This is a genomic window from Rhodococcus sp. NPDC055112 (assembly GCF_053607505.1).
This window is the reverse complement of the sequence record NZ_JBSGTR010000049.1, coordinates 1-44,004: the sequence shown is the minus strand read 5'-3', so window position 1 is coordinate 44,004 and position 44,004 is coordinate 1. Positions and strand designations below refer to the sequence as shown.

General features: G+C 69.0%; 45 protein-coding genes and 1 pseudogene. 15 read left to right on the top strand and 31 right to left on the bottom strand.

Annotated elements, in window-relative coordinates; genetic code table 11:
* The 3 genes and pseudogenes from ACWFRB_RS19660 to ACWFRB_RS19650 all read right to left on the bottom strand — a co-directional run.
* Positions 1-125 (bottom strand): annotated as a pseudogene (locus tag ACWFRB_RS19660) (3-keto-5-aminohexanoate cleavage protein); the annotation flags it as partial.
* Positions 126-182: 57 nt separating this feature from the next.
* Complete coding sequence (locus ACWFRB_RS19655) at positions 183-1,031, bottom strand: TauD/TfdA dioxygenase family protein (RefSeq protein WP_452642955.1); 849 nt, start codon at positions 1,029-1,031, stop codon at positions 183-185.
* 80 nt (positions 1,032-1,111) lie between these two features.
* The gene (locus tag ACWFRB_RS19650; protein ID WP_452642953.1) at positions 1,112-2,086 is read right to left on the bottom strand and encodes a quinone oxidoreductase family protein; all 975 of its coding nucleotides are present in this window, start codon (positions 2,084-2,086) and stop codon (positions 1,112-1,114) included.
* A 220-nt stretch (positions 2,087-2,306) separates the two neighbouring features.
* On the opposite strand from ACWFRB_RS19650, the gene ACWFRB_RS19645 reads away from it, so the two are divergent.
* The 3 genes from ACWFRB_RS19645 to ACWFRB_RS19635 all read left to right on the top strand — a co-directional run bounded on the left by ACWFRB_RS19645 (position 2,307) and on the right by ACWFRB_RS19635 (position 5,270).
* The gene (locus tag ACWFRB_RS19645; RefSeq protein WP_452642952.1) at positions 2,307-3,311 is read left to right on the top strand and encodes an AraC family transcriptional regulator ligand-binding domain-containing protein; all 1,005 of its coding nucleotides are present in this window, start codon (positions 2,307-2,309) and stop codon (positions 3,309-3,311) included.
* Between the two features lie 174 nt (positions 3,312-3,485).
* Positions 3,486-3,872, top strand: coding sequence for a carboxymuconolactone decarboxylase family protein (locus ACWFRB_RS19640; protein ID WP_452642951.1), 387 nt, complete (start codon positions 3,486-3,488; stop codon positions 3,870-3,872).
* 48 nt (positions 3,873-3,920) lie between these two features.
* Positions 3,921-5,270 carry an MFS transporter gene (locus ACWFRB_RS19635; RefSeq protein WP_452642950.1) on the top strand — a complete coding sequence of 450 codons (1,350 nt, stop codon included), beginning with the start codon at positions 3,921-3,923 and terminating at the stop codon, positions 5,268-5,270.
* Between the two features lie 53 nt (positions 5,271-5,323).
* Here ACWFRB_RS19635 and ACWFRB_RS19630 read toward each other — a convergent pair whose 3' ends face one another.
* The 10 genes from ACWFRB_RS19630 to mftE form a co-directional block, all read right to left on the bottom strand.
* Positions 5,324-6,619: a haloacid dehalogenase-like hydrolase gene (locus tag ACWFRB_RS19630; RefSeq protein ID WP_452642954.1), complete on the bottom strand. Its 1,296-nt coding sequence runs from the start codon at positions 6,617-6,619 to the stop codon at positions 5,324-5,326.
* Between the two features lie 108 nt (positions 6,620-6,727).
* Positions 6,728-7,525, bottom strand: coding sequence for an ethanolamine ammonia-lyase subunit EutC (gene eutC, locus ACWFRB_RS19625; RefSeq protein WP_452642949.1), 798 nt, complete (start codon positions 7,523-7,525; stop codon positions 6,728-6,730).
* Positions 7,522-8,934, bottom strand: coding sequence for an ethanolamine ammonia-lyase subunit EutB (locus ACWFRB_RS19620; protein ID WP_452642948.1), 1,413 nt, complete (start codon positions 8,932-8,934; stop codon positions 7,522-7,524). The genes eutC and ACWFRB_RS19620 overlap by 4 nt, the downstream gene beginning before the upstream one ends.
* Positions 8,931-10,364, bottom strand: coding sequence for an ethanolamine permease (eat, locus tag ACWFRB_RS19615; protein WP_452642947.1), 1,434 nt, complete (start codon positions 10,362-10,364; stop codon positions 8,931-8,933). The genes ACWFRB_RS19620 and eat overlap by 4 nt, the downstream gene beginning before the upstream one ends.
* Positions 10,365-10,474: 110 nt before the next feature.
* Positions 10,475-11,014 carry a DUF779 domain-containing protein gene (locus ACWFRB_RS19610; protein WP_452642946.1) on the bottom strand — a complete coding sequence of 180 codons (540 nt, stop codon included), beginning with the start codon at positions 11,012-11,014 and terminating at the stop codon, positions 10,475-10,477.
* A 154-nt stretch (positions 11,015-11,168) separates the two neighbouring features.
* Positions 11,169-12,692: an aldehyde dehydrogenase gene (gene adh, locus ACWFRB_RS19605; protein WP_027500587.1), complete on the bottom strand. Its 1,524-nt coding sequence runs from the start codon at positions 12,690-12,692 to the stop codon at positions 11,169-11,171.
* A gap of 116 nt (positions 12,693-12,808) precedes the next feature.
* The gene (locus ACWFRB_RS19600) at positions 12,809-14,146 is read right to left on the bottom strand and encodes a transcriptional regulator (protein ID WP_452642945.1); all 1,338 of its coding nucleotides are present in this window, start codon (positions 14,144-14,146) and stop codon (positions 12,809-12,811) included.
* 15 nt (positions 14,147-14,161) lie between these two features.
* Entirely contained in the window at positions 14,162-15,658 is a 1,497-nt protein-coding gene (gene mftG / locus ACWFRB_RS19595; RefSeq protein ID WP_452642944.1) for a mycofactocin dehydrogenase MftG, read from the bottom strand.
* Between the two features lie 3 nt (positions 15,659-15,661).
* A complete protein-coding gene (mftF, locus tag ACWFRB_RS19590) occupies positions 15,662-17,059 on the bottom strand; it encodes a mycofactocin biosynthesis glycosyltransferase MftF (RefSeq protein WP_452642943.1) in 1,398 nt (465 codons plus the stop codon).
* A 25-nt stretch (positions 17,060-17,084) separates the two neighbouring features.
* The gene (mftE, locus tag ACWFRB_RS19585) at positions 17,085-17,771 is read right to left on the bottom strand and encodes a mycofactocin biosynthesis peptidyl-dipeptidase MftE (RefSeq protein ID WP_452642942.1); all 687 of its coding nucleotides are present in this window, start codon (positions 17,769-17,771) and stop codon (positions 17,085-17,087) included.
* An 84-nt stretch (positions 17,772-17,855) separates the two neighbouring features.
* On the opposite strand from mftE, the gene ACWFRB_RS19580 reads away from it, so the two are divergent.
* Positions 17,856-18,461 carry a hypothetical protein gene (locus ACWFRB_RS19580; protein WP_452642941.1) on the top strand — a complete coding sequence of 202 codons (606 nt, stop codon included), beginning with the start codon at positions 17,856-17,858 and terminating at the stop codon, positions 18,459-18,461.
* A gap of 23 nt (positions 18,462-18,484) precedes the next feature.
* Positions 18,485-19,051 carry a histidine phosphatase family protein gene (locus ACWFRB_RS19575; protein WP_452642940.1) on the top strand — a complete coding sequence of 189 codons (567 nt, stop codon included), beginning with the start codon at positions 18,485-18,487 and terminating at the stop codon, positions 19,049-19,051.
* Positions 19,052-19,057: 6 nt separating this feature from the next.
* Here ACWFRB_RS19575 and ACWFRB_RS19570 read toward each other — a convergent pair whose 3' ends face one another.
* From ACWFRB_RS19570 to mftA, 6 genes are read right to left on the bottom strand one after another with little or no spacing between them, the layout of a single operon-like run.
* Positions 19,058-21,010: a mycofactocin system FadH/OYE family oxidoreductase 2 gene (locus tag ACWFRB_RS19570; RefSeq protein WP_452642939.1), complete on the bottom strand. Its 1,953-nt coding sequence runs from the start codon at positions 21,008-21,010 to the stop codon at positions 19,058-19,060.
* Positions 21,007-22,968, bottom strand: coding sequence for a mycofactocin system FadH/OYE family oxidoreductase 1 (locus tag ACWFRB_RS19565; RefSeq protein WP_452642938.1), 1,962 nt, complete (start codon positions 22,966-22,968; stop codon positions 21,007-21,009). Before ACWFRB_RS19565 ends, ACWFRB_RS19570 begins: the two co-directional genes overlap by 4 nt.
* Before the next feature lie 13 nt (positions 22,969-22,981).
* On the bottom strand, positions 22,982-24,157 hold the full coding sequence (gene mftD / locus ACWFRB_RS19560; RefSeq protein WP_452642937.1) for a pre-mycofactocin synthase MftD: 1,176 nt from the start codon (positions 24,155-24,157) through the stop codon (positions 22,982-22,984).
* 35 nt (positions 24,158-24,192) lie between these two features.
* Positions 24,193-25,410 (bottom strand): mycofactocin radical SAM maturase, encoded by a 1,218-nt coding sequence (gene mftC, locus ACWFRB_RS19555; RefSeq protein ID WP_027500596.1) that lies wholly within the window; start codon positions 25,408-25,410, stop codon positions 24,193-24,195.
* Between the two features lie 41 nt (positions 25,411-25,451).
* Positions 25,452-25,742, bottom strand: coding sequence for a mycofactocin biosynthesis chaperone MftB (gene mftB / locus ACWFRB_RS19550; protein ID WP_452642936.1), 291 nt, complete (start codon positions 25,740-25,742; stop codon positions 25,452-25,454).
* Positions 25,727-25,825 carry a mycofactocin precursor MftA gene (gene mftA / locus ACWFRB_RS19545; RefSeq protein WP_072750957.1) on the bottom strand — a complete coding sequence of 33 codons (99 nt, stop codon included), beginning with the start codon at positions 25,823-25,825 and terminating at the stop codon, positions 25,727-25,729. The genes mftB and mftA overlap by 16 nt, the downstream gene beginning before the upstream one ends.
* A 110-nt stretch (positions 25,826-25,935) precedes the next feature.
* On the opposite strand from mftA, the gene mftR reads away from it, so the two are divergent.
* The gene (gene mftR / locus ACWFRB_RS19540; protein ID WP_452642935.1) at positions 25,936-26,556 is read left to right on the top strand and encodes a mycofactocin system transcriptional regulator; all 621 of its coding nucleotides are present in this window, start codon (positions 25,936-25,938) and stop codon (positions 26,554-26,556) included.
* Between the two features lie 169 nt (positions 26,557-26,725).
* Positions 26,726-27,781, top strand: coding sequence for a 2Fe-2S iron-sulfur cluster-binding protein (locus ACWFRB_RS19535; protein ID WP_392980955.1), 1,056 nt, complete (start codon positions 26,726-26,728; stop codon positions 27,779-27,781).
* A 51-nt stretch (positions 27,782-27,832) separates the two neighbouring features.
* On the opposite strand, the gene ACWFRB_RS19530 is transcribed toward ACWFRB_RS19535, so the two are convergent.
* A complete protein-coding gene (locus ACWFRB_RS19530) occupies positions 27,833-28,570 on the bottom strand; it encodes a DNA alkylation repair protein (protein ID WP_452642934.1) in 738 nt (245 codons plus the stop codon).
* Positions 28,571-28,692: 122 nt separating this feature from the next.
* Between ACWFRB_RS19530 and ACWFRB_RS19525 the strand changes: the two genes are divergently transcribed.
* Both ACWFRB_RS19525 and ACWFRB_RS19520 read left to right on the top strand, forming a co-directional pair.
* Positions 28,693-29,064, top strand: coding sequence for an SPW repeat protein (locus ACWFRB_RS19525; protein WP_027500601.1), 372 nt, complete (start codon positions 28,693-28,695; stop codon positions 29,062-29,064).
* Between the two features lie 131 nt (positions 29,065-29,195).
* The gene (locus ACWFRB_RS19520; protein WP_392977382.1) at positions 29,196-29,819 is read left to right on the top strand and encodes a TetR/AcrR family transcriptional regulator; all 624 of its coding nucleotides are present in this window, start codon (positions 29,196-29,198) and stop codon (positions 29,817-29,819) included.
* Between the two features lie 19 nt (positions 29,820-29,838).
* On the opposite strand, the gene ACWFRB_RS19515 is transcribed toward ACWFRB_RS19520, so the two are convergent.
* Genes ACWFRB_RS19515 through ACWFRB_RS19505 form a run of 3 tightly spaced genes read right to left on the bottom strand, consistent with a single transcriptional unit; the run spans position 29,839 to position 31,991 of the window.
* Positions 29,839-30,591 (bottom strand): glutamate racemase, encoded by a 753-nt coding sequence (locus ACWFRB_RS19515; RefSeq protein ID WP_452642933.1) that lies wholly within the window; start codon positions 30,589-30,591, stop codon positions 29,839-29,841.
* Positions 30,592-30,647: 56 nt separating this feature from the next.
* The gene (locus ACWFRB_RS19510; RefSeq protein WP_452642932.1) at positions 30,648-31,478 is read right to left on the bottom strand and encodes an SDR family NAD(P)-dependent oxidoreductase; all 831 of its coding nucleotides are present in this window, start codon (positions 31,476-31,478) and stop codon (positions 30,648-30,650) included.
* Between the two features lie 33 nt (positions 31,479-31,511).
* A complete protein-coding gene (locus tag ACWFRB_RS19505; protein ID WP_452642931.1) occupies positions 31,512-31,991 on the bottom strand; it encodes a MarR family winged helix-turn-helix transcriptional regulator in 480 nt (159 codons plus the stop codon).
* Between the two features lie 99 nt (positions 31,992-32,090).
* On the opposite strand from ACWFRB_RS19505, the gene ACWFRB_RS19500 reads away from it, so the two are divergent.
* Positions 32,091-32,948 carry an alpha/beta fold hydrolase gene (locus ACWFRB_RS19500; RefSeq protein WP_452642930.1) on the top strand — a complete coding sequence of 286 codons (858 nt, stop codon included), beginning with the start codon at positions 32,091-32,093 and terminating at the stop codon, positions 32,946-32,948.
* 14 nt (positions 32,949-32,962) lie between these two features.
* Here ACWFRB_RS19500 and ACWFRB_RS19495 read toward each other — a convergent pair whose 3' ends face one another.
* The 6 genes from ACWFRB_RS19495 to ACWFRB_RS19470 all read right to left on the bottom strand — a co-directional run bounded on the left by ACWFRB_RS19495 (position 32,963) and on the right by ACWFRB_RS19470 (position 37,638).
* Positions 32,963-34,066, bottom strand: coding sequence for a thiolase C-terminal domain-containing protein (locus tag ACWFRB_RS19495; RefSeq protein ID WP_452642929.1), 1,104 nt, complete (start codon positions 34,064-34,066; stop codon positions 32,963-32,965).
* Positions 34,063-34,485 (bottom strand): Zn-ribbon domain-containing OB-fold protein, encoded by a 423-nt coding sequence (locus ACWFRB_RS19490; protein WP_452642928.1) that lies wholly within the window; start codon positions 34,483-34,485, stop codon positions 34,063-34,065. Before ACWFRB_RS19490 ends, ACWFRB_RS19495 begins: the two co-directional genes overlap by 4 nt.
* 9 nt (positions 34,486-34,494) lie before the next feature.
* Positions 34,495-35,694, bottom strand: coding sequence for an NAD(P)/FAD-dependent oxidoreductase (locus ACWFRB_RS19485; RefSeq protein WP_452642927.1), 1,200 nt, complete (start codon positions 35,692-35,694; stop codon positions 34,495-34,497).
* 155 nt (positions 35,695-35,849) lie between these two features.
* Positions 35,850-36,551, bottom strand: coding sequence for an SDR family NAD(P)-dependent oxidoreductase (locus ACWFRB_RS19480; protein ID WP_452642926.1), 702 nt, complete (start codon positions 36,549-36,551; stop codon positions 35,850-35,852).
* A 56-nt stretch (positions 36,552-36,607) separates the two neighbouring features.
* Positions 36,608-37,096: a twin-arginine translocation pathway signal gene (locus tag ACWFRB_RS19475; RefSeq protein ID WP_452642925.1), complete on the bottom strand. Its 489-nt coding sequence runs from the start codon at positions 37,094-37,096 to the stop codon at positions 36,608-36,610.
* Positions 37,093-37,638 (bottom strand): mammalian cell entry protein, encoded by a 546-nt coding sequence (locus ACWFRB_RS19470; protein WP_452642923.1) that lies wholly within the window; start codon positions 37,636-37,638, stop codon positions 37,093-37,095. The genes ACWFRB_RS19475 and ACWFRB_RS19470 overlap by 4 nt, the downstream gene beginning before the upstream one ends.
* Positions 37,639-37,737: 99 nt before the next feature.
* Here ACWFRB_RS19470 and ACWFRB_RS19465 point away from each other — a divergent pair, with 99 nt between their 5' ends.
* From ACWFRB_RS19465 to ACWFRB_RS19445, 5 genes are read left to right on the top strand one after another with little or no spacing between them, the layout of a single operon-like run.
* Positions 37,738-38,199 carry an Asp23/Gls24 family envelope stress response protein gene (locus ACWFRB_RS19465; RefSeq protein ID WP_072750968.1) on the top strand — a complete coding sequence of 154 codons (462 nt, stop codon included), beginning with the start codon at positions 37,738-37,740 and terminating at the stop codon, positions 38,197-38,199.
* On the top strand, positions 38,199-38,543 hold the full coding sequence (locus ACWFRB_RS19460) for a hypothetical protein (protein ID WP_452642921.1): 345 nt from the start codon (positions 38,199-38,201) through the stop codon (positions 38,541-38,543). The genes ACWFRB_RS19465 and ACWFRB_RS19460 overlap by 1 nt, the downstream gene beginning before the upstream one ends.
* Positions 38,540-38,719 carry a DUF2273 domain-containing protein gene (locus ACWFRB_RS19455; protein WP_072750969.1) on the top strand — a complete coding sequence of 60 codons (180 nt, stop codon included), beginning with the start codon at positions 38,540-38,542 and terminating at the stop codon, positions 38,717-38,719. The genes ACWFRB_RS19460 and ACWFRB_RS19455 overlap by 4 nt, the downstream gene beginning before the upstream one ends.
* On the top strand, positions 38,712-39,704 hold the full coding sequence (locus tag ACWFRB_RS19450) for a DUF6286 domain-containing protein (protein WP_452642919.1): 993 nt from the start codon (positions 38,712-38,714) through the stop codon (positions 39,702-39,704). Before ACWFRB_RS19455 ends, ACWFRB_RS19450 begins: the two co-directional genes overlap by 8 nt.
* The gene (locus ACWFRB_RS19445) at positions 39,701-40,264 is read left to right on the top strand and encodes a hypothetical protein (RefSeq protein ID WP_452642917.1); all 564 of its coding nucleotides are present in this window, start codon (positions 39,701-39,703) and stop codon (positions 40,262-40,264) included. Before ACWFRB_RS19450 ends, ACWFRB_RS19445 begins: the two co-directional genes overlap by 4 nt.
* A 217-nt stretch (positions 40,265-40,481) precedes the next feature.
* Here the strand turns inward: ACWFRB_RS19445 and tuf are convergent, their stop codons facing one another.
* Together tuf and fusA are read right to left on the bottom strand one after the other, a co-directional pair.
* The gene (tuf, locus tag ACWFRB_RS19440; RefSeq protein ID WP_077040759.1) at positions 40,482-41,675 is read right to left on the bottom strand and encodes an elongation factor Tu; all 1,194 of its coding nucleotides are present in this window, start codon (positions 41,673-41,675) and stop codon (positions 40,482-40,484) included.
* A gap of 107 nt (positions 41,676-41,782) precedes the next feature.
* The gene (gene fusA, locus ACWFRB_RS19435) at positions 41,783-43,885 is read right to left on the bottom strand and encodes an elongation factor G (protein WP_397513425.1); all 2,103 of its coding nucleotides are present in this window, start codon (positions 43,883-43,885) and stop codon (positions 41,783-41,785) included.
* Between the last annotated feature and the right edge of the window lie 119 nt (positions 43,886-44,004).

Sequence of the window (44,004 nt, the reverse complement as noted above, 5' to 3'; positions counted from 1 at the left end):
TCGTCCATCGTCAGGGGCAGGTCCTCGGGGAAATCCTCGACCGCCCACTCCGGGCCGTACGGCGCAACGGTGATGACCAGCTTGTCCTGGTTCTCCGGGAACAGCGCGTCGTCGTGAAAGTGCATGTCGATCTCCTGTCGATTGGGCTGGAAAAGTCTGGAGTGGAAGAGAATTCGTCTGGATCAGAAGGGTCGGTCGCCGACGATGCCTGCCCGTTCCATCTTTCGGACCGCGGGCCAGTAGTCCTGGACCGCGTAGTGCTGCGTCGACCGGTTGTCCCAGATCGCCACGCTGTTGCGCGTCCACCGCCACCGCACCTGGTACTCGGGGATGGTGGCCTGGCTCTGCAGGTAGCGCAGCAGTTCCCCTGCGCCCGGCGCGTAGTCGATGCCGCACCGCACGTTGTCGGCGGTGTGGAAGTTCGTCAGGTGGGTGGTGAACGAGTTGACGAACAGGATCTTCTCCCCAGTCTCCGGGTGGGTGCGCACCACCGGATGCTCGGCGTCCGGGAAGCGTTCCTTGAGCTCGAGCCGCTGCTCGATCGGCATCCGCGCTCCGAACGACGCCTCGATGCTGTGCCGCGCCCGGAGTCCCTCGATCTGCTCCTTGACCCGCTCGGGCAACTTCTCGTAGGCCAGCGCCATGTTCACCCACATGGTGTCGCCGCCCACCTCGGGCCCCTCGACGCATCGCAGCACGGACCCCATCGGCGGGTTCTCCCGCCATGTCGCATCGCAGTGGAAGGCGTTCTCGAACTGCTCGGGCGGGCTGCCCCGGTCCTTATAGATCCGAACGAGGCCGGGGTGGTCCGGGTCGCTGCCGAGCACGGGGTGGTCCTCGAGCGACCCGAACCGCTCGGCGAGGGCCACGTGCTCGGCCCGGCTCATGTTCTGGTCCCGGAAGAACAGCACCTTGTGCTCGAGCAGCAGTGACTTCAGTTCCGCGAAACTCCGGTCGTCCCGCGCGACGTCGGCGAGGTCGACGTCGTGGATCTCCGCGCCGATGCTGCAGGTCAGCGGTCGTACATCCATCGCAGCGGCGGCGATGTCGGTTCGACCGAGCACGCGGTCGACGGTTGTGGTCATGACGCTCTCCTGTACGTGATTCGGATTCAGACCGAGAAGACCGAGGAGCCGATGCTGATGCCTGCCTCCAGGTCGCGATGAGCCTTCTCGGCATCCTCGAGCCCGTAGCGCTGGTTGATCTCGATGGAGATGCGACCGGCCGCAACATGACCGAACAGTTCGCCCGCGAGCTCCGCCCGCTCGGCCGGATCGGCGATGTAGTCGGCGAGCGCGGGCCTGGTCACGAACAGGGACCCCTTGATCGCGAGCTGCATGGCATCGATCGGCGGGATCGGGCCGGATGCGGTTCCGAAGGCCACCAACAGGCCCCGCCTGGCCAGCGAGTCGATCGAGGTCTGGAAGGTGGACGCCCCGATGCTGTCGTAGACCACCGGCACGCCGGCCCCGTCGGTGAGCTCACGCACCCGCTCGGCGACGTTCTCCCGCGTGTAGACGATGACCTCTCCGCATCCGTGGGCTCGTGCGACCGCAGCCTTCTCGTCTGTCGACACCGTGCCGATCACGTTGACGCCCAGCAACTTCGCCCACTGGCTGAAGATCAGCCCTACGCCGCCCGCGGCCGCGTGCAGCAGCACCGTGTCGCCTGCCTTCAGCGGATGGATCCGGCGCAGCAGGTACGAGGTGGTGAGACCGCGCATGGTCATCGCCGCCGCGGTCTCGAACTCGATCCCATCCGGAAGAGCGATGAGGTGTTCGGCGGGCATCACGCGCTCGGTGCTGTACGCACCGAGCGGGCTGCCCGTGTACGTGACGCGGTCGCCCTCCCGGAAGTCGGTGACACCGGCGCCGACCGCCTCCACCACGCCTGCACCCTCCACACCCATACCCGCGGGCAGGGGTGCGGGATACATCCCCGTGCGGAAGTAGGTGTCGGCGAAGTTCAGGCCGACCGCACCGTGGCGGACCCGCACCTCACCCGGTCCCGGGTCCCCGACCTCAACGGATTCCCACCGCAGGACCTCCGGACCGCCGGTTTCGTAGAAGCGGATCGCCTTTGCCATTGCCTTCTCCTTGATCGTGGTCCCACCCCTGGGCGGGCATCTCGCTGCGCTGTCGCGGAACGATCGGATGTGCCCTTCGCGGGGTCCGGTGTGACTCAGATGACACAACAGTAGCTATGCGATGCCCTTCACACTTATCCTGAGGGGACATATTTGTTTCCGTTTCGGGACACCCAACCGCGGGGGCCGACCGGGACACGCGCGACAGAAGGTGATGCGAATGACCAAGCCCCTCGCTCGATATGCCGCCCTTACCGGCTACATCGAGCTGAGCCGCGCCCTGTCGCTCGACCCGGTGCAGCTACTCAGAAGCGTCGGCCTCGACCCCGCCGGCCTCGACCTGCAGGACCGCTGGGTGCCCGCATCCTCGGTGGTCCGCCTCCTGGAACTGTCCGCGGCGACATCGGGTCGCCAGGACTTCGCACTGAAGCTGGCCGAGCGGCGGCGCCTGTCCACCCTCGGCCCCCTGAGCGTCAGCATCCGGGACGAGCCGGACGCCCGAAGCGCTCTCCGGATGCTGCTCCGATACCAGCACACCTACAACGAGTCGCTGCACATCCGACTCTCCGAGCACGACGGCCTGGCCACGATCCGCATCGGCATCGATCCCGGCGAACCCATACCGGTCCGACAATCCGTCGAACTGGCGGTCGCGGTGACCCACCAGCTGCTGCGACACCTGTTGGGCGATCGGTGGCATCCGGTGTCCGTCAGTTTCGAACACGACCGGCCGACCGACGACGCGACGCACCGCCAGGTCTTCGATGCACCACTGCACTTCAACAGCGAATTCTCCGGAATCATCACCTACACGGGCGATCTGGACGAGCCCAACAGGCTCTCCGACCCGCTGCTGCGGTCCTACTCGCAGCAGCTCCTCGACACGCTCACCACGCCGGAGGAACCCACGCTCACCAATCGCGTTCGCGAACTCGTCGAACTGCTGCTGCCGAGCGGACGCTGCTCGATCGAGCAGGTCGCCCGCAGCCTCGGCGTCGACCGACGGACGGTGCATCGGCACCTCGCGAAGTCGGGACAGACCTTCACCTCGATCGTCGACTCCACCCGAGCCGAACTCGCGAAACGCATGGTCGCCGGCCGGCGCTACTCCTTCACGGAGATCTCCGAGCTGCTCGCCTTCTCGACACCGAGCAGCTTCTCCCGATGGTTCCATCAGCAGTTCGGCATGAGCCCCCGCGAGTGGCGCAAACAAACCGAGGGTTAGGTCGGCTTCGAATCGGCATGCGCCCCTTCCCGGCCACATGTCCCGAAATGCAAAGAATCCCGTCCCGCACGGGCAATTATTCGGCTCACGAGCGACGTAACGTGATGCAGGCCACTTTCGGGCCGGGCCAATGCCCACATCACACCCGATTCGTTCCCCGTGAAACGAGCAGCCATGACCGCTGAGCCGATACCCACCCCGACGCTCGACCGCATGAAGCAGGCTGGAAGCTGGAATCCACTGTGGGACACCTTGTCCCAGTGGGACCCGGAGTGGACAGAACAGTTCATGGCAATGAACGCCACGCCCGTGCGGCGTGGGGTGTTCACACCCGAGTTCGTCGAACTGCTGAGCATCGCCATCGATGCCGCCGCCACCCACATGTACGCGCCTGGAGTACGTCGGCACATCCGGGCCGCACTCGAGCTCGGCGTGTCCAGGGACGAGATCCTCACCGTGCTGGAGATGGTGAGCGTCCTCGGGATCCACGCCTGCAATCTCGGCGTGCCGATCCTCGCGGAGGAGCTCGACGCGTACGAGTCACGCCGCGCCGCCAACTGAGCGCCGGTCCCACACCTTCCCCCTCCAGCCGCACCCCCAGGAGCATCCATGGGACTGACATCCACCACGTCCGAGCTCGAGATCGCAGCCACCGATCCGCCGAGTTCCGCGACGACCGCCGAACGCCGCAGCAGGCGCTCCTCCTACTACCCCTGGCTCGTCTTCGCCCTCACCTTCGCGTTGCTGTTGTCCGACTACATGTCTCGCCAGGTGCTCAGTGCCGTTTTTCCGTTCCTGAAGGCCGATTGGGCCCTGTCGGATTCCCAGCTCGCGTCGCTCACCAGCATCGTCGCGCTGATGGTCGGCCTGCTGACGCTGCCGCTCTCCCTCCTGGCGGACCGGTGGGGCCGAGTGAAGAGCCTGGTGCTGATGGCCACGCTGTGGAGCATCGCGACGCTCCTGTGCGCGATCGCATCCAACTATGAACAGATGCTGGCCGCCCGCTTCCTCGTCGGTGTCGGCGAAGCCGCCTACGGGAGCGTCGGGATCGCCGTTGTGCTCGGCGTCTTCGCGCCGCGAGTTCATTCGACACTGAGCGGCGCCTTCATGGCCGGGGGTTCCTTCGGCTCCGTCGTCGGCGTCTCACTCGGCGGTGTCATCGCCGTGCATCTGAGCTGGCGCTGGTCCTTCGCCGCGATGGCGGTGCTCGGCCTCCTGCTCGTTGCCCTCTTCCGGGCCCTCGTCACCGAACGCCGCTTGGACGAGCACGCCGCCGACCAGAACGTCGTGACGGTCGGAACGACCGGGACCACGATCCGGGTCCCGGTGTCGAGCCTGTTCACCAATTCCGCGGTGTGGTGCGCGTATCTGGGCGGCGGCCTGCAGATGTTCACCGCCGCGGTCCTGCTCGCCTGGACCCCCAGCTTCTTCAACCGGTACTACGGCATGGCACCCGACAAGGCGGGCGCGATCGCATCGGTGTTCGTGTTGCTCATCGGAACCGGCATGATCGTGTGCGGCATCATCACCGACCGGGTGAGCCGGACCAACCCGGCCAGGAAGTGGTCGAGTGCCGTCGCCTTCTGCCTGATCTCGTTCCTCGCGCTCGGATTGGGACTTCGCTTGGACACCGGGGCCCCGCAGCTGGTCCTGTTGGGAATCGGAGCCTTCTTCGCCGCGGGATCCTCCGGCCCGTCCGCGGCCATGGTGGCCAGCCTGACCCACCCGTCGGTGCGGTCCTCCGCACTCGGCACCCTCACCGTGGCCAACAATGTCCTCGGCCTGGCATTGGGTCCCTTCGTCATCGGCATCCTCGCCGATCGACTGGGCCTGCTCGAGGCCCTGCAGCTGTCGCCCCTGGTGTACGTCCTCGCGATGGTCGCACTTGTCGCAGGTAAGCGCCTCTACCCCGCCGGGCTCCAGAAGCTCGCGGCGCAGAGCGCCGCCGCAGCGGCCTGACCCACCGGGTGGGGTTGGTTCACCGAACCAACCCCACCCGCTGCGTCCACACGTCAGTAGACGGAGTCGACCTGGTCCCCGATCACCGATCCGTCGACCCGGTGGACTGCTCCCTTGCCACCGTCGGCGGCGGTGTAGGCCTTGGTCGAGCAGGGGTAGGGCGCCTCCGCACGTTCCTTCGGATCGAGGAACATCGGATTGACCAGCCACCGGTCGTCGCTGTTGTCGTAGGCGTTGCACATGAGCTCGGCGTTGTTGCGGTTGATCACCAGCCGCGCCCCGGTCGCGTCCCCGAGGAACGTCACGTCGGTCACCGAGTCACCCGCCGCGAAGACCTGGCGCCGATCGGCGGGCAACTGATCGAAGGCCGCGGGGCCGTTCACCCCGAACACGACCTCGTTGACCTGGCACCGTTTGCCGTCGATGTACGGGATGACCGAGTCCTCACCGTCGGCGACACCGCCGCAGCCCTCGAGGTGCCTCGTGAGGACACCGTTCTCGACGACCGGGCGGACCCCCATCGCCCGTTCGGGCGTCAGACCCAGTTCCTCCGACCACGCACGCACCACTGGCTCCGCCGACGCCGAGATGATGCGAACATCGAATCCGTTGGTGTGCAACACCTTCACGAGGTCGGCGATCTGGGGGTAGTACCTCACGTAACCGTCGACCTCGGTGGTTCCCACGGTCTGTTCGGCGCCCTCGGGGGCGGCGAGATTCTCCGTTCTCGCCGCCCTGGCGTACTCCGTCACCTCGTCAACCGTGTGACCACCCATCAACTGAACCGCCCAGGCGTACGCGGGCTTCGTCCGCCGATGGTCATATCCGGCGAAGGCCGGCTTCCCGGAGGTGGTCTCGTCGTCGAGCACGGCGACGATCTCGTCGGCGCAGTCGAGATCGGAACCGGTCGGCAGCGGGCCACCGGGTGCCGCCTCGGTGCCGCAGGCCGCCCCGAGTGCCGCGACCGCGTCCGGGGTCAGGAATCGGCTCGTCGCGGCCCAATCCGCTCCCTCGGGCTGAAGGATCTTGTCGTTCTTGATCATCCAGTACGCGGTCGCGCTGCCGATGTCGTTCTTGACCACGGTGTTGTCCCAGTCGAACAGCGCGAGTGGGGCGCCCTTGGCGGCATCACCGTCGACGCCACAGGTGCCCTTCTCCGCGATCAGCCGATCCAGCAGCTGCCGGTTCTCGCCGAACCACTCCAGCCCCGGGTCGAGAGCGGCGCAGGCGCTGGTGTCGGGTGCGGCCTCGGCGGCACCCTCACCGCCGGACGAACAGGATGCGGTCAGCGCGATCGCACCCGTCAGGGCACACACCCAGGCTGCGCGGGTATGGAAAGACTTCACCAGGAACCTCTTTCTCGAATGGTGCGGGCGCGCGGAAGCACACCGGCACAAGAAATCGCGCCGGCACACACAGCGGCGACGAAGGGAGACCTCTCGGCGGGGCCGAGCAGGTCAGTCGAGAGTCAGGACTTCTCCGGAGGACAACGCGTCGGACCGCGAGGTGTCCTTGAGGTCGACTCCGGAGCGTCCCAGCTTGCGGGCACCGGACACCAAGCCCGCCACCACCTTTGCGGCTTGGGCGTAGCTCAGCCCCTCCGGCGGGTGGATGTTGGAGACGCAGTTTCGATCGGCATCCGTGCGACCGGGACGGGGTAGATGCGTTAGGTAGATACCGAGGCTGTCCGCCACCGACAATCCCGGACGCTCCCCGATCAACACGACCAGGGTCCGCACCCCCATCGCCTCGGCGATGTGGTCGCCGAGCGCCACCCGCGCCTCCGTCGCGATCACCGGCGGCGCGAGCGAATACCTGTCCGAGAGTTCCTCGGCCAGCGCCCCCAGCAGCGCGGCGCCGTGATCCATCAGAGCCCGGGGCGAAAGCCCGTCCCCGAGAACGAACCCCAGATCGGCTCCGCTGTGCGGCACGGCCGCCAGATCGGCAGGCAGTCGTCCGAGATCGGGCCTGCGCAGGTACTCGGCGCGGCTGCCTGCCCGGCTCGTCACCCGCACGGGTTTGCCGAGCCCGAGCCCCTCGACCTGCCGGGTCAACACATCGGCGTCCAGCGGTAGGTGCACCGCATCGCGGGCCGCGGCGTGCGCGGCACGGAACTCGAGCACCCGGTCGGTGGGAAGCGAGTCCCCCGCCCGGCCGAGCCCGATCCGCGACTGGGTGCTGAGCCGCAGCTCCTCCCAGAAGTCCTGTGGCTCCGAATCGGTCCGTGCCGTGCCCGCACGCTTCTCGAGGTTCACAGCGCCCCCGTCAGTGCGCGCAGCGGTGAAGCCGCTGCATCCACCGGGAGTACCCGGCCCGCCGCATCGGTCATACCGAGCCGGTGCAGCCAGGCCTCGAACTCCGGGGCGGGGCGCAGCCCCAGCACCTGCCGGACGTACAGCGCGTCATGGAAACTCAGGCTCTGGTAGCCGAGCATCACGTCGTCCGCCCCTGGCACCGCGATGACGAACGCCGTCCCCGCCGCACCCAGCAGGGTGAGCAGGGTGTCCATGTCGTCCTGGTCGGCCTCGGCGTGGTTGGTGTAGCAGACGTCGACGCCCATCGGCAGGCCAAGCAGCTTCCCGCAGAAATGGTCCTCCAGCCCGGCCCTGATGATCTGCTTGCCGTCGTACAGGTACTCCGGACCGATGAATCCGACCACCGTGTTGACCAGCAGCGGTTCGAGGTCCCTGGCCACCGCGTACGCCCGCGTCTCCAGCGTCTGCTGGTCCACGGGGCGGCCGCCGGTGCCGAGGTGGGCGCCGGCGCTCAGCGCCGAGCCCTGGCCGGTCTCGAGGTACATGACGTTGTTGCCGACGGTGCCCCTTCCGAGCGAGCGGCCCGCGGCGTTGGCCTCGCGCAGGAGTGGCACCGTGACACCAAAGCTCGCATTCGCGCCCTCGGTGCCCGCGATGGACTGGAACACGAGGTCCACCGGCACACCCGCCTCGATCAGTTCCATCGTGGTGGTGACGTGCGAGAGCACGCAGGACTGGGTGGGGATCTCGAACCGCTGCCGGATCTCGTCGAGCAGGTGGAGCAGGTCGGAGGTGGCGTGCGGCGAGTCGGTTGCCGGGTTGATCCCGATCACCGCGTCTCCGCAGCCGAGCAGCAGCCCGTCCAACGTGGCGGCCGCGATGCCGCGCGGGTCGTCGGTCGGATGGTTGGGCTGCAGCCGGGTGCTCAGCCTGCCCGGCAACCCGACCGTGGTCCGGAAACCCGCGGTGACCACGGCCGCCCGTGCGACCGCGATGAGGTCCTGGTTCCGCATGATCTTGCTGACCGCCGCCACCATCTCCGGCGTCAGACCCGGCGCGACCGCCCGCAACGTGGCGGCCGCGTCGTCACCCGCGGCCACCTCGAGCAGCCAGTCACGCAGACCCCCGACCGTCAGGTGCGAGATCGACTGGTACGCAGTGCGATCGTGCGAGTCGATGATCAGCCGGGTGACCTCGTCGGTCTCGTACGGCACCAGCAACTCGTGCAGGAACCTGTCGAGCGGGACATCGGCAAGTGCCCACTGAGCGGCCGCACGCTCGGCGTCCGAGGCGGCCGCACATCCGGCCAGCTCGTCTCCGCTGCGCAACGGGGTCGCCTTCGCCATCAGCTCGACCAGCCCGTCGAAGCTGTGGGTGGTGCCACCGATCGTCTGGCTGTAGCGCGTCATTCCAGATCCTCCTCCGCCTTCGCGAGAATCGCGAACTCCTCATCGGGCGAGTTGGCCACCAGGTGGTGCCGGCTGTAGAAGCCGAAGTAGGCCATGAAGGCGCCGAATGCGACCACGGTCCACATCGCCGCCGTCGGATCGACCAGGAAGGTGGCGATCACCGCCGCGATGGCGATCACCAGTGCGAAGGACGTCGTGACGATGCCGCCCGGGGTGCGGTACGGACGCGCCATGCCCGGCTCGCGCTTGCGGAGGACGATGTGGCTGATCATCATCAGCACGTAGCTGACAGCCGCGCCCAGCACCGCCATGTTGAGCAGCATCGCGCCCTCGCCGGTGAGCGAGAGGATGAAGCCGATGACGCCGGGGACGATCAACGCGAGGGTCGGGGCCTTGCGGGAGTTGGTCACCGAGAGCCTGGTCGGCAGGTACCCGGCGCGCGAGAGCGCGAAGGTCTGGCGGGAGTAGGCGTACATGATCGAGAAGAAGCTGGCGACCAGACCCGCCAGTCCGATGTAGTTGACGGCCTTGGCCGCTCCACCGTCGCCGAGCGCCTGCACCAGCGGGTTGCCCGAGGTCGACAGGGCCTCGGCCCCGAGCGCGCCGGTGGCGAGGAAGAGCACGGCCGCCCCTGTGATGATCAGGAGCAGCATGCTGATGATGATGCCCTTCGGCACGTTCTTCTCGGGCTCGCGGGCCTCCTCCGCGGCGAGGGGAACACCCTCCACCGCGAGGAAGAACCAGATGGCGAACGGGACCGCGGCCCAGATCCCGAACCAGCCGAAGGGCAGGAAGCTGGAACTGCCAGCCGCGCCGGGGTCGGCCGCGATATCGGTCAGGTTGCTCGCGTCGAACAGGCCCCAGGCGGACACCGCGAACACGACCAGACCGACCAGCGCGATCGCGGTGATCACGAACATCGCCTTCAACGCCTCGCCCGCGCCGGTGAGGTGGATGCCGATGAAGATGGCGTAGACCGCGAGGTAGACCCACCAGCCGTCGGTGATCCCGAACAGGTTCAGCGACTCGACGTAGCCCCCGATGAAGGTCGCGATCGCGGCGGGTGCGATCGCATACTCGATGAGAATTGCTGTGCCGGTAGCGAATCCACCCCAGGGCCCGAGCGCTCGCCTGGCAAAGGTGTAGCCACCGCCCGCGGCGGGCAACGCGGAAGACATCTCGGCCATGCCGAGCACCATCGCCAGGTACATGCCCGCGATGACGACACCTGCGATGAGCAGACCACCGAAGCCGCCCTCGGCCAGCCCGTTGTTCCACCCGGCGTAATCACCGGAGATCACGTAGCTCACGCCGAGCCCTGCCAGCAGCAACCAGCCGGCGGAGCCCGACTTGAGTGTCCGCTTCGCGAGGTACTCGCTGTCCTCGTTGTGGAAGTCCTCGTGCGAGGACTTCTTGGTGGTGATCGCCATGGCGACCTCCTTCTCCTAGTGAATGATCACACGGCGCCGGCGGCGCCACCAGGGGCTGCGCGGCTGCGCACAGTGTTGAAGATCTACGTCATCGATTGATGTCCACGGGGTTACGACTGATCAGCTCTTGGTCCGCCAGGGACGGGACAGGCGTCGACGGCCTCGGCGACCACCTGGGGTTCGGCGGGCGGCTCGGGTCGCCGCCCCTCCTCCCAGGTCTGCCCGGTGACCGGTTCGGCCTCGGCGAGCGCGACGTTCTCCTCGGGAGTGAACGCGCGAGCCCGGCTCAGGAAGCGGACGCCTTCGGGCGTCTCGAGACTGAACCCCGAGCCGCGTCCGGGGACCACGTCCAGCACCAGCTGGGTGTGCTGCCAGGCCGCGAACTGGGTGCCCGAGATCCACACGGGCACCGCGTCGTCACCGTCGGGAATCGAGCTCGGCACCTCGCCGACACCGAGCCCCAGGTCGAGCAGCCCGACCAGGACGTCACGGTCTCCGACGATGAATTCGCCTGCGGGATAACACATCGGAGCCGAGCCGTCGCAGCATCCGCCGGACTGGTGCATCATCAGGGGTCCGTGAATCCCCCGTAGGCGACGGAGCAGATCCATCGCCCCCGCGGTCGCGACGATTCGGCCGGGCACCGACATTGGGGACTCCGTCTCGGCGAGAAGTGGAGACACGGCGCCCGCCTCGGGGGGATGAGCGGGCGCCGTGTCATGGTCACGGCACCCGCCGCAGGGGGGCATTGGCGGGCGCCGTGAGTTCGGGGGCTCGGGCCGTGGGAAGCCCCGAGCCTGCGGGTCAGAAGAAGCCCTGGGCCTTCGGGGCGTAGCTGACGAGCAGGTTCTTGGTCTGCTGGTAGTGATCGAGCATCATGTGGTGGTTCTCACGGCCGATACCCGACTGCTTGTAGCCGCCGAATGCCGCGTGCGCGGGGTACTGGTGGTACGTGTTCGTCCACACCCGGCCTGCCTGGATGTCACGGCCTGCGCGGTAGGCCACCCCACCGTCGCGGGACCAGACCCCGGCACCGAGGCCGTACAGGGTGTCGTTGGCGATCTCGATGGCCTCGTCGTAGTCCTTGAAGGACGTCACCGACACCACGGGCCCGAAGATCTCCTCCTGGAAGATCCGCATCTTGTTGTTGCCGGTGAACACCGTCGGCTGCACGTAGAAGCCGCCGGACAGGTCGCCACCGAGCTCGGCGCGCTCGCCACCGGTCACCAACTGGGCACCCTCGGCCTTGCCGATCTCGATGTAGGACAGGATCTTTTCCAGCTGGTCGTTGCTGGCCTGCGCGCCGATCATGGTCTCGGTGTCGAGCGGGTCACCCTGGCGCACCGCCTTGGTGCGGACTGCCGCCATCGCGAGGAACTCGTCGAAGATCTCGCCCTGGATGAGCGCGCGGGACGGGCAGGTGCACACCTCGCCCTGGTTGAGCGCGAACATCGTGAAGCCCTCGAGCGCCTTGTCCTGGTAGTCGTCGTTGGCGGCGAGCACGTCGGAGAAGAAGATGTTCGGGCTCTTGCCGCCGAGCTCCAGGGTGACCGGGATCAGGTTCTGCGACGCGTACTGCATGATCAGCCGGCCGGTGGTGGTCTCGCCGGTGAAGGCGATCTTCTTGATCCGCGGGCTCGAGGCGAGCGGCTTGCCCGCCTCGGTGCCGAAGCCGTTGACGATGTTGAGCACGCCTGCAGGCAGCAGGTCGCCGATGATGCCGATCAGGTGCAGGATCGATGCAGGCGTCTGCTCCGCCGGCTTGAGGACGATCGCATTTCCTGCGGCCAGTGCGGGCGCAAGCTTCCACACGGCCATCAGGATCGGGAAGTTCCAGGGGATGATCTGGCCGACCACGCCGAGCGGCTCGTGGAAGTGGTACGCGACGGTGTCGGAATTGATCTCCGAGAGCGAACCCTCCTGCGCCCGGATGGCACCCGCGAAGTAGCGGAAGTGGTCGATGGCGAGCGGGATGTCGGCGTTCAGGGTCTCGCGGATCGGCTTGCCGTTGTCCCAGGACTCGGCGAGGGCGATGGACTCGAGATTCTGCTCCATCCGGTCCGCGATCTTGTTCAGGATGACCGCGCGCTCGGCTACCGAGGTCTTGCCCCAGGCCGGAGCGGCGGCGTGCGCGGCGTCGAGGGCGAGCTCGATGTCCTCGGCGGTGCCACGGGCGATCTCGCAGAACGGCTGACCGGTGACCGGGGTCGGGTTCTCGAAGTACTGACCCTTGACGGGCGGCACCCACTGTCCACCGATCCAGTTGTCGTAGCGGGACTGGAAGGACATGACGGAATCGGGTGAACCCGGACGGGCGTACACGGTCATCGAAGGCTCCTCGTGGTGTGCTGTCTCTCCCCTGCAGGCGACGCGAGTGTCGCCTTGGGGTGTGATTCAGAACACTAGGATCACGAGGGTTGCAACAACGTTGCGTCCGGTGAAACTCAGACCCCCAGCCGCCTGTCTAGCGTCTCGATCCTCGACTTGACCTGGTCGTACATCGGCGATCGGCGGTCCATCGAGGACAGATAAGCGGCCCACGCACCGGTGTCCTCGCGGCCCTCGACCGTGCTCGTCCACTTGGCGAGCAGGCCCTGGTCGCCCGCCCGCAGCAGCGCCGCACGCATGCGGCCGCGCAGGTCCGCCCTGATCTCCTCGACCCCCGGCGCGACCGAGCCCGGCAGGACCGGGCCGCGATAGACCCGCAGAGCGGCGGCCGCGTCACCGCGGTCGAGAGCGTGACGGACCTCCTGCACGTCCGAGCCGAGTTCGGTCAGCAACCGATACGGACGGGACCCGAGACCCGCGGCACCGAACACCTTGCGCAGGCGCGACATCTCCGCCCGGATCGTCACCGAGTCCAGCTCCGACTCGTCGAGCAGCACCGCGAGGTGGTCGGAACCGAGACCCTCGGGGTGTTCGGCCAACAGCAGCAGGATCTCGGCGTGCCGCTGCGAGAGGCTCGTCCGGTCGCCGTCCCGCACGAGGGTCGGCCGTTCTGATCCGAGCACCTGGAGACGCGGCGAGGCGTTCCCGAGTAGCCGAGGCGAGTTCAGCAGGTGCAGGCGGAGCTCGGACTCGGCCGCTGCGACGGTGGCCCGGATCAACGAGAGCACCTCGGGCACCGCCACCCGCGGTCCGCCGGTGATGTCGATGGCGCCGAGGATCTGGCCGCTCATCGGGTCATGCACAGGAGCCGCGGAGCAGCTCCAATCGTGGACCGTGCGGCTGAAGTGCTCGGCCTCGAAGATCTGCACACAGTGGTCGAGCGCGAGCGCGGTGCCAGGGGCGTTGGTGCCGACGCGGTCCTCACTCCAGTCGGCCCCCTCGACGAAGTTCATCGCCAGCGCCCGGTCCTTGGCCTGCGAGTCGCCCTCCACCCAGAGCAGGCGCCCCTCGGCGTCGCTGATCGCGACGAGCAGGCCGGTGTCGGCGGCGTCGTCGACCAGCAGCTTGCGGACCACGGGACGGATCAGCGCCATCGGATGCGCGGAGCGGTACCGCTCCAGTTCGATGCCGTCGAGGTCGACGCCGTCGCCGACGGCATCGGGGTTCACGCCCTTGTTCCGGCTGCGCAACCACGAATCGAGCACCACCGACCGGACCGGGTCGTGCCCGGCGGCCGCGGGATCGAGGGACCGGCCCGCGCCACCGTCGACGAACGACCTGTGGGCAGACGACATCAATCGCGCCAGTTGCGCGACATCATCGCCCGGCCGTACGGCAATCCAGGGGTTGCCGTGCGTTGCTCTGGTCAATCGAGTTCCTCCGTGACGTCCCATCAACTGTAACGCCGGTCACACTCTGCCATTTCCCTGGGCGTCATGTGTGGGACTCGTATCGCCCTCGATCAGGGCGGACACCCGTTCCGCGATCATCACCGCGGTCGCATGCGGGCCGCGCGAGGTCAGCACGGGCATGACCGACGTGTCGGCCACCAGGACCCCGTCCACGCCGATCACCCGGCAGCGACCGTCCACGACGGCGTCGTGGTCGGACTCCGACCCCATCCGGCAGGTTCCGGACAGGTGCAGGGAGGTGCCGAGGTTCTCGAACGGCTCGATCGGCGGCCCCGCCCCCGGGTCCGCGGCCACCCGCCCGAACGCCGCCGAGGCCAGCAGCCCCCGCGCCAGGTCGAGGCCCGACCGCATCGCCGCACGGTCGGCCGCGGACGCGAGATACCGGTACCGGATGACAGGCGGGGCCGCCGGGTCGGCCGACCGCAGGATGAGCTCGCCCCTGCTGTCCGGGCGCATCAGCGCCACCCCCAGTCGTGGCTCCGCATCTGCCGCGCCGGGAATGATCTGCGCGAAGGGCGCGGTATACGGACGGATCTCGATGCCATCCGCCTCCAACACCGCTTCCAGGACGGCGGTGCGCTCGTTCCTCGGAACGCGCAGGCGAGGCCGATACGCGAGCGTCACCTCGGGATGGTCACCGAAGTCACGACCGACGCCGGGCCGGTCCGCGAGAACCGGCAGCCCGAGTCCCGAAAGATGTTGTGCTGGGCCAATTCCGGAGTGCATCAACAGATGGGCAGTACCGATCGCGCCCGCACACAGCACCACCTGACGGGCCCGCAGCAGGCGCCGCTCACCCGCCATCTCGGCCTCGACGCCCACCGCCCGCACGCCGTCGAACACCAGGCGGCGGGCGACGACGCCGGTTCGCACCCGCAGGTTCGGTCTGGCGACATTCGATCCGAGGTACGCGGACGCCGTGCTGATCCGATGCCCCGCGACCGCGTTGAGCGGCACCGGCCCGGCACCCTCCGCGTTCGGCTCGTTGAGATCCGCGGCGTACCCGAACCCCGCCACCTCACAGGCGTCGAGGAAGGCGGAGCTGACGGGATGCATGTCCTCGCGACCGATCCGGGTCACCGGCATCGGACCGTCGTCACCGTGCCAGCGAGGATCCCCCGCCCGGTCGGTCTCGAGCTTCCGAAAGTACGGCAGCACTTCGGAATACGACCATGTCTCCGGCCAGCTCCGAAAGTCGGATTCGGTGCCGCGGATGAAGTAGCCACCGTTGACCGCTCCTGACCCGCCGAGCACCCGGCCGCGGGCGATGGTCGTGCCGTGCCCCGGCCGCAACTCGACAGGATAGGTCGCGGCGACATCGCTGCGCGGTCCGACCGGCAGCAGCCCGAGCGGACCGGGGTCGCTCGCACCGGGCCCCGCCTCGATCAACAGCACCTCGCGATCGGGGTTCGCGCTCAAGCGCGCCGCCACGACGCATCCGCAGGACCCGCCGCCCACCACGATCACATCGGCCACCGGATCGGGGGCCGGCACCGTTCAGCCCCGCAACCGGGGCTTCAGCGCGGCAAGGCTGCGCTCGGCGATCGCCCCGCGCCAGAGTCCGGTGCCGTAGGCGATGTCGTCCATCCGCTTGAACACGGTGTGCCGCACCGGCCCCAGCCCTCCTGGCTCGCGGTGCGTGTACCAGTCGGCGAGTCCCTCGGCCACGGCCACCGCCAGCAAGGCGCGACGGACCCGGGACGAGACCAAGGCGGCCAGCAGCGTCAGCGGCCAATAGTGCCTGCACATCGCGGACGCGAGCTGCCAGACCCCGCCCACGAAGCCCTGCGCGGCGAGTATGACCGAGATACGGGTGGGCTGGTCGAGCTCCCGGAACGTCCGGCGCAGGCGGATGACGGTGACGAGCTGCGCGACCAGGGACCCGGCCAGGCCGAGCCTGGTGCAGGTCGCGGCGAGCAGGACGGCCAGCAGCGTCAGGGGCGACATGGCGACAGGCGGCACGAGCCCCTCGTGCCGGAGCGCGAGCGGAGCCGCACCCGTGCCATAAAAGAGCTTGCGGCCGAACCACTTCCGGAACGAGACGCGGTGATCGTGGGCGACATTGGCGATCGGTTCGTAGCGCAGCCGCCAACCGGCCGCGTGCAGCCGCCAGCAGAGGTCGACGTCCTCGGCCACATGCATCTCCGCGTCGAAGCCACCGCACTCCTCGAGCGCGCGCCTGCGCACCAGCATCGCCGCACTGGGCACGTAGGAAACCGGGCTCCCCGCCCGCACCGCGCCCTCCTTGCGCCCCAGATCGAGCGAGGATCGAGCGTGCTCATAGCGGCCGATCGCGCCCGCCTCCGGCTCGAGAGCGACGATCCGCGGAGCCGCCATCGCTACCGCCGGGTCACTGAAGTGCCCCAGCATCGCCTCCAGCCAGCCGAGCCGGGGTACCACGTCGGAGTCCAGGAAGGCCACGTACTCCGTTGTCGCGGCGGCCATTCCGGTGTTGCGGGCGGCAGCAGGCCCGAGCGCTGACGGATGCCGGAGCACCCGCACCTCGGCACGCCCGTCGCAGCACGGCGGGGTCGTCACCGGATCGTCGGAGCCGTCGTCGACGACGATCACCGAGAGTCCGCGCAGCGCGGGCAGCAGTCGGTTCAGGCCGGTGATGTTGTTGTGCAGCGGGATGACGACAGTGACGTCCTGATTCGACGGCGAGCTCATCGGCCGGGGGTTCGCCACCCCGGAATCGAGGAGGTGCCGGGCAACCTGTGCGGACTGGGTGTCGACGACCTTCAGGTATCCGTCACCGATCATCGCCGCGGCGGTCGGCGCGAGCTTGAGCATCCGGGTCGGGGAACCCCCGATCAGTACCCGTCCACCCGAGAAGGTGCGCACCTTGGGATCGATTCTCACCCCGAATCCGTCGGGCAGTCGAGCTTGGCGCATCAGGTGATCGTATTCGGATCTGCTCTCACCGCAACATGCCTTTGCCATCTGGTTGCCATCGCAACACCGCCGCAACACAACGCGCCAGCATCTGCTCGAACATCCGTTCACCCTCGGCCGCGCTCGCCCCGGTCGGATCGCCGAGCACCCCGTTCTCGCTGACGGACGCGATCCCGCCTGCCCGCAACCGGTCCATCAGCTCACCGATCGGCTGGGTGACACCCGGTTGCGCCCTGTCCATCCGCACGTCACCTGGCGAAAGGTGCAGCAGCAAGGAGGTTTCAGTGCGCCCCGCGTGGGCATCGGCACCGGGCACCGCGCAGGGCAGCCAGGCGACGTCCCGACCCTCATAGCGCAGCAACGCGACCGCCTTGGCGAGGGTGGGCGCGTTGCCGCCGTGTCCGTTCACCAGCAACACGCGCGGGGACCAGCGACACGCCGAACGCCCGTACTCGACGACCACCGCCTCGAGCGCGGACGCGCCGAGCGAGATCGTTCCCGCGAAGCCCTCGTGTTCACCGCTGGCCCCGTAGGCGATGGCGGGGGCGACCGTCACGCCGGGCAGCGACCGCGCCACCGCGACCGCGATCCGGGTGTCGGTGTCCAGTGGCAGGTGCGGCCCGTGCTGCTCGACCGAACCGACAGGAACCGCGATGGCGGGCGCGTCGGCGTCGATGTCGGGCCAGGTCGCGCCCGCGAGGTCCATTGGCATGCACCGATGCTATTCCGACGGGAGTCGCCTGCGATCCGGCGACTACGATCGGTGTCACCACAGGACCCTCGGCTGGAGGATGACGTGACGCTGGACCGAATGCCGCTCAAAGGATTTGGCGTCGTCAACTTCGAACTCATGCTGCTCCGCCGGATGCACGACCATCAGCCGACGCTGGTCGTGGCAGCCCTCAAGAACCTCGGCAAGAGCGCCACCGACCTGCGCGCCGCGCATGCCCAGTGGCAACGCGGCCTGCGGGGCGGCTTCCCCGGTGGCGCGGCGCGGTATCGACTCGCCCTCGGCAAGCCCCCCGTGGTGAGCTCGCGCCTGCTGCCCGCGGTCGGCGAGCTGGCCATCGAGGCATGGCCGATGCCGCTGTGGCCCGGGCTGCAGTTCCAGGTCACCTTCGGACCGGGCGGCGACGTCGTCGACGAGCGACTGGCCAGGATGTCCGACGGGGCCGCGCCCGCCATCGCCTCGGTGGCGGATCTACGGCCGTGGCTGCTGGTCATCGACGACCTGGAGTCGACCTGCGCCCCCGTGCACTACCGCATGTCCGCCGGGACAGTGGCCAGCCATGCGGCCGCCGCGTTCGCCACTCCGGACGGCACCGCGTGCGAGGCGCAGTTCTCCTGGGGCCTGCTCCAATCCGCCACGGCCGTGGATGGCGGAAACCAGCAGGCAAACTGACCGGTGAAGGGCAGGATGGCCCTATGGCCAAGGACGAGGTGACGCGCGCGACGATCATGCTGATCCGGCATGCGGAACGACCCGAGGGCGACGAACCGCCCTTCGGCGTGGACCGAGACGGCACCCGGTGCGACGAATCGCTCACCCCTGCCGGCTGGCAACGCGCAACCGCGCTCGCAGCGCTCTTCGCACCCGACGCGGGCGAGCCCGCCTCCGGGCTGGTCCGCCCGCGGGCCCTGTTCGCATCCACACCGAGCAAGAAGGACGGCAGCAAGCGCTCGCTGCAGACGATCTCGCCGCTGGCCGACAAGCTCGGCGTCGAGGTGGACACCGACATCGGGCGATCGGAGGTCAAGGCTCTCGCGAAACGGGTACTGCGCACGCCCGGCCCGATCCTGATCTCCTGGCAGCGCGAGTACCTCCCCGAGATCGTCGATGCACTCGGCGAGGTCGACGCGACGCCGCCCGACCCATGGCCCGAGGACCGCTTCGATGTGATCTGGCTGCTCACCCCGGACGGCGCGCGCGGCTGGGTGTTCAGCCAGCTGCCGCAACGTCTGCTGCCGGGCGACCGCGCCACCGGTATCTGACGCGCCTCAGAGCGCCACGGCCACCCGGTGCCCCTCGCGCACCGCCGCGTCCGCCCGCCGCGGGGTCAGCGCGTCACCGATCCGATGAATCTCGAAGTCGCTGTCGGACAATTGCTTCCAGAGACGCTCCTCGGGCTGCTGATGCACCGCACACACCACCCAGTCGAACTCCGGCTCTGAGGTTTCCCCGGTCGGATGGTGTAGCAGCGTGACCCGCACCGCCGACCCCTGCGCCGCGACGACCCCCATCGGCACCAGGTCCGTGAGCTGTGCGATGCCATTACGGTGCGCCCGACGCCGCCAGCCCTCCATGTCCAGCGTGAGGCCCAGGTCCTGGCCGACGATCATGCCGTTCGTCGCGACGGTCACCACACAGCCACGGTCGGCGAGCGATTCGGCGACCGACGTCGCCTGGTGGAAGCCCAGCTCGTCGATCACGAGCACACGGCCACCGGGATCGGCCCGGCCCTCGAGCACGTCCCGCACGTCCACCACCCGCGCCGACTCCCCCGCCCACCCCGGCCGCTGCGGCCGGGCCCCGGTCGCGACGATCACCGCGTCGGGCGCCAGGGACAGGAGCAGGTCGGCGTCCACGTCGATGCCGGTCCTGACCTCGACGCCGTAGCGCGCGCATTCCGTCTCGAGATTCCGGACCAGCTCGCCGAACTCGGCCCGGCCTGCCGCACCCGCCGCGGTCCTGACCTGGCCGCCGGTGTGTGCGTCCCGCTCGAACAGCGTCACCCGGTGACCGCGCTGCGCGGCCGTGGCCGCGGCCTGCAACCCGGCCGGTCCGCCACCGACAACACACACCAGCAGTCCGCGCCGTCGGGGCATCGGCAGCGGGACCGATTCCCTTCCGGCCATGGGGTTCTCGACACAGCCGAGCCAGCGGCCCATGCCGACCCGGCCGATGCACTCCTGGTTGCAGGACAGGCAGGTCCGGATCTCGCCGGATCGTCCCGCCACTGCCTTCGCCGCGAAATCGGGATCCGCGATCTGCCCGCGCACGACCCCGACCAGGTCGCAATGGCCCTCCTCGATCGCGAGATCCGCCTGCTCCGGGTCCGTGAAACGTCCGACGCCGATCACCGGCAACGTCACCCGCCTGCGGATCGCGTTCGGGATGAAAAGGGCGTACCCGCGCGGCACCGCCATGGAGCCCTCGATCAGGTGCAGGGTCTGCGTCGCCATGCCGATCGAGGTGTTGATGTAGTCGACCTGCCCGCAGGCCTCCACCATCGCGGCGACCTCGACCGCCTCGTCGAGATGGATGCCGTTCGCGATCAGCTCCTCGCCGGTCAACCGCACACCCAGCACCGGTTCGGGCCCGAGCACCGCGCGCACCGCCGCCACGATCTCGAGCAGGAATCGGGCACGATTCGCCAGGGCGCCCCCGTACCGATCGGTGCGCCGGTTGGTGTCGGGCGAGAGGAAGGCCCGCACGATCGATGCTTGCGAGCACTGGATCTCGACGCCGTCGAAGCCACCGCGCATGCAGTGCTCGGCGGTCGATGCGAATCCCGCTACGAGCTCCGCGATCTCGGCCGGGTCGACGGCCTTCGGCACCTCGCGGAACAACGGGTCCGCAACCGGACTCGGCGCAAGAACCGGCTGCCGCGAGTACATCCCCGAGCCCTGCCCGCCGTTGTGATTGAGCTGGGCCAGGATCACCGAACCGTGAGCGTGCACCGCGTCGGTGAGCGTCCGGTAGTGCGGGATCACCTCGGGCCGGTACCCCTGGATCAGCTTCTCGTACGGCCAGTCCGACGGGTGCGTGCTGTGTTCCTCGGTGATGATCAGGCCGGCGCCGCCCTTGGCGCGCGCCTCGTAGTACGCGGTGTGCTGTTCGGTGGGAAGTCCGCCGCGGGCGCTGTTGGTCAGGTGCGCCGAGAACACCACCCGATTGCGGACGGTCAGCCGCCCAAGGGGCAGCGGGGTCAGGAGGTGCCGGTAGGTCACGGCCGCACCTCCGGATGAATGGCCGCCGCTGCCGCCACCCGGCCCTCCCGGATCGCTTCGGCGACGGTTCGCGGCGCCAGGCAGTCCCCGATCCGGACCGATGCGGGCGACTGCACGACCAGGGATTCCTCGGGAAGCCGGTGTGTGCAGTCGATCAGGGTGGCGGCGGCCTGCAGCCGCCGCTCGCCGGTGTGGACGTTCTCCAGCAGGACACCGTCCGCGGCGATCGAGCGAACGGTCACGCTCAGGTGGCGCGCGATCCCTGCCCGCTGCAGCCGGGCATTGGCGGCGGAGAGGTCACCGGTCCGGCCCAACTGAACGCCGACGACCTGGTCCGGTGTCGCGATGGACACCTCGCTGTCGCGGGCGGCGAGCCATTCGGCGACCGCGACGGCAACCTGGTCCCCCACCGGGTCGAACACCAAGATCGGACCGTCCCGCAACGGCTTTCCGGCCAGCACCTCAGGAGGGCTCACGATCTCGACACCCGCGCGGCGGTCACCGGGCCACGGGCTCGACACGCTTCCGGTCGCCAGGATCACCGCGCGGCCCGCCGATCTCGCCGCGTCGATCTCCTCGGCCGTGATCGCCCTGCCGGTCTCGACGTGGACGCCCAGCCGGCGGCATTCGGACTCCAGCCAGTCCACCAGCGCCGCGAGCGAGTCGCGCCCGGCACCGACCGCGGCCACCCGCAGCGTGCCGCCGAGCCGGGAACCGCGCTCGGCGAGGGTGACCCGGTGGCCGCGTATCGCCAGCACTCGCGCGGCCTCGAGCCCCGCGGGCCCGCCACCGACGACCAGGAAGTCACCCGGCGCCAGGACAGGCAACCCCTCATCGGGGTCGACGCCCTCGTGCCCGGCCGACGGATTCCCGACGCAGGTGATGATCGGATTGCGCGGATCGCGAACCTGACAGGTCTGGTTGCAGAGCAGGCACGGCCGCGGGGCTGCGCCGGCCTGCCGCGGGGTCTCCCCGCCGCGGCGCGCCTTCATCACCAGGTCCGGCTCGGCTATCTGCGCGCGGGTCATCTCCACCGCATCGGCGACACCGTCCGCGAGCGCGCGCTCCGCCTGTCCGGCCTCGATCACGCTGCCCTGCAACACGACCGGCACCGCGCCCGCCACCGCCGCACGGACCGAGGAACACAGTTTCACGTTGAACACCGGCGCCGTGTGTGCGTCCGGCCGGTACGACTCCACCGACATCGGACCGCCGCGGACGACCACCAACAGATCGAGCAATTCCGCCAACTCGCGGGCGTGCCGTGAGGCGATCTCGGGGGTGACCCCCGCCCAGGGCGCGAGTTCGTCGCAGCTCAGTCGCAGCGACAGCACCCGGTCGGGACCGAGCGCGCCGCGGACCGCCTCGATCACCTCGCGGGTGAGCAGGAGCCGGTCGACGCCGTACTCGTCGCCGCGCAGATTGGTCAGCCCCGAGTGGAACTGGCGCAGCAGGGCCCGCGGTCCCGCGTCGAGTTCGACCCCGTCCATTCCGGCGTCCCTGGCCGAGGCCGCGGCCGACCGGAATCCCGCTATCAGCGAGTCGATCTCGGCCCGTTCCATCTCCATGGGCAACTCGCGGGTGACGACGTCGGCCACGCGCGATGGCCCCCACAGCGCCGACTGTGAGTGTGCGCTCGAGCCCTGCAGCCCGGTGTGGCCGAGTCCGGCCAGCACCAGCGTTCCGTGTGGCCGGCACGCATCGGCGATGTCCCGCCAGCCCGGACCGCAGTCCGCGGCCAGCGGCGCCCGTTCGTACGGCCAGTCGTCGGCGTGTACCGAGGCGACCTCGGTGACGAGGATGCCTGCCCCGCCCCTGGCGCGCCTGCCGTAGTACGCCACATGCGCGGCGGAAAGGGCGCGGTCGACACCGAGATTCGTCTCGTGTGGACCGAAGATCACCCTGGCCGGTGCGGTGCGCCCGGCCAGGGTGATCGGTTCGGTGAGCCGTGCCGTCACGGCCCGCGGCGTCCTAGACGCCGAGGTCGCGGCGGAAGCCGGCCGGGATCACCAGGTCCGACGGGGACAGGTCCGCGATCGACGAGTGCCCCAGACCCAGCACCGCCGAGTCGATGCCGCTGCGGAGGATGTCGAGGACGTTCTCGACGCCTGCCTGCCCGTTGGCCGCCAGGCCCCAGAGGTAGCCGCGGCCGATCATCACGGCCTTGGCGCCGAGCGCGACGGCCTTGACGACGTCGCTACCGCGACGGATACCGCCGTCGAGCAGCACCTCCAGGTCGTCGCCCACCGCCTCGGCGATCGCGGGCAGGGCCCGGATCGGGGCCGGGGTGCCGTCGAGGTTATTGCCGCCGTGGTTGGAGACGGAGATCGCGGAACAGCCGGCGTCGACGGCGCGCTTGGCGTCGTCCACGCGCATGACGCCCTTGAGCATGAACGGACCGCCCCACTGCTCGCGGAGCCACGCCACGTCCTCCCACGACGGCAGCGGAGTACCCATCCACTCGCCGTAGGCACCGAAGAAGGTCGGCGCCTGCTGGCCGGGCGCGGCCAGGTTCGGGGTGGTCAGGTCCGGCACCTTGCCGGTCTTGGCGAAGTCCATCAGCCAGCGCGGACGCATGATGGCCTCCGGCGCGTTCTGCATCATCGCCTTGAGGTTCATCTTCTCCGGGATGGCCGGGCTGCCCCAGTCCCGCCCCATCGAGAAGGACCAGTCCAGGGTCATGATCAGGCCGGTGGCACCGGCAGCGCGAGCCCGCTCCATGCGCTGGACCAGGGTGTCGCGGTCGCCCACCCAGTACATCTGGAAGAACGTCTGCGGGTTGGCCGCGGCGACGTCCTCGATCGAGCGACTCGCGAAGGAGCTCAGCCCCATCGCGACCCCACGGGCGGCGGCGGCGCGGGCCACCGCGACCTCGCCCTCCGGGTGCACGGCCTGCACGCCGGTCGGCGAGATCAGCACCGGCATCGAGATGGGCTGACCCATGACATTGGTAGCCATGTCCCGCTTGTCGTGCAGCCCCGCGACGTGCGGTGCGAAGCCGAGCTCGCTGAAGGCCGCGATGTTGTCGTCGACCGTCAGCCCCTTCTCGGACCCGGCCACCAACGCCATGTACACCGACTTCGGCAGCCTCTTCTTGGCCCGCCGCTGCGCCTCGGCAACGGTTTCGAACCAGGCATTCTTGGCCATCACTGAACCTTTTCTACTGAAGTGAACAAGTCTCGTTAATTCATTCCCGCGAGCGGGTTCTCGTCGCAGACCTTGGCCGGCGGGCGCACCATCAGCTGCAGCGGGACGGGCGCCCGGGGGGTGCGGCGGTTTCCGGTGCGGGAGTGGTCGACGCTCGACTTGGGGATCTCGCCGCGGGTGCCCGCGAGCGCGGTTTCGCCGTAGCCCTGCACGCACTCGGGGTCCGGGCCGTCCATCGGCAGACCGGTGAAGAACTTGGCCGCCATGCAGCCGCCGCGGCAGGAGTCGTAGTGGTCGCACTTGCTGCACGCGCCGCCGGTCTGCGGGGAACGCAGCTCGGCGAACAGATCCGAATGCTGCCACACGTGCTGAAAACCACCGTCGGCCACGATGTTTCCGGCGAGGAACTGCTCGTGGATCGCGAAGGGGCAGGCGTACACGTCACCGACCGGGTCGATCAGACACACCACCCGTCCAGCGCCACACAGGTTCAAGCCGGGGAGCGCGTCGCCGTAGGCGGACAGGTGGAAGAACGAGTCGCCGGTCAGGACGCCTTCGCCGTTCGCGACGAGCCAGTTGTAGAGCTCGCGCTGCTGCGGCTGTGTCGGGTGCAGCTCGTCCCAGACGTCGGCGCCACGGCCGGACGGCCGGAGCCGGGTGATCCGAAGCGTCGCGCCGTACTTGTCGGCGAGCGCCTTGAACTCGTCGAGCTGGCCGACGTTGTGGCGGGTGACGACGACCGAGATCTTGGCGTCCTTGAAGCCCGCCTCGGCGAGATTCTCGAGCGCACGGACCGCCATCGCGAACGAGCCGGGGCCGCGCACCGCGTCGTTGACCTCCGCGGTCGCGCCGTCGATGGAGATCTGCACATCGACGTAGTCACTGGCCGCCAGCCGCGCGGCGACCTTCTTGTCGATCTTCACACCGTTCGTGGAGAACTTGACGCCGACCTGGTGCTCGGTGGCGTAGTCCACGAGCTCCCAGAAGTCGGAGCGGACGGTGGGCTCGCCGCCGCCGATGTTCACGTAGAACACCTGCATCCGCTGCAGCTCGTCGATGATGGACTTGCACTGCTCGGTGCTCAGCTCGCGCGGATCGCGCCTGCCGGACGACGACAGGCAGTGCACGCAGGAGAGGTTGCAGGCGTAGGTGAGCTCCCAGGTGAGACAGATGGGCGCGTCGAGTCCGAGTTCGAACTGGTCGACGAGCCGGCCGACCGGGGCGGGTGCGGGGCGATCGAGCATGGAGGTCATGGGCTGTGTCCTCGAGGTGTGGGGTTGCGGATCAGGCGAACTCAGGCCGCGGACACGCCGGGCACGATCATCTTCGAATCGGCCAGCGTGGCGAGCGCACGGGCGTAGGTGTCCACCTGCGCCTCGTCGATACCCGCAGCACGGATGGCGGTCCTGGCGTCGGGATGGTCGGGCAGTGCCCGCACGATCTCGACGATGGTGCGGTTCTTCAGGAACGAGAGCTTCCTGGTCCCAAAGTGGTAGAGCAACGCCCCGAAAGGTTCGGGGCGCAGCGCCACCTGCGGGTGAAGCTTCCACCCGGTATCCAGATCCACGGTCAGTACACGCCGCACATGCCGTCGATCGAGACCTCTTCCACCAGGGCCTCCTCGACGAGCTCGGTTCCGGCAACGACGCTTTCGCGATGCTCAGACATCTACATACCTCCTGTGTCAGGGTTGGCGTCAGTCACGGCAATCGGTTCGCTGTGACTCGGCTCACCACACTAATGGCATCGAGTGCACAATGAAAGGTCCGGAGGGAAAATTGACGCAGGCCGGTAGCAAACCCGCAGGTCGCATAGGTCGTCGGCCGTCGACGACCCGCGATCGGATCAGCAATATCGGCATCGAGCTGTTCGCCGAGCACGGTTTCGAGGAGACCAGCGTCGATCAGATCGCGGAGGCCGCCGGTATCGCCAGGCGCACTTTCTTCCGCTACTTCCCCTCCAAGAACGCGGTGCCGTGGGGCGACTTCGACCTGCATCTGGCGAACATGCGCGAGCAGCTCGCGGAACTCCCCCGCGACATCCCGCTGGCCGAGGGACTCGCCTCGGCACTGCTCGAGTTCAACAGCTTCCCGCCCGCCGTGGCCGCGCTGCACCGCAAGCGGATGGAGATAATCCTGCAAGCCCCGGCGCTGCAGGCGTATTCGATGGTGATGTACGACGGCTGGCGAGGCGTGATCGCCGACTACGTGGCCGACCGGATGGGCTGCCGACCCGGCGATCACCTGCCCCGCACGATCGGCTGGATGGTCCTCGGCATCGCCCTCTCTGCCTATGAACAGTGGCTCACCGACGACTCCCTCGAGCTGCCGGATCTGCTCCACGCCGGGAGCGAGGTCCTCTCGCACGGGCTCGGCGCCTCCGCGGCCGCACACGACTGACCAGCCCGATCACCGCCACCGGGTGTCGTGGCCGACCATCCCTGAGCTGCCCCATCCCGATTATCGGGATCGCCACTCTGCAATTTACGATCCACCTGGTTGCATGTTTTCCTGCTACATTTGAAAACTAGAACACGTTCCAGATTCACCCCCGAGAGGATCCGCCGCGATGACCACCGTTGACATGCCGCACAGCTCCAGGTCGGTTGTCCTCACCGTCTCCGGGGTCGTCGAGGAGACCTCCGACGCCCGGTCGCTGGTCTTCACCGTCCCGGACGAGCATCGCGGCAAGTTCGACTACAAGCCCGGCCAGTTCCTCACCCTGCGCATTCCCAGCGATCAGACCGGTTCCGTGGCCCGCTGCTACTCCCTCGCCAGCTCGCCGTTCAGCGACTCCGAGCCGAAGGTCACCGTGAAGCGGACCATCGACGGATACGGCTCCAACTGGCTGTGCGACAACGTCAAGGCGGGCGACACCATCGAGGTGCTGCCCCCGTCCGGCGTGTTCACCCCCAAGTCGCTCGACCACGACTTCCTGCTCTGGGGCGCGGGCAGCGGGATCACCCCGGTGATCTCGATCCTCAAGTCCGCGCTCACCGAAGGCACCGGCAAGGTGGTGCTGGTCTACGCCAACCGCGACGAGAAGTCGGTCATCTTCGCCGACGAGCTGCGCGGCCTCGCGGCCCAGTACCCGACCCGCCTGACGGTCGTGCACTGGCTCGAGTCCCTGCAGGGCCTGCCGACGCCCGACCAGTTCGCGACCCTCGCCAAGCCGTTCGGCGGCTTCGAGTCCTTCATGTGTGGCCCCGGCCCCTTCATGGACACCGTGCACAAGGCGCTCGCCGAGGCAGGCGTCCCGCGCACCTCGGTGCACGCCGAGGTGTTCAACTCGCTCGCGGGTGATCCGTTCCAGGACGTCGCGCTCGAAGAGGTCACCGAGGAGGAGGCCGCCGACGCCGCCACCGTCGAGGTGCAGCTCGACGGCGAGACCCACACGATGAGCTGGCCGCGCAAGCAGACCCTCGTCGACATCATGCTGTCGAAGGGTCTCGACGTGCCGTACTCCTGCCAGGAGGGCGAGTGCGGCTCCTGCGCCTGCACCGTGCTCGAGGGCAAGGTCGAGATGGAGAACAGCGAGATCCTGGACCCCGAGGACATCGCCGCCGGCTACATCCTCGGCTGCCAGGCGCGCCCGGTCACCGACCACCTCAAGATCGAGTTCTAGGCGGCTCCGCCGCCCGTGCGCGGTTACGGAGTCCCCACACTCGTCGAGCGCTCACGGGCGGCGTAGCCGCCGGTACCGCGCGCGGGTGTCCGCGTCCAGGTGCTCGGTGGCGTAGCTGAGCGCGGTCGCGCCCATCGCGGCGGCGTGCTCGTCGAGGAACCCCGTGAGCAGCTGCCGGTCCACCCGTTTGCCGACCTCGCGCAGCATCCAGCCGAGCGCCTTCTGGGTGAGGTCGCGCCGGTCCCCGAGCAGCCGCGGCGCCAACTCCAGTGTGGTGGTCGCGTCGCCTCGGCGGATGAACCCGAACGTGGTCAGCAGTGCCACCCGGCGCCGCCACAGGTCGGTGTCGGCGCCGAGCTCGTTGACCAGGTCTCGCGGCCGGTCGAACAACCAACCGCCGAGCACTGTCACCGCCGAGGTGTCGACCAGGTCCCAGTTGTTCACCCGACCCCTGAGCACGGCGGCCAGATAGAAATCGGCGATCCGCTCGCGCTCGGCCTCATCGCGCGTCCGCACGCATGAGGCCCGCGTGAACCGGCCGTTCAGGATCACCAGTGCGGCCAGGCGGTGCTCGTGTACCTCGCTGTCGAGCAGCGCGTCGACCTCGGCCAACGGCAGGTCCGCGAACCGCTTCGCCACCGTTCGGGTGGCAGGAACCCGAACACCGATGAAGACATCGCCCTCGCCGTACTCGCCAGGGCCGGTCTTGAAGAACCGCTGCAGCTCGACGGCGTCGGCCGGGCTCGACACCTGCGCCAACGCCCTGGTCACTGCCTCCGCATCGTCCATGCCCCGACCTTGCCAGACCGCCGGGCAGAGCGAATCCGAACCGACGCCGAGCAGCTATTGATCGGCCGGTCAATCAGGGTTATACCTGAGGTAGCGGGGTTCCCTCGTCGAGGAGGCAGGAAATGAAGGCAGCAATGGCTCGGTGGCAGGATTGGGCCGCCGTGGTGATCGGCGTGGTCGTGGCGCTGTCCCCGCTGTGGATGGACACGAACGACGCCGCGATGTGGTCGATGATCGTGCTGGGTGCACTGGTGGCGGTCGCCGGGTTGGCGCACATGATGTCGGCAGAGATGCCGGCGCTCCCGTGGGCGATGGGCGTTCTCGGCGTGCTGATGTTCCTCTCTCCGTGGGTGATGGGCTTCGCCGACATGGCAGGCGCTGCCTGGACCTCATGGATCGGCGGAGTGCTGACGGTGCTCACGGCGATGGCCGCGATGCCGGAGGGCTCGAGGCTGCACATCGGACACGGCGGCGGATTGGCGACGCATCACTGACGGACCGATCCCTGACAGAATCAACAACAGTCCCGTGCTGGGGCGAAGGCAGACCGCCTCGCTCCAGCCGGTCGGACATCCAGGCTCGGTCGGACGATCGCGCCTGACGCAACACGTGTGGAGGCAACCGAATGCCAGGTCCGCGCCAACGCCGGACCGCCAGCGTGGACGGTGACGCGAGGGAGTTGATCCTCGACGCCGCCGAGGAGCTGATCGCCGAGTCGGGCTTCGACGCGACCTCGACCGCGGCCATCGCGAAGCAGGCGGGCGTGCCGAAGGGCCTGGTCTTCTACTACTTCCCGACCAAGTCGGCCATCCTCACCACGCTCATCGCCGAGCGACTGCCCGCGGAACCGCTGGCCGACGTCGCCGGGCTGGTGGTCACCGGCGAACCGGAGTCCACGCTGGTCAACCTCGAGGCCGCGCTCAACCTCAGGGACCACCACTCCTCGGTGATGCGGGTGATCATCTGGCGTGAGGCGGAGACCCACCCCGCGGTCCGCGCGCACCTGCGGCGATTCCGCACCTACCTGCACGATGCGACCGTCGAGGTCCTCCGCGCGAGCTCGCCGGTGGCGGTGTCCGCGCGCGTGCTCGATTCCTGCGCGACGACCTGGGTGGCCGCGATGTTCTCCGTCGCCAGCATCGACCGGCTCCGCGATCTCGACGGCACCCGCGAGCACCGCGAGGATCTGGGCGGCGTCGCTCGCGTTGTCGCCGCGGGCCTCGAACAGCTCGGCACCGCCGGGGCATGACGGGCGGCGGAGCCGCGAGCTAGCCGAGCAGGCGGCCGGCCTCGAACGCGGCGGCGCCTGCGGGCAACTCCCCCGGCCTGCCACTGAGCAGTACCTTCACCGAGCCGCTTCCGCTCGCGTCCCGGCCCAGCGCGTCGATACGACGGAGCGTCTGGGCGGCGACGGCCTCCGCGCTGTCGAAGAGGGTGACCCCGGTAGGCAACTGGTCCGCGATCTCCTCGGCCATCAGCGGATAGTGCGTGCAGCCGAGGACCACCCCGTCACAGTCGGCCGGGGTGCGCGCCACGGCGTCGGCGATCGCCCGCTTCGCCAGGTCGGTGTCGCCCAGGTCGATCGCCTCGGCCAGCCCGTGACACGCCACCCCGACCACGGAGGTGCCGTTGGCGAACCGCTCGATCAGGTCGGCCTGGTACCGGCTGGCGGTGGTGGCCGCGGTGGCCCAGATCGCGACCGAGCGACTGGCCGCGGCCGCCGGCTTGATCGCCGGAACGGTCCCGATCACAGGGATCGCGTCACCCAGCCGGTCCCGGACGTGATCGAGAGCGGTCACGCTGGCGGTGTTGCACGGCAGCACCACGACCTCGGCCCCCAGGGCAACGGCGTGCTCCGCCGCCCCGACCACGCGGTCGATCACCCACTGCTCGGGCTTGGGCCCCCAGTGCGCGCCGTCCGGGTCGAGTGAGAGCAGCAGGTCCAGTTCGGGGCGCAGACGCCGCAGCCAGGCCGACGTCGGCAGCAGCCCCAGGCCGGAGTCGATGAGCGCAACAATCACCCGACAAATCTATCCCGACGCCGCGACCGGGCCGTCCCCCGTCCCGCCGACCCGCGCTACCCGGTCCTCCCGCGCTCCTCACTCAGGCGCCGGAACATCGCGTTGACGCCGGCCTTCCCCGCGATCCGCTCCGCGAGACGGGGGGCAAGCGCGGCGAACGACAGCAGCGGGCGGATCGGGGCGCCACTCTCGATGACCTCGGGCAGGTCGCGCCGGATCGCCGTCACCACCTTGTCCGCCACCTTCGACGTGGTGGTCTCGCCGATCACCCGATTGGACCGGAAACCGCGCTCGACCATCCGCTGGTACATGCCGTCGCCGCTGATGAACCCGGGGCACACCACCGAGAAACCGACCGGCGACTGCCCGTACTCGGCGCGCAGCGACTGGGTGAGCCCGATCAGGGCCGCCTTGGTCGCCGCGTACGGCTCGCAGAACGCCGGCCCGAACTTGCCCGCCATCGAGCTGATGAACACGACGTGGCCGCGACCGCGCGCCAGCATGCCCGGCAACACGTGCCTGGTGAGCAACATCGGCGCCGAGAGGTTGACGTCGACCATCGCCGTCAGCTCTTCGGGGGTGAGCGCGGTGAACGCCGCGACATTCTCGACACCGGCGTTGTTGACGAGGACGTCGATCGGGCCGAAGGATCGCTCGGCGCGCTCGATCAGCGCCCCGGTCGCATCCAGATCCGCGAGGTCGGCCGGTACCGAGTCCGCCCGCGCCCCGGTCGCCCGCAGTGCCAGCACCGTGGCGTCGAGGGCCTCCACCCGCCTGCCGGTGACCACCAGATCCATGCCCTCGCCTGCGAGCGCGCGGGCGATGACGGGGCCGAGTCCACCGGTCGCCCCGGTCACCAGGGCGACGCGGCCGCGCAGCGGTTCCATGGAACCGAGCCTTCTCCGGCCACGGACCGGATGTCAACGATTCCCGTCGGCGCCGCCTGCCGCGGATCCGACCGCCTCGTTCATCGCCCCGAGAAATCGGGTCACCGCGGCCAGCTCGGCCCCGTCGAACTCCCCCATCGAGGCGATCATGCGCCCGATCAGCGGTCCGAAGAACGACCAGCCCAGGTACTTCGCCTGTTCCTGCACCCGCAGCAGCACCCGGCGGCGGTCGCCGGGGTCGGGGGTCCTGCCGATGTGGCCCGCCCGTTCCAACCGGTCGAGCAGGGCGGTGGTCGCCGCCGAGCCAAGGCCCAGCTGCCCGCCCAGCCAGCCCGGCGTCGCGGCGATCCCGGCCCGGTCGGCATCGAGCAGCGCGATGAGCGCGCGGAGGTCGGTCGCGTGCAGGCCGTTGCGGCTCGCGAACGCGGCACCGAACCGGTCCAGCTCGACGGTGAGCCTGCGCAGCTCGTGCACTAGCTGCAATGCCGCGCCTGGGTCGTCGGCGGCGCTCACGGCCCTGCTCCCACGATCACTCCTTGATTCACATCTCTCGATGAGCAATTATCTCTATCATCGAGATTATCTGATGCCGAGAGAACCGGGGGGCGGTCCATGGACGACGACACGCAGATTCGCACGAAAGGCCGGTTCGACGCCGCCTACGACGCGGTTCTCGCCCGCTGGGGCGAGGTGGAGGTCGTGGAGACCAGCTCCGAATTCGGCGTCACCCGGGTCCACGCCTGCGGGCCGACGGGGGCGCCGCCGGTACTCCTGCTCCACGGGGGTGGCGCCACCTCGACCGCCTGGTCCGCGGTCGCGACCGCGCTGGGCAGGACGCACCGGGTGTACGCCCCGGATCTGATCGGGGACGTCGGACGCAGCGTGCCCGGCGACCGGCGGCCCCGCACCCCCGCGGACCTGATGACGTGGCTCGATGCGGTGCGAGCCGAGCTCGGCCTGCCGCGGGCCACGCTGATCGGGCACTCCTACGGCGCGTGGATCGCGCTCGCCTACGCGCTGGGCCACCCGGACCGGGTGGACCGGCTCGCCCTGCTCGACCCGTCGAACTGTTTCTCCGGACTGCGGGCCGGCTACGTGCTGCGGGCGCTCCCGATGTTGCTGCGCCCCAACGAGAATCGGGCCCGGCGATTCATCGAGTGGGAGACCGGCGGTCGGTCGGTCGACCCGGACTGGCTGACCGTCTACGCGCTGGGAGCCGCGGGGTCCCCGCGGCCGCGGATCGTGCTACCCAAGAGGCCGTCGACGACCGTGCTCGGCGAGCTGCAGGTCCCGACCCTCGTTGCGCTCGCACAGGATTCGCGGGCGATCGATGTCGATCGGGTGGCCGCGGCAGCGCGCGGAACCCTCTCGGACATCCGGATCGAGGTCCTGCCGGACAGCAGTCACCACAGCCTGCCCGGCCACGTACCGGGTCGGCTGACCACGATCCTCACTGACTTCCTTTCCTAGCAGCGCGTCTCGCGTCAGCGCGCCAGCAGCATGCAGCCCGCGACGGTCGCGCCGCCGATACCGACGACGGCCACCTCTGGCGGGCCGTCGAGCTGGGCAGTCGACTCTCCACGCAGCTGGGACACCGCCTCCGCGACGAGCTCCAGTGCGGCCGATCGTCCCAGTCCCAGTTGGCCGCCGTGTGGGTTGAGCGGCAGCGCGCCCGCTCGCGAGATCCGCTGTCCCCCGGCGACGAACGTGCCAGCCGTCCCCGGCACACAGAACCCCAGCGCCTCCAGCCACATCAGCGCCAGAAAGCTGAACTCGTCCTCGAACAGCGCGACGCCCACATCCTCGGGTCCGAGTTCGGTACCTTCCCACAACCTTTCGCCTGCATCGTGGATCGCCATTCCCGTCAGGTCGGCACGCTGTTCCCACAGCGGGCTCACGTTCCGCGCCGCCGCGACCGCCTCGACCGTGACGGCGGGGCCGGGCAGATCCTCCGCCAGGTCGCCAGGACTGATCAGCACGGCCGTCGCCCCTCCCGCGGGGAGCGCGCGGTCGTACTCGCAGAGCGGGTCGGCCAGCATCGGGGCGTCCAGGTACTCCCGAAGCCCGAGGCCCCGCCCGCTGTTTCGGCCGGCGGTCAGCGCGATCTGGGCCAACTCGACCCGGGTGAGCCCGAACGCCTCGATGTAGCTGCGCGCCGCGAGGGCGGTCGTCACCAGCTCCGTTCCGGCCCCATACGGTGCGTGCCACTGTGCCCACCCGGACACCGGCGGTCGGACGGCGAAGCGGCGTGCGGCGACCCGTGCGGGCGACGGCGGGTCGCACGCCTCGATACACAGCACGTGGGTGGCCAGGCCGGAGATCACCGCCGCCACCGCGGCCGAGACCGCGGCGAGCACGCCGAACCGATCTGATTCCGCTGTGCGCCAGGCGAGTTCGAGACCGAGCGCGTCCGCGACGTCGACCACGTCCGGCAACCCGCAGGTGACGAGCCCGTCGACGGCGCCACCGGTCAGGCCCGCATCCGCCAGCGCGCCGCGGGCGGCCATGGCGGCGACCCGAACATCGGCGGACCCGGGCCCGCGCGGCACCCGGCCGATCCCGCTGACCACGGCCCCGCGGGTGATCACGACACGGCCTCCAGCCGGTCCTCCGGCAGCTCCAACTCCTCGATCTCGGCGAACGGGAGCCAGAAGTCGCCACCGAGATGCTCGAAGTACAACCGGATCGGCGTGTCCACGCGCAGGGCGCCCGGCTCGGTCCCGGTGAGGCCCAGCAACAGCCGGATCCCCTCCTCGAGCTCGACCACGGCGACGAGGTAGGGGCTCGGGTCGTGCACCTCGGTCCAGGTGAGCAGCACGCCCTTTCCCGTGACCGGCTCGACGGTGAAGTCGGCCGACCAGCAGTGCCTGCAGCACCGCGACGGCGGGAACGACCAACGCAGGCAGTGCACGCACCGCCGCACCGACAACCGCCCGGACGCGCCCGACGTCCAGTGCGCGGCGGTCAGATCCGTCAGCTCAGGCAGCGCCCGCTGGTCATGGACCATACATTCACGTTAGACGCCCGCAGCCTCGATCACCTCGGTGATCGGCACGCCACTCGCGATCTTCGCCCTGGTCTTCATCACCGCTCCCGCGAGGCCGCCGCCGACCACGGCGACGAGAACGCCGTCACGCTCGTAGTACGCGAGGAACTTGCGGCCGTCGTCGCGGACCAGGTGCACGGTGTCCGTGGCGGACGGCTCGCCGAGCGCCTGGATCTTGATGTCGTACTGGTCGCTCCAGAAGTACGGGACCTGCCCTGGCCCGGCGGGCGCGTCGGCGCCGACCAGCGCCAGGGCCAGTGCCTTTGCCTGGTCGCCCGCGCTGGTCCAGTGCTCGACCCGCCGATGACCCTCGGGATGGCGCCAGGCGGCGACGTCACCGACCGCCCACACGTTCGGGTCGCTGGTCCGGCCGCACTCGTCGGCGAGCACGCCACCGCCCGCGCGCGGATCGGCGACCTGCACGCCCGAGCCGTCCAGGAGATCCGTGACCGGGACGGAACCGATGCCGATGACCACGAGGTCGGCCGCGACCTCGGTGCCGTCGGAGAGCACGGCGCCGGTGACCCGGCCCTCGCCGAGCAGGGCGGTGAGGCCGACCCCGGTGCGCAGGTCGACGCCCTCCTCGCGGTGCAGTCGGGCCACGAGGCCGCCGATCCGCTCGCCGAGCACGGAGGCCAGCGGGGTGGGCTGCGGCTCGATCAGGATGACGTTCATGCCGCGTGCGCGCATGCTCGCGGCGAGTTCGCACCCGATGAACCCGGCCCCGACGATGAGTGCGGTCCGGTCGGGGGCGAGCTCGGAGCGCAGCGCCATCGCATCCTCGAACGAACGCAGCACGTGCACGCCATCCAGCTCGGCCAGCCCGGGGATCCGGCGGGGGACGAGCCCGGTGGCCACCACCAGGTGGTCGTAGTCGACGGTCGATCCGTCGGCGAGGGTCACCGTGCGGGCGCCTGCGTCGACGCCGGTCGCCGCCGCGCCGAGCCGCAGGTCGATGCGCTGCTCCTCGAAGAACTCGGCCGGCTTCAGGGTGACGTCGTCGCGCTCGCCGCGGACGACCTCCTTGGACAGCGGGGGCCGGTCGTAGGGCAGGTGCGGCTCCGCGCCGATCAGCGTCAATTCGCCGTCGAAGCCCGCCCGCCGCAGTTCCTCAGCGGTCCGCAGACCGGCCAGCCCGGCCCCGACCACGACGACCCGTCCAACGCTCATCCCGCTCAACCTCTCACCCGATGGATCGTTGTGCGCCCACGTGGGCCACGCACACTTCATACCAAACTGACACGTGTTCTAGATAGCGTGCCCTAAGGAGCCGAGGAATGCCACACCCCGAGATCGCGCCGGGCGACAGCGAGACGCGAGAACGCTCAGCCGACCCCGGGAACCGGGACCTGGGCGCCGGTCATCGCGGCCGAGGAGTCGCCGATCAGGAACGCGATCACCTCGGCGATCGCCTCGGGTGCGACCCAGCCCTTGCGGCTCGACCCGGGCTGGCTCGCCCGGTTTCCCGGGGTGTCGATCACCGAGGGCAGCACCGCGTTCGCCCGGATGCCCTCGTCGCGGTACTCCACGGCCAGGGCGCTGATGAACGCCCAGACCGCGGCCTTCGACGTGACGTAGCCCGACGCACCCGAGAAGGGCGCGAAGGCCGCCTTGGTGGACATCGCGACCACCGACCCGCCCCCCGCGTCGATCATGAACGGCAGCGCCGCCTGGGTGCACAGGTACAGCGGGCGCAGGTTCAGCCGCAGCATCGCCTCGAAGTCCTCGATCGGGCTCTCGTGGACCCGCGCGCCACTGGCGAAGCCGCCGACCAGGTTCACCACCGCACGCAGCGGCGCCTGTTCGTCGCCTCCCGCCAGTGCCGCGACGTCGGCGACACCCGCAGGGTCGAACAGGTCGGCGCGGGCGAGGACGAGCCTCGGGTGTGGGTCCAGACGCTCGAGTTCCCTCTCCGCGATCCACGGAACCACCACCCGCCACCCGTCCGCGAGCAGCCGCCGGGTGACCGCGACCCCGAGCCCGCCGGTGCCACCGGTCAGGAGCACGCTCCGTCCTGATTCGGTCATGATCCGCATCCTTTCCAGAGTTGTTGTCGGGGCATGACTCTCGCGCGCGGGCCCGATCACCTCGCGTCGAACTCGGAGATCAGCCAGCGACCGTCCACCTTCCGCAGCGTCACCTCGGCACCAACGGTCGTGTCGACCGGAGCCTGCTCCGCCGCGGACGTCGTCGACTGCTCGAGGAACACCAGTACCTCGGCGCTGTCGTCGGTCAGGGAGGTCAGTCCGGTCCCCGTGACCGTGGCGGTCGAGGTGATCTTCTTGTCCGTCGCCGCGGGCACGATCACCCCCTGCGCGAGCCGGTCGTGGTAGTCCTTGAACTCCCCCGTCAGCAGCTCGCGCGCGGCGACCATGTCCGCGAAGACGGTCTCCGGCGTGTAGGTCAGGAGCGCCTTCGCGCCGTCCGCCGCAGCCTGCTTGACCTCGGCCCTGGCCCGATCGTCGACTTGCTGGTCCGGCCGGTACTGGGCGAAGTACAGGAACCCGGCCAGCGCCGCCAACACCAGGGCCGCGGCGGTCAGCCCGACCATCAACCGTCGCTGTGCGGTCACGACAGGTACTCCACCCTCGAGATCTTCGACTGTTCCCCGTCGACGGTCACCCGGAGCCGCTGGACCCGCTGCTGGTCCTGCGCCCCCGTTCCGTTGCTGACCCGCGAGGCGACCTGGACCAGAACCGTGGCGGAATCCGCCGCCTCCGTTTCGATCCCTGCGACGGCGGACTCACCGACGGTGATCACCTTGGCGTCCCGCACCACCGCGATGAAACCCTGCGATCGCCGATCGAAATCGTCGTAGAACTCGCCGGTCGCGCCGTCGAGCACCCGTTGCACGTCGGCCTCGGCATTGTTGTGGTCGATGGTGGTCAGGTTCAGCGCGCCCTCCCGGGCGACCCGCAGATAGGTTTCCCGTTCGGACTGCAGCTCCGATGCCGAACTGTGTTGCCAGAGCATGACTCCGCACGCGGTCGCCAGCAGCACGACGACCACGGCGAGCACCGCCGTTCCCGCCGCGAGCGCCCCCCGTGGGCCGGATCCGGCCGCGACGGCGGGCGACGCGACCCCCGCGGGATCCGCATCTTGAACTCCTGCCATCGGGTCAATTCCTTCGTCGACGGTGCGGTGGACTGCTCCACGTTAGGTGAATCGGCGCACGGGCGTCGCGGCGCGCCAACACTCACTAGAGTTGAGTGCGTGACCACCGATCCGAACAGGGGCATCGCCCCAGTGCAATACGGCACCTCCACCACCGAGCTGGTGAGCTCGCAGGGGCGCACGATCATCGCCGACGCGGTCGTGGCGAAGATCGCCGGTATCGCCACCCGGGAGATCAGCGGCGTGTTCGACGTCGGCGGCGGCACCGCTCGCGTTGTCGGCGCGCTGCGCGACCGGATCCCGGGCGCCCGCGTCAACCACGGTCAGGGCGTCGCCGTCGAGGTGGGCGAGAAGCAGGCCGCCATCGACATCGGCATCGTCGCCGAGTACGGCGTCGCGCTGCACGAGCTGGCGGCGGGCATCCGTCGCAACGTGATCGCGGCCGTGGAGCGGATGACCGGGCTCGAGGTCACCGAGGTCAACATCACCGTCTACGACGTCGTCCTGTTCGACGAGAACGAACAGCCGGGCGAGACCGACGGCAGACCGAGAGTCCAGTGATGCCGGAGCGGAGCCTGCGCAGCGACCAGGAAGCACAGCAGCGGAGCCCGCACGGCGACCAGGAGGTGGAGCCCGCCGAGCTGATCGCGGGCGCGGTGCTCGCGGTACCAGGAGTGGCCGGCCTGCACGGCGGCATGTTCGGCGAGGTCGCGACGTACCTGCCGGGCCGGCGGGTGCTCGGTGTCGCGCTCGGCGACGACTCCTGCGCCATCCACATCAGCGTGCGCTATCCGGCGCACGTCATCGAGACGGCGGAGCGGGTCCGCGCGGCACTCGCCCCGATGCTCGACGTCCCGGTCGATGTCACGGTCGAAGACGTACTCACGGAGAGGACAGCGCCATGAACAGCACAGTCGTCGGCCTGATCGCCGGTCTGCTGCTGGCGATCGCCGTAATCCTCGGTGGTTTCAGCGGTTTCGTGTTCGCCGTGCTGTTGGGCGGTTTCGGCATGGCCATCGGGGCCCACCGCGACGGGCACGTCGATCTGGGCGCGCTGTTGCGGAGCCGGGGCCGTGGCTGACAGCACGGGCGAGGCAGGCGGAGCGACCCGGCAACTCACCGCGGACGCGGACCTGGACGAGGAGCGCAGCACCAGGGGCCAGCTGATCATCAAGGACCGCGCGGTTTCACGGATCGCGGTGGCGGCCGCCCTCCAGGTACCGGGCGTGGTCCGCCAGCGCGGCGGCCTGTCCCGGCTCACCGGCCGCGACCTGCCGCGAGCAGAGGTGTCGATGGGCACAGAGTCGGTGGCCGTCACGCTGTACATCGCGGTCGCATGGCCGTGCCCGATCGCGCTGCTCTCCCGCGAGGTACACCGCGAGGTGGGCGATCGGATCGCCGCCCTCAGCGGCCTGCCCATGGACCAGCTACACGTCGTCGTCGCCGCGGCGGTGCCCACCGCGGCACCGGAGGGGGCCGAAGTCGACAGCCAGCAGTTCGCGGTGCCCGGCGCCGCCCTGGCACCCCTTGTCCCGTCGCGGGCACCGATCACCCGGCCCGCGGCAGCCCCGGTCGCGCTGCTCTTCGCCTGCGCCCTGCTGGTGCTCGCGGTACTGACCGGACGCGAGTTCCTGATCGCGCACGAGGTCATCGCTCCCGCCGCGTGGCTGCGCAACTCGATCGAGTGGTCCGCACGCCAGCACTGGCAGCCCTGGATGGCGCCCGCGGCCGTTGCGGCCGTGTTCGTGGGCCTGACGTTGATCTTCGTGGCGGTCAAACCGCGGATCCGCACCCATCTGCCGCTCGGCGACGCGGGATCTGCGGTGGTGTGGGTGCGTCCCACCGATGTGGCGAGGATGTGCAGCGCGCAGGCACGCACGGTGGCAGGCGTCCGGTCGGTCCAGACCATCGTCGACGGCAGGCGGACCACCGTCCGGATCTCCCCGGACGGTGAGGTCGCGGCCCCCGCGCTCGAATCGGCCGTACGCGACGCGGTGGAACCGGGCCTGGCCACGCTCGCCACGCCTCGGCCGCTGCGCGTCCGGATCGGCAAGGTGCGCGGGTGAGGCGCCGCACATCGGTCATCGACCGGTCGATAGCTCTCGGCGCCGGCCTCGCCCTGGTGGCGGCGGGCGCACTGGCGCTGACCTGGCACATGGACCTCGACGTGTCCCAGCAGTTCTGGCGAAGGTTCGATCGAGCCGAGTACGCAGCGATCCCGACCAGGGACTGGTGGCCCACGCTGCTCGGCGTCGCCTGCGTCGCCTGCCTGGTGGCCGGGGTGACCCTGCTGGTGATCAACCTCCGGCGCGGCCGGACCGCGACGGTGCAGATCGGGGACGTCCTCGGCGAATCCGACCTGTCGGTCGACCTCGGGCCGATGGCGGTCGGGCTGGCCTCGGAGCTGTCCACCTTGGATGGGGTCCGCTCCGTGCGGGCCGCCGCCGTGGACGATCGCGGTCTGCTGACCCTGCGGGTGACCGTGATCGCCGACCCTACGGTCGACATCGCCGAGTTCACCCGCGACGCCGAGTCCCTGGCCAGGTCCATGGCCGCGGCCTTGCCCGACGCCCCGGTCGCCACACAGGTGCTGCTGCACCTCGACCGCGCCGATCTACCCGGCTGACTTTCTACTCGATGGCAAGCGGCGCCGCTGATCAGTGCGATCTTGCGTTCTGACACACGCCGGTGCTGGATCCTCGTTGCTTCCAGAATGGGCCGCGAGGCCGGGTGAAGGAAGGCCCGCCCTCGGCCCATCTCCCCGAAACGCCGAATGGCGCCCACTCCCGAGGGAGTGAACGCCATTCGGCTTTGGTATTGCTAGATCAACCGGTGAAACTAAATCACTTGTTGATCTTGGTGACGCGACCGGCGCCGACGGTACGTCCACCCTCACGGATGGCGAACCGCAGGCCCTCGTCCATGGCGACCGGCTGGATCAGCTTGACGGACATCTCGGTGTTGTCACCGGGCATGACCATCTCGGTGCCCTCGGGCAGGGTCACGACGCCCGTAACGTCCGTGGTACGGAAGTAGAACTGCGGGCGGTAGTTGTTGAAGAACGGCGTGTGGCGGCCGCCCTCGTCCTTGGACAGGATGTAGGCGTTGCCCTCGAACTCGGTGTGCGGGGTGGTGGTGCCCGGCTTCACGACGACCTGGCCACGCTCGACATCTTCGCGCTTGATGCCACGAACCAGCAGACCGACGTTGTCGCCCGCCTGGCCGGAGTCGAGCAGCTTGCGGAACATCTCGATGCCGGTGACGGTGGTCTTGGTGACCGTCTCCTTGATGCCGACGATCTCGACCTCTTCGTTGACGTTGACCACGCCACGCTCGATACGACCGGTGACGACGGTGCCACGACCGGTGATCGTGAAGACGTCCTCGACGGGCATGAGGAACGGCTTGTCGGTCTCACGGACGGGGTCCGGGATCGAGTCGTCGACGGCCTGCATGAGCTCGAGAACGCTCTCGCCCCACTTGGCGTCGCCCTCGAGCGCCTTGAGCGCCGAGACCTTCACGACGGGCGCGTTGTCGCCGTCGAACTCCTGCGACGACAGCAGCTCGCGGACCTCCATCTCGACGAGCTCGAGGATTTCCTCGTCGTCGACCATGTCGGACTTGTTGAGCGCGACCAGGATGTAGGGAACACCAACCTGGCGGGCGAGCAGCACGTGCTCGCGGGTCTGCGGCATCGGGCCATCGGTGGCCGCAACCACGAGGATGGCGCCGTCCATCTGCGCCGCACCCGTGATCATGTTCTTGATGTAGTCCGCGTGGCCCGGGGCGTCGACGTGCGCGTAGTGGCGCTTCTCCGTCTGGTACTCGACGTGGGAGATGTTGATCGTGATACCACGAGCCTTCTCCTCCGGCGCCTTGTCGATCTGATCGAAGGCCGAGGCCTCGTTCAGGTCCGGGAACTTGTCGTGCAGGACCTTGGTGATCGCCGCCGTCAGCGTGGTCTTGCCGTGGTCAACGTGACCGATGGTCCCGATGTTGACGTGCGGCTTCGTCCGCTCGAACTTCGCCTTCGCCACTTGATGGCCTCCTGTATTCGTGCTTGCGCTATGCAGCAGTGCGGTTGGTTATTACTTGGTCGTGCTCAGCTGGTGAAACTCGCCAGCGGTCGTGCTCCCAGCTGGTGTTACTCGCCGGTCGCCTTGGCGATGATTTCCTTCGAGACGTTCGCGGGAACCTCTGCGTAGGAATCAAACACCATGGAGAAGTTCGCCCGACCCTGGGTCTTCGACCGAAGGTCTCCGATGTAGCCGAACATCTCCGAGAGCGGAACCAGCGCCTTCACGACACGGGCACCACTGCGTTCCTCCATGGCCTGGATCTGGCCACGGCGGGAGTTGAGGTCGCCGATCACATCGCCCATGTACTCCTCGGGCGTGGTCACCTCGACCGCCATGAGCGGCTCGAGGATGACCGGACCGGCCTTGCGGGCGGCTTCCTTCAGTGCCTGCGAACCGGCAACCTTGAAGGCCATTTCGGACGAGTCGACGTCGTGGTACGCGCCGTCGAGCAGCGTCAGCTTGAGGTTCACCAGCGGGTAGCCGGCGAGCACGCCGTACTGCATGGCGTCGCGTGCACCGTGGTCGACGGACGGGATGTACTCACGCGGAACGCGGCCACCGGAGACCTTGTTCTCGAAGGTGTACGGCTCGCCTTCCTCGCCGATGAACGGCTCGAGCGCGATGATCACCTTTGCGAACTGACCCGAACCACCGGTCTGCTTCTTGTGGGTGAACTCGTGCTTGTCGACCGTCTTGGTGATGGTCTCGCGGTACGCGACCTGCGGCTTGCCGACGTTGGCCTCGACCTTGAACTCGCGACGCATGCGGTCGACGAGGATGTCGAGGTGGAGCTCGCCCATGCCGCCGATGACGGTCTGGCCGGTCTCCTCGTCGAGCTCGACGGAGAAGGTCGGGTCCTCTTCGGCCAGCTTCTGGATCGCGGTGCCCAGCTTCTCCTGGTCGGACTTGGTCTTGGGCTCGATCGAGACCTGGATGACCGGGTCCGGGAAGCTCATGGACTCGAGCACGATCGGGTCGGCCTGATCGCAGAGGGTGTCACCGGTGGTGGTGTCCTTCAGACCGATCATCGCGTAGATGTGGCCGGCCACGGCCTCGTCGACCGGGTTCTCCTTGTTGGCGTGCATCTGGAAGAGCTTTCCGATGCGCTCCTTCTTGCCCTTGGTCGCGTTGAGCACCTGCTGACCGGGATCGAGACGGCCGGAGTACACGCGCACGAAGGTGAGCTTGCCGAAGAACGGGTGCGACGCGATCTTGAAGGCCAGCGCCGAGAACGGCTCGTCCTTGCTCGGCTTACGCGTGATGATCTCGTCCTCTTTGTTGAGGACGTGACCCTCGACCTCGCCGATGTCCAGCGGGGTCGGCAGGTAATCGATGACCGCGTCGAGCATGGGCTGAACGCCCTTGTTCTTGAACGCGGAGCCACAGAGGACCGGGTAGATCTCGGAGTTGACCGTCAGCTTGCGGATGGCGCCCTTGATCTCCTCGACCGTGAGCTCCTCGCCGCCGAAGTACTTCTCCATGAGCGCGTCGTCGGTCTCGGCGACCGTCTCGAGCAGCTTGGTGCGGTACTCGTTGGCCTTCTCGACGAGATCCGCGGGGATCTCCTCGACGGTCACAGGGGCACCGGTCGGCACCACGCCGCGCCAGGTGAGGGCCCGCATCTCGACCAGGTCGACGACGCCGTCGAAGTCGTCCTCGGCGCCGATCGGCAGCTGGATGACGAGCGGCTTCGCGCCGAGACGGTCGATGATGGTCTGGACCGTGAAGTAGAAGTCCGCGCCCATCTTGTCCATCTTGTTGACGAAACAGATGCGCGGAACGTCGTACTTGGCGGCCTGACGCCAGACCTGCTCGGACTGGGGCTCGACGCCCTCCTTGCCGTCGAAGACGGCGACGGCGCCATCGAGCACGCGCAGCGAGCGCTCGACCTCGACCGTGAAGTCGACGTGGCCCGGGGTGTCGATGATGTTGATCTGGTTGTTGTTCCAGAAGCAGGTCACGGCGGCAGACGTGATCGTGATGCCGCGTTCCTTCTCCTGCTCCATCCAGTCCGTCGTCGACGCACCGTCGTGCGTCTCACCGATCTTGTAGTTGACACCGGTGTAGAACAGGATGCGCTCGGTGGTGGTGGTCTTGCCGGCATCGATGTGCGCCATGATGCCGATGTTGCGGACCTTGTTCAGGTCGGTCAGCACTTCCTGTGCCACAGGATTCTTCCCCGCTCGTAGCTCGTGTCGGTCCTTCGCGGACCACGTCTTTTTGTGTTGTCAGCCGGCCCGTGAGGAACCGACACATAGTGGTAACGCCGGAGCGGCACGTGAAGTGC

Bases quoted from the DNA above. Each gene is read 5' to 3' on its own strand.
- ACWFRB_RS19655 (WP_452642955.1), bottom strand. From the start codon at position 1,031: ATGGATGTACGACCGCTGACCTGCAGCATCGGCGCGGAGATCCACGAC.
- ACWFRB_RS19650 (WP_452642953.1), bottom strand. From the start codon at position 2,086: ATGGCAAAGGCGATCCGCTTCTACGAAACCGGCGGTCCGGAGGTCCTG.
- ACWFRB_RS19645 (WP_452642952.1), top strand. From the start codon at position 2,307: ATGACCAAGCCCCTCGCTCGATATGCCGCCCTTACCGGCTACATCGAG.
- ACWFRB_RS19640 (WP_452642951.1), top strand. From the start codon at position 3,486: ATGACCGCTGAGCCGATACCCACCCCGACGCTCGACCGCATGAAGCAG.
- ACWFRB_RS19635 (WP_452642950.1), top strand. From the start codon at position 3,921: ATGGGACTGACATCCACCACGTCCGAGCTCGAGATCGCAGCCACCGAT.
- ACWFRB_RS19620 (WP_452642948.1), bottom strand. From the start codon at position 8,934: ATGACGCGCTACAGCCAGACGATCGGTGGCACCACCCACAGCTTCGAC.
- eat (WP_452642947.1), bottom strand. From the start codon at position 10,364: ATGGCGATCACCACCAAGAAGTCCTCGCACGAGGACTTCCACAACGAG.
- ACWFRB_RS19610 (WP_452642946.1), bottom strand. From the start codon at position 11,014: ATGTCGGTGCCCGGCCGAATCGTCGCGACCGCGGGGGCGATGGATCTG.
- adh (WP_027500587.1), bottom strand. From the start codon at position 12,692: ATGACCGTGTACGCCCGTCCGGGTTCACCCGATTCCGTCATGTCCTTC.
- ACWFRB_RS19600 (WP_452642945.1), bottom strand. From the start codon at position 14,146: ATGGGACGTCACGGAGGAACTCGATTGACCAGAGCAACGCACGGCAAC.
- mftF (WP_452642943.1), bottom strand. From the start codon at position 17,059: ATGCGCCAAGCTCGACTGCCCGACGGATTCGGGGTGAGAATCGATCCC.
- mftE (WP_452642942.1), bottom strand. From the start codon at position 17,771: ATGCCAATGGACCTCGCGGGCGCGACCTGGCCCGACATCGACGCCGAC.
- ACWFRB_RS19575 (WP_452642940.1), top strand. From the start codon at position 18,485: ATGGCCAAGGACGAGGTGACGCGCGCGACGATCATGCTGATCCGGCAT.
- mftD (WP_452642937.1), bottom strand. From the start codon at position 24,157: ATGGCCAAGAATGCCTGGTTCGAAACCGTTGCCGAGGCGCAGCGGCGG.
- mftC (WP_027500596.1), bottom strand. From the start codon at position 25,410: ATGACCTCCATGCTCGATCGCCCCGCACCCGCCCCGGTCGGCCGGCTC.
- mftA (WP_072750957.1), bottom strand. From the start codon at position 25,825: ATGTCTGAGCATCGCGAAAGCGTCGTTGCCGGAACCGAGCTCGTCGAG.
- ACWFRB_RS19535 (WP_392980955.1), top strand. From the start codon at position 26,726: ATGACCACCGTTGACATGCCGCACAGCTCCAGGTCGGTTGTCCTCACC.
- ACWFRB_RS19530 (WP_452642934.1), bottom strand. From the start codon at position 28,570: ATGGACGATGCGGAGGCAGTGACCAGGGCGTTGGCGCAGGTGTCGAGC.
- ACWFRB_RS19525 (WP_027500601.1), top strand. From the start codon at position 28,693: ATGAAGGCAGCAATGGCTCGGTGGCAGGATTGGGCCGCCGTGGTGATC.
- ACWFRB_RS19520 (WP_392977382.1), top strand. From the start codon at position 29,196: ATGCCAGGTCCGCGCCAACGCCGGACCGCCAGCGTGGACGGTGACGCG.
- ACWFRB_RS19510 (WP_452642932.1), bottom strand. From the start codon at position 31,478: ATGGAACCGCTGCGCGGCCGCGTCGCCCTGGTGACCGGGGCGACCGGT.
- ACWFRB_RS19500 (WP_452642930.1), top strand. From the start codon at position 32,091: ATGGACGACGACACGCAGATTCGCACGAAAGGCCGGTTCGACGCCGCC.
- ACWFRB_RS19490 (WP_452642928.1), bottom strand. From the start codon at position 34,485: ATGGTCCATGACCAGCGGGCGCTGCCTGAGCTGACGGATCTGACCGCC.
- ACWFRB_RS19485 (WP_452642927.1), bottom strand. From the start codon at position 35,694: ATGAGCGTTGGACGGGTCGTCGTGGTCGGGGCCGGGCTGGCCGGTCTG.
- ACWFRB_RS19480 (WP_452642926.1), bottom strand. From the start codon at position 36,551: ATGACCGAATCAGGACGGAGCGTGCTCCTGACCGGTGGCACCGGCGGG.
- ACWFRB_RS19470 (WP_452642923.1), bottom strand. From the start codon at position 37,638: ATGGCAGGAGTTCAAGATGCGGATCCCGCGGGGGTCGCGTCGCCCGCC.
- ACWFRB_RS19460 (WP_452642921.1), top strand. From the start codon at position 38,199: ATGCCGGAGCGGAGCCTGCGCAGCGACCAGGAAGCACAGCAGCGGAGC.
- ACWFRB_RS19455 (WP_072750969.1), top strand. From the start codon at position 38,540: ATGAACAGCACAGTCGTCGGCCTGATCGCCGGTCTGCTGCTGGCGATC.